This is a genomic window from Streptomyces sp. CBMA156 (genome assembly GCF_014596515.1).
In the GTDB taxonomy this organism is placed as follows: Bacteria; Actinomycetota; Actinomycetes; order Streptomycetales; family Streptomycetaceae; genus Kitasatospora.
Genome location: NZ_MSJQ01000262.1, coordinates 1 through 48,084, shown reverse-complemented (window position 1 = coordinate 48,084; position 48,084 = coordinate 1). Strand labels below are relative to the sequence as shown.

At 72.3% G+C, this 48,084-nt stretch carries 37 protein-coding genes and 2 pseudogenes; 20 read left to right on the top strand and 19 right to left on the bottom strand.

Annotation, left to right across the window (positions count from 1 at the left end):
- Window positions 1-82: 82 nt before the first annotated feature.
- Window positions 83-706, bottom strand: a pseudogene (locus tag BU198_RS44280) (regulator); the annotation flags it as partial.
- Between the two features lie 614 nt (window positions 707-1,320).
- On the opposite strand from BU198_RS44280, the gene BU198_RS22070 reads away from it, so the two are divergent.
- From BU198_RS22070 to BU198_RS22040, 7 genes are all read left to right on the top strand, one after another.
- Window positions 1,321-2,082: a 3-hydroxybutyrate dehydrogenase gene (locus tag BU198_RS22070; protein ID WP_188298593.1), complete on the top strand. Its 762-nt coding sequence runs from the start codon at window positions 1,321-1,323 to the stop codon at window positions 2,080-2,082.
- Window positions 2,083-2,235: 153 nt separating this feature from the next.
- Window positions 2,236-3,654, top strand: a complete 1,419-nt coding sequence (locus BU198_RS22065; protein WP_188298592.1) for an MFS transporter — start codon at window positions 2,236-2,238, stop codon at window positions 3,652-3,654.
- A 101-nt stretch (window positions 3,655-3,755) separates the two neighbouring features.
- A complete protein-coding gene (locus BU198_RS22060; protein WP_188298591.1) occupies window positions 3,756-5,684 on the top strand; it encodes a helix-turn-helix domain-containing protein in 1,929 nt (642 codons plus the stop codon).
- Window positions 5,685-5,871: 187 nt separating this feature from the next.
- A complete protein-coding gene (gene lipB / locus BU198_RS22055) occupies window positions 5,872-6,642 on the top strand; it encodes a lipoyl(octanoyl) transferase LipB (RefSeq protein WP_223244763.1) in 771 nt (256 codons plus the stop codon).
- Window positions 6,643-6,810: 168 nt separating this feature from the next.
- Entirely contained in the window at window positions 6,811-7,764 is a 954-nt protein-coding gene (locus BU198_RS22050) for a lipoyl synthase (protein ID WP_188298589.1), read from the top strand.
- Between the two features lie 174 nt (window positions 7,765-7,938).
- Window positions 7,939-8,163, top strand: a complete 225-nt coding sequence (locus BU198_RS22045; protein ID WP_188298588.1) for a hypothetical protein — start codon at window positions 7,939-7,941, stop codon at window positions 8,161-8,163.
- Window positions 8,164-8,338: 175 nt separating this feature from the next.
- Window positions 8,339-9,028 carry a DUF4191 domain-containing protein gene (locus BU198_RS22040; RefSeq protein WP_188298587.1) on the top strand — a complete coding sequence of 230 codons (690 nt, stop codon included), beginning with the start codon at window positions 8,339-8,341 and terminating at the stop codon, window positions 9,026-9,028.
- 118 nt (window positions 9,029-9,146) lie between these two features.
- On the opposite strand, the gene BU198_RS22035 is transcribed toward BU198_RS22040, so the two are convergent.
- On the bottom strand, window positions 9,147-9,614 hold the full coding sequence (locus BU198_RS22035; RefSeq protein ID WP_188298586.1) for an RDD family protein: 468 nt from the start codon (window positions 9,612-9,614) through the stop codon (window positions 9,147-9,149).
- Window positions 9,615-9,887: 273 nt separating this feature from the next.
- Between BU198_RS22035 and glnA the strand changes: the two genes are divergently transcribed.
- The 3 genes from glnA to BU198_RS22020 all read left to right on the top strand — a co-directional run bounded on the left by glnA (window position 9,888) and on the right by BU198_RS22020 (window position 14,021).
- The gene (gene glnA, locus BU198_RS22030) at window positions 9,888-11,300 is read left to right on the top strand and encodes a type I glutamate--ammonia ligase (RefSeq protein ID WP_188298585.1); all 1,413 of its coding nucleotides are present in this window, start codon (window positions 9,888-9,890) and stop codon (window positions 11,298-11,300) included.
- A gap of 676 nt (window positions 11,301-11,976) precedes the next feature.
- Window positions 11,977-13,398 (top strand): AAA family ATPase, encoded by a 1,422-nt coding sequence (locus BU198_RS22025; protein ID WP_188298584.1) that lies wholly within the window; start codon window positions 11,977-11,979, stop codon window positions 13,396-13,398.
- On the top strand, window positions 13,395-14,021 hold the full coding sequence (locus tag BU198_RS22020; protein ID WP_188298583.1) for a DUF4276 family protein: 627 nt from the start codon (window positions 13,395-13,397) through the stop codon (window positions 14,019-14,021). Before BU198_RS22025 ends, BU198_RS22020 begins: the two co-directional genes overlap by 4 nt.
- A 229-nt stretch (window positions 14,022-14,250) precedes the next feature.
- On the opposite strand, the gene BU198_RS22015 is transcribed toward BU198_RS22020, so the two are convergent.
- A complete protein-coding gene (locus tag BU198_RS22015) occupies window positions 14,251-15,066 on the bottom strand; it encodes a toll/interleukin-1 receptor domain-containing protein (protein WP_188298582.1) in 816 nt (271 codons plus the stop codon).
- Window positions 15,067-15,197: 131 nt separating this feature from the next.
- On the opposite strand from BU198_RS22015, the gene BU198_RS22010 reads away from it, so the two are divergent.
- Window positions 15,198-15,659: a toll/interleukin-1 receptor domain-containing protein gene (locus BU198_RS22010; RefSeq protein WP_188298581.1), complete on the top strand. Its 462-nt coding sequence runs from the start codon at window positions 15,198-15,200 to the stop codon at window positions 15,657-15,659.
- 162 nt (window positions 15,660-15,821) lie between these two features.
- On the opposite strand, the gene BU198_RS22005 is transcribed toward BU198_RS22010, so the two are convergent.
- A complete protein-coding gene (locus tag BU198_RS22005) occupies window positions 15,822-18,422 on the bottom strand; it encodes an ABC transporter permease (RefSeq protein WP_188298580.1) in 2,601 nt (866 codons plus the stop codon).
- Complete coding sequence (locus BU198_RS22000) at window positions 18,422-19,219, bottom strand: ABC transporter ATP-binding protein (RefSeq protein ID WP_188298579.1); 798 nt, start codon at window positions 19,217-19,219, stop codon at window positions 18,422-18,424. Before BU198_RS22000 ends, BU198_RS22005 begins: the two co-directional genes overlap by 1 nt.
- A 209-nt stretch (window positions 19,220-19,428) precedes the next feature.
- Here BU198_RS22000 and BU198_RS43865 point away from each other — a divergent pair, with 209 nt between their 5' ends.
- Both BU198_RS43865 and BU198_RS21990 read left to right on the top strand, forming a co-directional pair.
- The gene (locus BU198_RS43865; RefSeq protein WP_188298578.1) at window positions 19,429-20,685 is read left to right on the top strand and encodes a sensor histidine kinase; all 1,257 of its coding nucleotides are present in this window, start codon (window positions 19,429-19,431) and stop codon (window positions 20,683-20,685) included.
- Complete coding sequence (locus BU198_RS21990; RefSeq protein WP_317620256.1) at window positions 20,682-21,362, top strand: response regulator transcription factor; 681 nt, start codon at window positions 20,682-20,684, stop codon at window positions 21,360-21,362. The genes BU198_RS43865 and BU198_RS21990 overlap by 4 nt, the downstream gene beginning before the upstream one ends.
- Window positions 21,363-21,595: 233 nt before the next feature.
- On the opposite strand, the gene BU198_RS21985 is transcribed toward BU198_RS21990, so the two are convergent.
- The 3 genes from BU198_RS21985 to BU198_RS21975 form a co-directional block, all read right to left on the bottom strand.
- Window positions 21,596-21,787, bottom strand: a complete 192-nt coding sequence (locus BU198_RS21985; protein ID WP_188298577.1) for a hypothetical protein — start codon at window positions 21,785-21,787, stop codon at window positions 21,596-21,598.
- A 138-nt stretch (window positions 21,788-21,925) separates the two neighbouring features.
- A complete protein-coding gene (locus BU198_RS21980) occupies window positions 21,926-22,516 on the bottom strand; it encodes a phosphatase PAP2 family protein (protein WP_317620255.1) in 591 nt (196 codons plus the stop codon).
- On the bottom strand, window positions 22,509-23,810 hold the full coding sequence (locus BU198_RS21975; RefSeq protein WP_188298597.1) for a diacylglycerol/lipid kinase family protein: 1,302 nt from the start codon (window positions 23,808-23,810) through the stop codon (window positions 22,509-22,511). Before BU198_RS21975 ends, BU198_RS21980 begins: the two co-directional genes overlap by 8 nt.
- Window positions 23,811-24,123: 313 nt before the next feature.
- Between BU198_RS21975 and BU198_RS21970 the strand changes: the two genes are divergently transcribed.
- Window positions 24,124-24,303 carry a hypothetical protein gene (locus tag BU198_RS21970; RefSeq protein ID WP_188298576.1) on the top strand — a complete coding sequence of 60 codons (180 nt, stop codon included), beginning with the start codon at window positions 24,124-24,126 and terminating at the stop codon, window positions 24,301-24,303.
- An 8-nt stretch (window positions 24,304-24,311) separates the two neighbouring features.
- Here the strand turns inward: BU198_RS21970 and BU198_RS21965 are convergent, their stop codons facing one another.
- A complete protein-coding gene (locus tag BU198_RS21965) occupies window positions 24,312-25,412 on the bottom strand; it encodes a PP2C family protein-serine/threonine phosphatase (protein WP_188298575.1) in 1,101 nt (366 codons plus the stop codon).
- Between the two features lie 174 nt (window positions 25,413-25,586).
- A complete protein-coding gene (locus BU198_RS21960; protein WP_188298574.1) occupies window positions 25,587-26,804 on the bottom strand; it encodes a cytochrome P450 in 1,218 nt (405 codons plus the stop codon).
- 134 nt (window positions 26,805-26,938) lie between these two features.
- Between BU198_RS21960 and BU198_RS21955 the strand changes: the two genes are divergently transcribed.
- Entirely contained in the window at window positions 26,939-27,295 is a 357-nt protein-coding gene (locus BU198_RS21955; protein WP_188298573.1) for an arsenate reductase family protein, read from the top strand.
- Between the two features lie 24 nt (window positions 27,296-27,319).
- Here BU198_RS21955 and BU198_RS21950 read toward each other — a convergent pair whose 3' ends face one another.
- Complete coding sequence (locus tag BU198_RS21950) at window positions 27,320-27,790, bottom strand: pyridoxamine 5'-phosphate oxidase family protein (protein WP_188298572.1); 471 nt, start codon at window positions 27,788-27,790, stop codon at window positions 27,320-27,322.
- Window positions 27,791-27,946: 156 nt separating this feature from the next.
- On the opposite strand from BU198_RS21950, the gene BU198_RS21945 reads away from it, so the two are divergent.
- Both BU198_RS21945 and BU198_RS21940 read left to right on the top strand, forming a co-directional pair.
- A complete protein-coding gene (locus tag BU198_RS21945; protein WP_188298571.1) occupies window positions 27,947-28,495 on the top strand; it encodes a DUF1697 domain-containing protein in 549 nt (182 codons plus the stop codon).
- A gap of 158 nt (window positions 28,496-28,653) precedes the next feature.
- Complete coding sequence (locus BU198_RS21940) at window positions 28,654-29,223, top strand: DUF1707 and FHA domain-containing protein (RefSeq protein WP_188298570.1); 570 nt, start codon at window positions 28,654-28,656, stop codon at window positions 29,221-29,223.
- Between the two features lie 51 nt (window positions 29,224-29,274).
- On the opposite strand, the gene BU198_RS21935 is transcribed toward BU198_RS21940, so the two are convergent.
- Window positions 29,275-30,237: a DUF1152 domain-containing protein gene (locus BU198_RS21935; RefSeq protein WP_188298569.1), complete on the bottom strand. Its 963-nt coding sequence runs from the start codon at window positions 30,235-30,237 to the stop codon at window positions 29,275-29,277.
- Between the two features lie 128 nt (window positions 30,238-30,365).
- Here BU198_RS21935 and BU198_RS21930 point away from each other — a divergent pair, with 128 nt between their 5' ends.
- Window positions 30,366-30,959, top strand: coding sequence for a DUF6891 domain-containing protein (locus tag BU198_RS21930; RefSeq protein ID WP_188298568.1), 594 nt, complete (start codon window positions 30,366-30,368; stop codon window positions 30,957-30,959).
- A 198-nt stretch (window positions 30,960-31,157) separates the two neighbouring features.
- Here the strand turns inward: BU198_RS21930 and BU198_RS21925 are convergent, their stop codons facing one another.
- The 3 genes from BU198_RS21925 to BU198_RS21915 form a co-directional block, all read right to left on the bottom strand.
- The gene (locus BU198_RS21925) at window positions 31,158-31,559 is read right to left on the bottom strand and encodes a hypothetical protein (RefSeq protein ID WP_188298567.1); all 402 of its coding nucleotides are present in this window, start codon (window positions 31,557-31,559) and stop codon (window positions 31,158-31,160) included.
- A gap of 241 nt (window positions 31,560-31,800) precedes the next feature.
- Window positions 31,801-32,613 carry a hemerythrin domain-containing protein gene (locus tag BU198_RS21920; protein WP_188298566.1) on the bottom strand — a complete coding sequence of 271 codons (813 nt, stop codon included), beginning with the start codon at window positions 32,611-32,613 and terminating at the stop codon, window positions 31,801-31,803.
- Window positions 32,614-32,917: 304 nt separating this feature from the next.
- A complete protein-coding gene (locus BU198_RS21915) occupies window positions 32,918-33,976 on the bottom strand; it encodes an alpha/beta hydrolase (RefSeq protein WP_317620253.1) in 1,059 nt (352 codons plus the stop codon).
- 400 nt (window positions 33,977-34,376) lie between these two features.
- On the opposite strand from BU198_RS21915, the gene BU198_RS21910 reads away from it, so the two are divergent.
- Window positions 34,377-35,120: an SDR family oxidoreductase gene (locus BU198_RS21910; protein WP_188298565.1), complete on the top strand. Its 744-nt coding sequence runs from the start codon at window positions 34,377-34,379 to the stop codon at window positions 35,118-35,120.
- A 69-nt stretch (window positions 35,121-35,189) separates the two neighbouring features.
- Here BU198_RS21910 and BU198_RS21905 read toward each other — a convergent pair whose 3' ends face one another.
- The 3 genes from BU198_RS21905 to pulA all read right to left on the bottom strand — a co-directional run bounded on the left by BU198_RS21905 (window position 35,190) and on the right by pulA (window position 45,680).
- Entirely contained in the window at window positions 35,190-36,935 is a 1,746-nt protein-coding gene (locus BU198_RS21905) for a carbohydrate-binding module family 20 domain-containing protein (protein WP_188298594.1), read from the bottom strand.
- Window positions 36,936-37,195: 260 nt separating this feature from the next.
- Window positions 37,196-39,529 (bottom strand): M4 family metallopeptidase, encoded by a 2,334-nt coding sequence (locus tag BU198_RS21900; protein WP_188298564.1) that lies wholly within the window; start codon window positions 39,527-39,529, stop codon window positions 37,196-37,198.
- A gap of 631 nt (window positions 39,530-40,160) precedes the next feature.
- Complete coding sequence (gene pulA, locus BU198_RS21895) at window positions 40,161-45,680, bottom strand: pullulanase-type alpha-1,6-glucosidase (protein WP_188298563.1); 5,520 nt, start codon at window positions 45,678-45,680, stop codon at window positions 40,161-40,163.
- A gap of 317 nt (window positions 45,681-45,997) precedes the next feature.
- Between pulA and BU198_RS21890 the strand changes: the two genes are divergently transcribed.
- Window positions 45,998-46,966 carry a phosphatase PAP2 family protein gene (locus tag BU198_RS21890; protein ID WP_188298562.1) on the top strand — a complete coding sequence of 323 codons (969 nt, stop codon included), beginning with the start codon at window positions 45,998-46,000 and terminating at the stop codon, window positions 46,964-46,966.
- A gap of 56 nt (window positions 46,967-47,022) precedes the next feature.
- Here the strand turns inward: BU198_RS21890 and BU198_RS21885 are convergent.
- Window positions 47,023-48,084, bottom strand: a pseudogene (locus tag BU198_RS21885) (bifunctional glutamine-synthetase adenylyltransferase/deadenyltransferase); the annotation flags it as partial.

The window sequence follows — 48,084 nt, the reverse complement described above, 5'->3', positions numbered from 1 at the left end:
CCCTCGGACAGGGCCGGCTCGCCCTGCACGGCTGGGTCTACGACATCCCCACCGGCCGCGTCGAGGACGTCACCGCCGGCCGCGCCACCGACCTGACCGCCGGCACCGCCCTCGCGGCCTGACCCCCCCCCCCCCCCCCCCCCCCCCCCCCCCCCCCCCCCCCCCCCCCCCCCCCCCCCCCCCCCCCCCCCCCCCCCCCCCCCCCCCCCCCCCCCCCCCCCCCCCCCCCCCCCCCCCCCCCCCCCCCCCCCCCCCCCCCACCCCCGGCCGCCCCCCCCCCCGGCCCCAGGGTGGAGCCGTCCCGCGCGACCCGCTCGTCGGTACGGCCGATCAGCCAGTCCCGGCTGGGGACGACCAGGCCGGCCGGGGTGAAGGCGATCCGGCGCAGCTCGGACTGCGGGCCGTTGTCCTTGCGCCACATGCTCGCCACGATGTCCACCGCCTCCTGCGGCGTCTCGGCGAACTCCAGGCCGGCGTAGACCGGGGCGCAGGCGTCCAGGCCGAGGTCCTGGGCGGTGAGACGGCGGCCGAGCCGGCGGGTGAAGACCTCGGCGATCAGCGCCGGGGTGGCGCCGCGCGGCTGCTGGCCGCGCAGCCAGCGGGTGACCGAGGTCTTGTCGTAGCGCAGGTCGAGGCCGTGCTCCAGGCCGAGCTGGTCGACCCGGCGGGCGAGGCCCGCGTGTGAGAAGCCGGCCTCCTCGATCAGCGCCGCGAGCTGGCCGTTCTGCGGGGCCGGGCCGGAGTGGCCGGGGCCGCGGGCCGAGGCGGGCGCGGGCGAGACGGGGTTCTCGTGCCGTTCAGGTGTGGCCTGCACGGGCAGCCGCAGGTCGTCGGCGCCCGGGGCGTCGGCGGCCAGCGTGTCGGCGGTCAGGGCGTCGGGGGCGTCCGGAAGGGTCCGGCCGACCGGACCTCGGTGCTGGCCGAGCGGGTCGAGCGGTCCGTACGCCGGGCTGTCGGTTGCAGGCCGTTGGGGCATGTCTGTCAACACCTCTCGGACGTCGCACCTGGCCTCACCAGCACTTCGGCGGCCTGGGGCGGCGCCCCCTGTCGGGAATCGGCGTGAATGTAGCGAGCATTCGGGCGCTATGGGTGGATCTGACCGAGCAATCCACCGAACGGGTGAAGCAACCGCGCCCATTGTGGGGAAGCGCGCTCACGTTGGGTTTGGTCATCCGCAGCCGAACCGTCAGCCGATCGACCGGTCGATCCACCGTTCGGACCCCGCGCCGTTCGCATGGCTGACAACACCACAGCCCAACGGGATGCTGTGGCGGTCCGCCACATGGGAGCGGGGCCGCCGGATTCCTACCGTTCTCGGCCATGGACACCTCTACTGCCCGCCCGCTCGCCGGCCGCACGGCCATGGTCACCGGGGCCGCCTCGGGCATCGGCCGGGCCTGCGCCGAGGCCCTCGCCGCCGCCGGCGCCCGGGTCTACGTCGTCGACCTCGCGGCCGACCCGGCCGAGGAACTCGCCGAGCGGATCGGCGGCCGCGCGATCGTCACCGACCTCGCCGACCCCGGGGCCGTGGACGCCCTGCCGGACGACGCCGACATCGTCGTCAACAACGCCGGCCTCCAGCACGTCGCGCCCGTGCACGAGTTCCCGCCGGACCGCTTCACCCTCATCCAGCGCGTCATGGTCGAGGCCCCGTTCCGCATCCTGCGCCGCACCCTGCCGCACATGTACGAGCAGGGGTGGGGCCGGGTCGTCAACGTCTCCTCCGTCCACGGCCTGCGCGCCAGCGCCTTCAAGTCCGCGTACGTCACCGCGAAGCACGCCCTGGAGGGCCTGAGCAAGACCGTCGCGCTGGAGGGCGCTCCGTACGGCGTCACCAGCAACTGCATCAACCCCGGCTACGTCCGGACCCCCCTGGTGGAGAAGCAGATCGCCGCCCAGGCGCTCGCCCACGGCATCCACGAGGACGAGGTGGTCGAGCGGATCATGCTCGACCGCACCGCCGTGAAGCGCCTGATCGAGCCCGACGAGATCGCTCAGCTGGCCCTCTGGCTCTGTTCCCCCGCCGCCTCCTACATCACCGGCGCCAGCCTTCCCGTCGACGGCGGCTGGACAGCGCACTGAGCGGGGAGCGCTCCGGGATCCGACCGGCCCGCTCATAGGGCGGACAGGCATATTCGACCCCGGGACTGTGTGGGCCGCCCACATAGTCCCGGGGTCCGGTGCTTCCTACCTTGTGGCGACATCGTCTCCCCCCTGGTTCTGGAAGTGGTGGCCATGAACGCCTCTGCGCGAGGTACGACGGCGAGCAGCTCACTCCCGAGAGTGGTAGCCGCGAGCCTGATCGGCACGACCATCGAGTGGTACGACTACTTCCTGTACGGCACGGCGGCGGCGCTGGTGTTCGGGAAGCTGTTCTTCCCGCACAGCGACCCGCTGACCGGGACCCTGCTGTCCTTCCTGACCTACGCGATCGGGTTCGCCGCGCGGCCGCTCGGGGCGCTGGTGTTCGGGCACTTCGGGGACCGGGTCGGGCGCAAGCGCCTGCTGGTGGTGAGCCTGCTGCTGATGGGCGGGTCGACCACGGCGATCGGGCTGCTGCCGACGTACGACTCGATCGGGGCCGCGGCGCCGGTGCTGCTGACGGCGCTGCGGCTGGTGCAGGGCTTCGCGCTCGGCGGCGAGTGGGGCGGCGCCGTCCTGCTGGTGTCGGAGCACGGGGACCAGCGGCGGCGCGGGTTCTGGGCGTCCTGGCCGCAGGGCGGGGCACCGGCCGGGAACCTGCTGGCGGCGGGGGTGCTGTCGCTGCTGACGACGGTGCAGTCGGACGCGCAGTTCCTCGCGTGGGGCTGGCGGGTGCCGTTCCTGCTGTCCGCGGTGCTGGTCGTGGTCGGGATGTGGATCCGGCTCGCGGTGGACGAGTCGCCGCTGTTCAAGCAGGCGCTGGCGGCGAAGCAGCAGCGGGAGAAGGAGCGGAAGGGTGCCGAACGGCCGCCGCTGGTCGAGGTGTTGCGAAACCACTGGCGGGAGGTGCTGGTGGCCATGGGCGCGCGGATGGCGGAGAACATCTCCTACTACGTGATGACGACCTTCGTGCTCACCTACGCCGTCACCCAGGCGCACTTCTCCAAGCAGACCGCGCTGAACGCCGTCCTGATCGCCTCCGCGATCCAGTTCACGCTGATCCCACTGTTCGGCGCACTGTCCGACCGGGTCGGGCGCAAGCCCGTGTACCTGGTGGGCGCGGTCGGGGTGGGCGTCTGGGCCTTCGTCTTCTTCGGCATGATCGACACCGGCTCCTTCGGCTCGCTGGTCGCCGCCGTGACCGTCGGCCTGGTCTTCCACAGCGCCATGTACGCGCCCCAGGCCGCCTTCTTCTCCGAGCTGTTCGCGACCCGGATGCGCTACTCCGGCGCCTCGATCGGGGCCCAGTTCTCCTCGGTGGCGGCCGGTGCCCCGGCGCCGCTGATCGCCACCGCGCTGCTCAAGGACTACGGCAGCGCCACCCCCATCGCGGTGTACGTGGCCATCGCGGCGGCGATCACCGTGCTGGCGGTGCTCTGCGGCCGGGAGACCAGGGGCCTGGACCTCGCGGAGGTCGCGGAGGACGCGCCGGACGCCGGGGCCGCGGGAGCGGACGGGCAGCAGGGCCAGGAGGCGGACGCCGCCGCCACCGGGAAGCCCGCCGTCGCCTGAGCCCCGAGCCCGCCGGGAAGCCCGCCGTCGCCCGAGTCCCGAGCCGGTACGATCGCGCTCTCTCGGACCGACGGAACCGACGCCGATTGGCAGCACGCACCATGAACCACCCTCACGAAAGCGCCGCGCCCGCGCTGCGGCGACTGCTCGACCTGCTCGCCTCCGGCGCCGCCACCGAGGACTTCGCCGACGTGCTGGCCGACGCCCGCCGCCGCGGTGCGTCGGCCGCCGTCCTCGCCGAGATCGACGACGCCACCTGGCAGGCCCTGCGGGTCCACCGCACCCTGCGTCAACACCGGCGCCGCGAGGCCGAGTTGACGGCCCTTTTCGACACCGCCGGGGACCTCGCCGCCTCCCGGGACCTGGACACCGTGCTCCAGGCGATCGTCCGCCGGGCCCGGATGCTGCTCGGCACCGACACCGCGTACCTGACCCTGCCGGACGAGGCCGCCGGCGACACCTACATGCGGGTCACCGACGGCTCGGTCTCCGTCCTCTTCCAGACCCTGCGGCTCAGCCTCGGCCACGGACTGGGCGGGCTGGTCGCCCAGACCGCCCGCCCGTACGCCACCCCCGACTACCGCGCCGACGAACGCTTCCACCACACCGGCACGATCGACGCGGGCGTGCTCGACGAGGGCCTGGTGGCGATCATCGGGGTGCCGCTGCTGATCGGCGGGCGGGTCATCGGCGTCCTGTTCGCCGCCGACCGCACGCCGCGCGCCTTCTCCCCCGACGAGGTCGCGCTGCTCTGGTCGCTGGCCGCGCACGCCGCGATCGCCCTGGACACCGCCAAGTCGCTGGCCGACACCCGGGCCGCGCTCGCCGAGCTGAACGCCGCCAACGAGCTGGTCCGGGCCCACTCCGCCGCCGTCCAGCGCGCCGAGCAGGCCCACGACCGGCTCACCGACCTGGTGCTGCGCGGCGCCGAGGTCCCGGACGTCGCCGCCGCCGTCGCCGTCCTGCTGGGCGGCGAGATAGCCGTCCTGGACGCCGAGGGCGAGCCGCTGGCCGGACGCTCCGCGCCCGCCGCGGAACTGGCCGGAGCGGTCGCCGCCTCCCGGGCCGAGGGCCGGTCCGTACGGCACGGCGAGCAGTGGGTCTGCGCGGTGCTCGCCGGACACGACGCGATCGGCACCATGGTGCTGCGCGGCCGGCCCGACCTGGACGACGCCGACCGGCGGCTGTTCGAGCGGGCCAGTGTGGTCACCGCGCTGCTCCTGCTGCTGCGCCGCTCGGTCGCCGAGACCGAGAACCGGGTCCGCGGCGAACTGCTCACCGACCTGCTGACCGCGCCCGAGCGCGACCCGGCCGGGCTCACCGCGCGCGGCCGTCGGCTCGGCGTCGACCTCGCCCGGCCGCACCTGGTGCTGGTCGCGGAGCCGGCCGACGGTAAGGACGACGACCGGGGACGGCTGGCGGGCGCCGCCCGGCGCTACCTGTTCGGCTCGCGGGGCGTCAGCGCCGAGCACGCCGAGACGGTGGTGCTGCTGGTGCCCGCCGAGAACGGCGGCGCCGGTGGCACCGGGGGCACCGGCGATCCCGAGGAGACCGCCGGGCAGGCCGCCGAGCGGCTGGCCCGGCTGGCCGGGTTCCCGGTCACCGTCGGTGCCGGCCGCCCCGCCGCGGGACCGTCCGCGCCCGCCGCCTCGTACGGCGAGGGCCTGCGCTGCGTCCGCGCGCTGCGGGTGCTCGGCCGGGCCGGGGAGGGCGCCTCGGCCCGCGCCCTCGGCTTCCTCGGCGTCCTGCTCGGCGACGGCCACGACGTGGACGGCTTCGTCGGCGCGACGCTCGGCCCGCTGCTGGCGTACGACGCCCGGCGCGGCACCGAGCTGGTCCGCACCCTGCGCACCTACTTCGACTGCGGCGGCAGCCTGACCCGGGCCAAGGACGAGCTGCACGTCCACGTGAACACCGTGGTCCAGCGGCTGGACCGGGTCGAGGCGCTGCTCGGACGGGATTGGAACCACCCGGAGCGGTCGCTGGAGCTCCAGCTCGCGCTGCGGCTCCAGCTGCTCGCGGGCGGCTGAGCGGGGGCTGAGCGGGGGGCTGAACGGGGGGCTGAACGGGGACCAAGCGAGGTGGGGCCGATCGGGCGGGGCGGCTGCCCACGGGCGGCCGAAGGGGTCCCGCCCGGCTGGGCGTACAGTGGCGAGGTTGGTCTCGAACGCCTGGCAAGGAGCGGCAGCGGTGAGCGAGAACGTGCGTTTTGTCCACATGGGCATAGGTGAGCGGACGGTGCCCTACCAGGAGGCCTGGGAGGAGCAGCAGCGGCTGCACGCGCTGCGGGTCGCGGACGAGATCCCCGACACCGTCCTGCTCCTGGAGCACCAGTCGGTGTACACCATGGGCAAGCGCACCAACCCCGCCGACCTGCCGCTGGACGGCACCCCCGTGGTGGAGGTCAACCGCGGCGGGGAGATCACCTGGCACGGCCCCGGCCAGCTGGTCGGCTACCCGATCGTCAAGCTGCCCGACCCGATCGACGTCATCGCCTACGTCCGCCGGCTGGAGGAGGCGCTGATCCGCACCGCGGGCGGGTTCGGCATCGACACCGCCCGGGTCGAGGGCCGCAGCGGGGTCTGGGTGCTGGGCGAGTCCATCCCGGACGCCGTGGTGGACCCGGCGCAGGTGGTGGACATCGGCAGGCTGACCCTGCGGATGGGCCTGCCGCTGGGCATCGACCCGCGGCTGGCCGGCCCCGAGTACGCGCCCTCCAACGCCGGCCAGCGCGGTGACGACCGCAAGCTCGCCGCGATCGGGGTAAGGGTCGCCCGCGGGGTGACCATGCACGGCTTCGCGCTCAACTGCGCCCCGGACATGACCTGGTTCGACAAGATCGTGCCGTGCGGCATCCGGGACGCGGGCGTGGCCTCGCTCACCGGCGAGCTGAAGCGCGAGCTGTCCGTCGCCGAGGCGGCGCCGGCGGTCGAACGGCACCTGGCCGACGTCCTCGCCGAGCTGCCGGAGCCGGCGCTCAGCCGCTGAGCACCTCCCGTCCCGCCCGCCCGGCGGCCGCCGGAGATCACGGCAGCCACCGGGAATCTACCGACCGGTAGCCGTGTTGCCCTGCGATTGCAGGGCGGCAGGCCCGGCGAAGGCCCCACAACCACAGGCGTACCCTGGGGGTACCCCGTCTAGTTCTAGGAGTCGCACGTGTCCGCTGTCGCGCCCGACGGCAGGAAGCTGCTCCGCCTGGAGGTCCGCAACAGCGAGACCCCCATCGAGCGGAAGCCCGAGTGGATCAAGACCCGCGCGAAGATGGGGCCGGAGTACAACGCCCTCCAGTCGCTGGTGAAGAAGGAGGGGCTGCACACGGTCTGCCAGGAGGCCGGCTGCCCCAACATCTTCGAGTGCTGGGAGGACCGCGAGGCGACCTTCCTCATCGGTGGCGACCAGTGCACCCGCCGCTGCGACTTCTGTCAGATCGACACCGGCAAGCCCGCCGAGTTCGACCGCGACGAGCCGCGCCGGGTCGCCGAGTCCATCGTCACCATGGACCTCAACTACGCCACCATCACCGGCGTCGCCCGCGACGACCTGGCGGACGGCGGCTCCTGGCTGTACGCCGAGACGGTGCGCCAGGTGCACGCGATGACCGCGGGCCGCGAGGCCGGCCGCACCGGCGTCGAGCTGCTCATCCCCGACTTCAACGCGGTGCCCGAGCAGCTGGCCGAGGTCTTCTCCTCCCGCCCCGAGGTGCTCGCCCACAACGTCGAGACGGTGCCGCGGATCTTCAAGCGGATCCGCCCGGCGTTCCGCTACGAGCGCTCGCTGGACGTCATCACCCAGGCCCGCGCGGCCGGGCTGGTGACCAAGTCCAACCTGATCCTGGGCATGGGCGAGACCCGCGAGGAGGTCAGCCAGGCGCTGGCCGACCTGGTCGGCGCCGGCTGCGAGCTGATCACCATCACCCAGTACCTGCGCCCCTCGCTGCGCCACCACCCGGTGGAGCGCTGGGTGAAGCCGCAGGAGTTCGTCGAGCTCCAGCAGGAGGCCGAGGAGCTGGGCTTCGCGGGCGTCATGTCGGGCCCGCTGGTGCGTTCCTCGTACCGGGCCGGCCGGCTGTACCGGCAGGCGCTGGAGCGGCGCGCGCAGGCAGCTGTCTGACGGCCACCGGTAGGTTTCAAGCCATGGAAGGGCGGAGCGGCTGCTCCGCCCTTCCGGTTTTCACCACGCTTTGACTGCCTGGTCACGGACTGGTAACACGGGGTGGGGACTCTGGACGCCTGATGGGCGTTCGATTCTTCTCGGCCATCACAGCCAGGAGAGGAGCTGTTCGGCATGGGGATGCGGATCCGGTCGGTGGGGGTGGCGCTGCGGTTCGCCGAGAGCGTCCTGCTCGCTCCCGGCCAGCGGCACGCGCGGCGCAACGCCTGGGCGGCGGTGTGCGAGAACCGCAGGTACGCGGCGGACCGCCGGCACGACGAGGTGGTGGCGGTGTCCGGGGCATCCGGGGCGTCCGGGGTGTCCGGACCGGCCGGGACACGGCCGTCGGTGCGGCCGTAGGTGCGGCTCCAAGTGCGGCCGCGGGGCGGGCCGTCCGAGCGGCGGTGACGCTTCGGCGTCGGCGATGGCCCCGGCGTCGCTCTGTGCGACGGTGTACGGGCGCTCGGGTCACGGTTGGGGCGAACGGGTACCCGGGCTTGGATATCCCGTACCCGTGCCACGTACCATGAGCGTTATGGCGAGGGAAACATCCGAGAACCCCGGACGGCTGAAGCAGATCCGTCTGGCGTACACCATGACCAAGAAGGTCGACACCAAGATCGGCCTGATCATCGCCGGCGTCGGCCTGCTGACCTTCGGCGTGTTCCTCGCCATCGGCTTCGCGATCGAGCACCCCGTCTACCTGGGCATCCTGGGCTTCATCGTGGCCGTGCTGGCCATGGCGATCGTCTTCGGGCGCCGGGCCGAGCGCGCCGCGTTCGGACAGATGGAGGGGCAGCCGGGGGCCGTGGCGGCGGTGCTGGACAACATCCGGCGCGGCTGGAGCTCCAGCACGACGCCGGTGGCGGTCACCCGCAACCAGGACGCGGTCTACCGCGCCGTGGGCCGGGCCGGCATCGCGCTGATCGGCGAGGGCAACCCGAACCGGGTCCGCCAGCTGCTGGCCTCCGAGAAGAAGAAGATGGCCCGTGTGGTCGGCGACGTGCCGGTGCACGACATCGTGGTGGGCACCGGCGAGGGTGAGATCCCGCTGAAGAAGCTCCAGGTCCACCTGATGCGCCTGCCCCGCGCCATCACCGCCACCCAGGTCACCGAGACCAACGACCGCCTGCGCGCGCTGGGCGACCTGCTCTCCAAGGCGCCGATCCCCAAGGGTCCGATGCCGAAGGGCGCCCGGATGCCCAAGGGCGGCCAGGCCCGCTGACCCTCCCTCCCCTGACGACAACGGCCCCGCCGCGGAAGCTCCGCGGCGGGGCCGTTCTGTGTCCTACGGGACCCGGGGTTCCGGTACGGGCCCGGGGTGGCCGTACCGACCCCGGGCGCTAGATCCGGACCTCGACGGTGCCGACCGCCTTGTCGTGCAGGCCGCGGGTGTCGCGGTCCCAGACCAGCGGCGGCACCACCAGGCAGAGCAGCAGGGTGCGCAACAGGACCTGCGGGATGGTCGCCCGCCTGCCGTCCAGCCGGACCACCCGGAGGCCGAACAGCCGCTTGCCGACCGTCGTGCCGGTGGTGGCCAGCAGCAGGGCCGCGACCAGGAAGAACAGCGGGCTGGTCCACAGGTTGGCCTCGGCCTGGTCGCCGCGGGCGATCAGCCCGTACGAGATCAGGGCGACCAGCCACCCGTCCACGAACAGGGCGCCGATCCGCCGGCCGGGGCCGGCGATCGAGCCGGGGCCCTCCTTGGGCAGCCCGAGGCGCTCGCCGCGGTAGCCGAAGTCGGCGCCCAACTTCTCGGCGGCCGCCCGGGGGCCGTCGATCCACGATCCCAACGCTTCTCTGGTGTCCACGAATCCACACTAACCGGGCTGACGGCGTGCACCCCCACCGGCTCCCCTCCGGTCGGGGCAGCACCCCCCGACCGGGTGAACCGTCGTTCCCGGGCTTTCCAAGTGGTCCAGACCACTTGCGGAAGGACGCCCAGCTCGGCGAGGCGATTTGTACAGGCCCGTCCATCTTTGCCACCCGCGCGGCGGCCGTGGTTAACATCTAGGAAACGACCGGGTCACCGGCTGGAAACGACCCATTCCTATGGTGAGCCAAATTCGCACCGAGGAGGATGGATGTTCAACAACGCCGCCGAAGTGAAGCAGTACATCCAGGACAACGACGTCAAGTTCGTCGACGTCCGCTTCTGCGACCTGCCGGGCGTCTTGCAGCACTTCTCCGTACCCGCGGCGACCTTCGATCCGTCCGAGATCCTGATGTTCGACGGCTCGTCGATCCGCGGCTTCCAGGCCATCCACGAGTCCGACATGGCTCTGGTGCCGGACCTCGCCACGGCCCGCCTCGACCCCTTCCGGGCCGAGAAGCACCTCAACATCAACTTCTTCATCCAGGACCCGGTCACCGGCGAGGCGTACAGCCGCGACCCGCGCAACGTCGCCAAGAAGGCCGAGGCCTACCTCGCCTCCTCCGGCATCGCCGACACCGCGTTCTTCGGGCCCGAGGCCGAGTTCTACGTCTTCGACTCGGTCCGCTTCGAGACCAGCGCCAACGCGTCCTTCTACCACATCGACTCGGAGGCCGGCGCCTGGAACAGCGGCGCCGCCGAGGGCGACGTGCGCGGCTACAAGGTCAAGTACAAGGGCGGGTACTTCCCCGTCCCGCCGGTCGACCACTTCGCCGACCTGCGCGCCGAGATGTCGCTGGAACTCGCCGCGGCCGGGCTGGAGGTCGAGCGCCAGCACCACGAGGTCGGCACGGCCGGCCAGGCCGAGATCAACTACAAGTTCAACACCCTGCTGCACGCCGCCGACGACCTGATGCTGTTCAAGTACATCATCAAGAACGTCGCCTGGCGGAACGGCAAGACCGCCACCTTCATGCCCAAGCCGATCTTCGGCGACAACGGCTCGGGCATGCACGTCCACCAGTCGCTGTGGACCGAGGGCTCGCCGCTCTTCTACGACGAGCAGGGCTACGCCGGGCTCTCCGACACCGCCCGCTACTACATCGGCGGACTGCTGCGGCACGCCCCCTCGCTGCTGGCCTTCACCAACCCCTCGGTGAACTCCTACCACCGCCTGGTGCCGGGCTTCGAGGCGCCGGTCAACCTGGTCTACTCGCAGCGCAACCGCTCGGCCGCGATCCGCATCCCGATCACCGGCTCCAACGCCAAGGCCAAGCGCATCGAGTTCCGCGCGCCGGACCCGTCCTCCAACCCCTACCTGGCCTTCTCCGCCATGCTGATGGCCGGCATCGACGGCATCCGCAACAAGATCGAGCCGCTGGAGCCGGTCGACAAGGACCTCTACGAGCTGGCCCCCGAGGAGCACGCCAACGTCCCCCAGGTCCCGTCCTCCCTCCCCGCCGTCCTGGAGGCCCTGGAAGCCGACCACGAGTACCTCCTCGCGGGCAACGTCTTCACCCCGGACCTGATCGAGACCTGGATCGACTTCAAGCGCACCAACGAGATCGCCCCGATCGCCCTCCGGCCCCACCCGCACGAGTTCGAGCTCTACTACGACCTGTAGAGGGCCTCTGACCTGCGGAAACGCAGTTCGATCTCTCACCGTTTCCGCAGGCCAGCACCTCGCTGACCTGCGGAAATGTCGTGCGGCGGACTCGTTCCGTGTGCTCTGCGGCTCGCGATGTGAAATGGGAGTGCACTGGGTTCGATCTCGGCACAGGTCCTCTCAGTGGCCTGAACCGCCGCAGCGGAACCCGCACGCACGTGACGATCAGTAGCCGCCGGCTGTGCGTCGTCGTCCCGGCTGCCGCCTGGCGCGACTTCGAAGGGGCCTTGCATCACCTATGTGTGATCCGTCCATGGCGCAGTCCATGGACGGATCACACATGCGAGCCCTCAGACAGGAAAGTTTGTCGGCCTCTCACCTGTCGACCATGCCCGCCTCGGATCCGAAGAGCACCACCTGATCGTCGACCGCCACGGAACCCCGCTCGGCGTGGACACCGGCACCACCGTCCCAGGCGCACCGGTCTACGACGGTTCCCACGGATTCGGCACGCCACCCCGACGCCTCGGCTGCACCCTGCAGGGCCGCACTGGCCGGCTCCCACCTAAGATCCGAACGATCGCCTTTCGCGCTCCCGGTCAGGGTCCGAACCACCATCGCCTGTGAGGCCACGGTCTATGACCTCGCAGGCAGGTACCCTCACACCTGAAGACGCTTCGGAGGCCAGCACCTGATGCTCACCAGACTCGAAGTCCACGGGTTCAAGAACCTGTTGGACACCAAAATCGATTTCGGGCCTTTCACCTGCATCGCGGGCGCGAACGGCACAGGCAAGTCGAATGTGTTCGACGCCGTCCAGTTCCTCTCCTTGCTCGCTGACAAGTCAATGATGGAGGCGGCCCAGGAGGTCCGCGGAGTCCATGGCGAACGACACGGTGACCCTCGCGACCTCTTCTGGAAGGGATTCGGCTCCCGGGGGCTGCGTATGCGATTCGCCGCAGAGATGATCGTTCCGCTAGCCATCGAGGACGACTTCGGGCGGGCCACGAAGCCCACCACCTCCTTCCTCCGCTACGAACTCGAGATCGGCTACCAGGACCCCTCGGGGCTCGACCGCTTCGGCCGCCTCACACTCCTGCGCGAGGAACTGCGGCACATCACGAAAGGCGCCGCCAAGCAGCATCTCCGCTTCCCGCACAGCGCCGGCCAGTTCCGTGACAAGGTGATCACCGGACACCGAAGCGGTGCCCCGTTCATCTCAACCGACATCGATGCCGAGTCCAGCGGCCCGATCGTCAAGATCCACCAGGACGGCGGCAGCCGGGGCCAGCCCAAGCCGGCCGCCGCCTCCCGGGCTCCCGCCACCGTGGTCTCCACCATCACCTCCAGCGACGACCCGACCATCCTCGCCGCACGGCGGGAGATGGAGTCCTGGCGACGACTCGCTCTGGAGCCCTCGGCCCTGCGCAGCGCCGACCGCTTCATCGACCCGCAGGTGATGGGCGTGGACGGCGTCCACTTGCCGGCGGCCCTGTACCGCGTCGCCCACACCGTTTCCGGCGAGGACCCAGAGCAGGTGTACGCCCGCGTCGCAGGCCGCCTGTCCGACCTGACAGGTGTACAGGTCAGTGACCTGACCGTGGACCAGGACGAAGTCCGTCAACTGCTGACCGTCCAGGTTCGCGAGTCGGACGGCATGATGCTTCCGGCCCGAAGCCTCTCCGAGGGCACCTTGCGTTTCCTCGCGCTGTGCGTCCTACTCGAAGACCCCACTGTTCGGGGCATGTTGTGCATGGAGGAGCCGGAAAACGGAATCCACCCGGCCAATCTCGTCCCCATGGTGGATCTCGTCCGAGACCTCGCCGTCGATCCGATGACCGCCCCAGGAACAGACAACCCGTTCCGGCAGGTGCTTATCAACACCCACTCCCCCGGTGTCGTCCAGTTGGTCTCACCTGATGACCTCCTCTTTGCGGACACCGCACTGCACCGGTTGGAGGATGGATCGGTCGCACGTGCCCTGCGGCTGCGTCCGCTGCGCAATACCTGGCGGGTCACTGAGGGGAATCGCACCTACGTAACGAAGGCCGACATCCTCCCTTACCTCACCACTCCCCCAGGAGCCCAGATCACGCTCGACCTGGAGGACATGTGACGCTCCGTATCCTCTTCACCGGCGAGGGCACCAGCGATGACGGTCTGGTCCGCCACATCGAGGCCATCGTGGCCCGTGCCGGCAGAACGGCATCCGTCACCTCGCCAGACTTCAGCCGCCTGAGCAACGTTGCGGCCCACTCCGTGCCGGACAAGCTGCGTGTGGCGAGGAAGTTCGGCGACGACTACGACCTGATCGCGATCCACCGGGACGCCGACCGGGCAGGCGTGTCGGAGCGCCAGGAAGAGATCGCAAGAGCCGTTGCGTCCGAGTGGCCAGACTGCCCGCACATCGCGGTCGTCCCAGTCCGGATGCTTGAGGCTTGGCTGCTGCTCGACGAGGCTTCGATCCGCCAGGTCGCCGAGAACCCGAAGGGCAAGATTCCACTCAGCCTGCCCCAGGGAACGTCCGTTGAGAAGGTCGCCGACCCCAAGAAGCTACTCAAGGACTCGCTAGCCAAGGCCAGCGGATACTCCGGTCGCCGATTGGACAGCTTCCAGAAGCGCTTCCCCCAGCACCGACACAAGCTCCTCGAACGCCTCGATCCACTCGGGCCGGTTTCCCTGCTTCCATCATGGCAGACCTTCGTCGACGAATTGAAGGCAGCGGTAGGAACGATATGACTGCCTCGCCTCGCGGTGCCTGTTGAAGTTCGGTCGAACCCGACTCCGCCACCAGAGCCAGCGGGGGCTCTTGGCTCTGGTGCGGAAGTAGGGCGGCATGGTCGAGGGCGCTGCCCTACAACTGAGTGACCAGGAGCCGGCCGCGGCCAACCCATACGAGCTGGACTGACGGCCTGGTGCGTGATTTCGGCGGCAATGCGACTGACTGTCGCAATCACGCACCAGGCCGTCAGAGTTCCGCCCGAATGGCCTCCCTGGCCCACCTGAGCCATGGTTGAACCGCGTCAACTGCGATCTCATCCCCGAGGGACTCGCGCAAGAGCGCGTGAAAGAGTTTCCTCTTTTCCTCCCCGTCGAGGGTGAAACGCCGACAGGTACCCAAATAGATGCCTGCGATGGACTCCCATGTTCCGATCTCGGAGTCACGCTCGCTCGGGATGTCCCGACGGAAGTCCGTCACCATCTCGTCCCAGGCTTGGGGATATGTCTCGAACAGAGCTTCACGGATCAAGTTCAGCCGGCGTAGCTGGCTGGTGAGGAGAGGTGGTCCCGGCGGCGCCGGAACCAAGTCGTCAGAGGATTTGCGAACGGGCTCCAGCGCAGCCCGGCGCTTGAACTCACGAGACGCCTCGGGCCTCACAACCTCCAGAACCGCGAATGCAGCCTTTCGTGGGGAACCGGACGCCTGTACGGCAAACTTGTCCGCCAGATGTGGGCTGAAGCGGATGATGTCCTCGCGGTCGACGTCAAGCCAGACGGGCAGGATGCGCTTCGAGCCATCTCCCTCCAGAGTGACCAGGCTGCGGTACTCGTACTCGGGCCACGGCTTCTTGAGAAATGCTGGGCTGAGCACAACCAGCCCGTACTTCGCGTCGCGCAAACCGCGATCGATCGAGGCGGACAAGCTGTCGCCGATGCGCAGGGAGTGCTCGTCATACCAGATCGCGAGGCCGAGCTCGTGCAGCATGCCAGCGAGCGGCCGAACGAAAGCCTCCTTGTCTTCGGAGGCATGGGAGATGAAGAGGTCGTACGTCGCGCTGTCCATAGGGTCCCCTCCCTCGACAACGGCACTAATCGTCAGGATGACGTTAACTCTACATGAGGCGCCGCTCGGGCGCGGTACGATCCCAACTGCCGGGCTCTGCTACCCGGGTCAAGCGATTGGGGTGGGGTCTGATGCCTGACGTCAACCATGACGTCTTCGTCTGCTACTCCTCTGCCGATCGACAGCAGGTCGTACGGATCGCCGAGCGAATGAGGCGGAAGCACCTCCGCGTCTGGCTGGACGACTGGGAACTGAAGCCCGGAGATTCGATTATTAAGAAGGTGAAGAGCGGGATCCAGCACTCCCGATTCATGCTCGCGATCGTTTCAGAGAACTCGATGAAGTCCCACTGGGTCCAGCACGAGCTGTCTGCCAGCCTGTTCGTCGAGGCCAGCAGGGGCTCGGCCGAGGTGATCGCCGCAATCGTGGGACATGTGGGCTTCGACGACCTTCCCCAGGAACTGCTCCGTAAGCACTGCCTCGATATGAGGAACCCCTCGGCTGAAGCCGATTCCGTGGCCAGGGTGGTGGACCTCGTTCGGCCCGATTTGCGTGTGGCCAGGGAGCTGAAGGAGAGCCTGAGGAAGTTGTAGCTCGGAGGATGGACCGGGGACACCCAGCCAGTACCGTGGGCAAATCCGGCAGCAGTTCCCACAGAGCTGATCCCCCTGCCGCCCATGCGAAGCCGGGCGCGTCGACGTCCACGTTCGCATGGAAATCCCGGCACCGCTGCCGAGCGGGAACGCGGCGCGTTCCTAGTCCGCGGCCAGCGCGGACAGGATGTCGAGGCGAGCCGCCCGCACAGCCGGGGTCAGCGCCGCGAGGACGCCGGCGATCACGGAAGCCGCCGCCAGTTCCGCAAGGGTGATCCAGGGCACTGACAGGATGGTCTGACCCTCACCCGCCATTCGATGGAGGGCGATCCCCCAGGCGATGCCGAGCGACAGTCCCGACAGAGCCCCCAAGGCAGTGATCACGACCGACTCCAGGCGGACCATGCGGCGGACTTCGCGGCGTGAGGCGCCGACCGCGCGCAGCATGCCGATCTCGCGCGTCCGTTCCCCGACCGACATGGCCATCGTGTTGGCCACGCCCAGCACCGCGATGACGACCGCGAGGGCCAGGAGCCCGTACGCCATCGAGAGCATCCGGCCGGCGCTGTTCCGGACGGATGCCTTGTAGGCCGCCCGGTCCTGCACGGCCAGCTGCGGATACCCGGCCAGCGCCGTGGTGAGCGCCTTCCCGACCGCTGTCGGGTCCGCGCCGCGGGCCGCGAAGGCGAACAGGGTGGTGTCGGAGGCGGTGGGAGCCAGGGTGGACAGGACGTCGAATCCGACACTGGGCGCGAGTCGTACCCGGCCCATCGACATGCCGGGCGGTTCTTGGCGTTGAAGGGCGCCGATCGTCAGGGTCACCGGGGGGCTGCCCGGTCCGGCGAGGGTGACGTGGTCGCCGATGCCGACGCCGAGTCGCTCGGCCATGGCGTCCACGAGGACGATCTGGCCGTGGGCGAGCGCGGCCTGCGGGTCGCCCGCTGTGTAGGTCTCGTGCATCGCGGTGGGGAAGCCGGGCTCGTCGCCGTAGACGGTGGTGGACAGCGTGGTCGCTCCCGCGGTGAGCGTGGCCCTGGTGATCCGTTCCCTGACGACCTCGCCGATTCCCGGTACGCGCCGCGCCGCCCCGGCGGCCTCGGGCCCGAACTGCGCCTGCGAGTGCTGTCCGCTGATGATGAAGTCCGCGCCGAGCATCCGGTCGGTGCGAGCCGCCATGGAGTCCGAGGCGGAGGCCGCCGAGACGGCCATCGCCGTTGCCACGCAGATGCCGATCATCAGCGCGGCCGAGGTGGCGGCAGTGCGGCGCGGGTTGCGCAGCGTGTTCCCGGCGGCGATCGCGCCGATCGGCCCGAAGAGCCGCGGGACGGCGGCCGTCAGGACCGGGACGACGCCGCGGACAAGAGCGGGCCCGAGCGGGAAGAAGGCGATCAGGGTCAGGATCATGCCCGGCGCCGTCGCGGCATGGCCCGCGATCAGCAGACCGGCCCCGGCCAGCAGCAGCGCCGCGCCGGTCAGGCTGCGGCCCCGGCCGGGCCGGGTGCTCGGCGCGGCCGCATCGCGGAGAGCGGCCATCGGCGGGATGCGTCCCGCGCGCCGCGCCGGGATCACTCCGGCGGCCAGCGTGGCCACGGTGCCGACGGCGTAGCCGACCAGCACGGCGTCGGGCCCGACGACCAGCGAGGTCGAGCCCAGGTCGAGGCCGAAGGAGGCCATCGCCGCGTGCAGCCCGACGGCCAGCCCGATCCCGGCGCCGATGCCGAGGGTGGAGCCCAGGAGGCCGAGGACCAGGGCTTCGAGCAGGACGGACCGGTTCACCTGCCGGCGGCTCGCGCCGATCGCGCGCAGCAGGCCGAGCTCGCGGGTCCGGGCCCCGACCAGCATCGAGAACGTGTTGAAGATGAGGAGCACGCCGACCAGGACGGCCACCACCGCAAAGCCCGTCATCACCATGCCGAGGAAGTCAGTGGTCTGACCGGCCCCGTTGTCCGGGCTCACGGCGGTCGGATCCTTGGCCTGGACCTGGACCGCGCCGCCCAGGGCGGCCGCGAGGCCGCGACGGAGATCGGCGGGCGTCACACCGGCGGCGGCGTCCACCCGGATCGAGGTGGCCGCGCCGGGCTTGCCGAGCAGCCGCTGCTGGGCGGTGGCGGTGTCGACGTAGACGCGGGTGTTGCCCTGGCCGGCGGCCTTGAAGTCGGCGATGCCGGTGACCCTGGCCTCGAACGTGCCGGGGACGGCGACCACCCGGATCGTGTCCCCGATCCGCACGTGGGCGCGGTCCGCCGAGATGCGGTCGAGCACGGCCTCGTCAGGGCCCTGCGGTGCCCGGCCGCGGGCGAGCCGCACCGGCGACCGGTCGGAGTCGTACCAGTTGCCTGCCAGTACGGGGATGCTGCTCTTGGCGCCGAGGCCGGACATCCCGCCGGCCGCGTCGATCACCTTGTCCTGCGAGTCGGTCAGCGTCGCGGTGTCGACCGTGACGTCGGGGTACGCCGCCGCCACGCCCGGCACGGCGCGCACCTTCCCGACCAGGGTGTCGGCGTCCGGCAGCGTGCCGCCCTCGCCAACCGCGGCCCGCTGCACCGCGTCGCCGGCCTCGGCCGGCCCCGTGCCCGCCGGCAGCGGGGCAGTGACGGTGACGTCCGGGGCGCTCGCCGCCGCGGCGTCGTCCAAGGCCCCGTTGATCGTGCCGGTGAAGATCATCGTGCCGGTGACGAAGGCCACCGAGAGCACCACGGCAAGGCAGGACAGCGCGAGTCGTCCTGTGTGCGCGAAGATGCCGCGCAGCGCCACCTTCAGCATCAGCGGTGCCCCCCGCCTTGGCGCATCCGGTGCAGGACGGCCTCAGCGGTCGGGGACCGCAGCTCGCCGGCCACCCGGCCGTCGGCGAGGAAGACCACGCGGTCGGCGAAGGACGCGGCGGTCGGGTCGTGGGTCACCATGACGACGGTCTGTTCGAGCTCGTCCACGCTCCGGCGCAGCAGCCGCAGTACCTCGGTCCCGGCCTGGGAGTCCAGGTTCCCCGTGGGCTCGTCGGCGAACACGATCTCCGGCCGGCCCGCGAGGGCGCGAGCACAGGCGACCCGCTGCTGCTGCCCGCCGGACAGTTCCGAGGGCCGGTGGCGCAGCCGGTCCGCCAGGCCGAAGGTCACCAGGATCTCGTTGAGCCAGGCCCGGTCGGGCGTGCGGCCCGCGATCGCCATGGGCAGGGTGATGTTCTCCAGGGCGGTCAGGGCCGGGATGAGGTTGAACGACTGGAAGACGAAGCCGATCCGGTCGCGGCGCAGCTCGGTGAGCTCGCGCTCGCGCAGCGCGGTGAGCTCGATGTCGTCGATCCAGATCCGGCCGCCGTCCACCGAGTCCAGGCCCGCCAGACAGTGCATCAGGGTCGACTTGCCCGAGCCGGACGGGCCCATGATCGCGGTGAACGCGCCGCCCTCGATCTCGATGTCGACGGCGTCCAGAGCTGTGACCTTCGCGTCGCCCGTGCCGTGGATCTTGGTGATCTTCTCGCCGCGGGCGGCGGGCTCGGACACCGGAACCGGTGCCCGGCCGGAACCCGGTGCTTGATCCGGAGCGGGTGCTCGGTCGAGAGTCATGCGGATGCTCCATCCTTCGAGGATCGTCAGGTGCCGGATGGCTTTCCACGATGGCGGTCGCGGCCGGTCCGCCGGATCAGGCCGCGGCACGGAGTCGGTGTCCGGGCCCCGGGCCCGGACACCGTGTGCACACCTGGTCCGAGGTACAGGTCCGAAGATGCGACCGCAGACGGATGACGCGCCCACGCGCCCGCGAATAGCGTCAGGGCGTGCTTCGGCCCCCGCTCACCAAACGGCTGACCCGCGTCCAACTCGTCGGGCTGGACGTGGCGGTCGGCATGGCGCTCCTGCTGTGGGGGCGTCCCACCGACGCCCAGCTCGCCACCGCCGGACTCTCGCTCCCGGGCTGGTACGCGCTGTTGACCTTGCTGGCCTGCGCGGTGGCGGCCAGACGGCTGTGGCCCCGGCCGGCCCTCGGGGTGTCGCTGGCCACGTACGCCACGATGGCGGCCTACGGGTTCGTCAAGTTCCCGTCGCTGGCGGTCGCGTTGTGCCTCTACCAGTTCGCGCTCTCGCAGCCGCGGTCCCGGGCCGTGGCCGGCCTGGTGCTCACCGAGGCCGTCGTCGGCGTCGGCATGGCGATGGGCGGCAGCTCGGTGACCTTCGACAACGTGTGGGCCGCGATGTGGTTGGGACAGAGCGCGCCGATCGTGGCCTTCTGGGCGGCCGGCATGATGATCAGGTCGCAGCGCGCCTACGACGCCGGGCTGCGGTCCCAGGCGGAACGTCAGGCGCAGGCCCGCGTCGAGGAGGCGCAGCGCACGGTCATCGAGGAACGTCTGCGCATCGCCCGCGAGCTGCACGACGTGATGGCCCACAGCATGGGCGTGATAGCCGTGCAGGCCGGCGTCGGCCGCCACGTCATCACCGGACACCCTGACGAGGCCGCCAAGGCGCTGACCGCGATCGAGACGGTCAGCCGCACGGCGCTGCGCGAGATGCGGGCCCTGCTCGACGTGCTGCGGGAGGAGTCACCCGCCGACGACCCGGCGGCCGCCTCGGACCTGGCGAAACCCGGCCTGAGCGACCTCCCCTTCCTGATCGAGCAGACCGGCCGGACCGGGCTCCAGGTCGAGCTGCGGATCAGGGGCACCGCCCGGCAGCTCCCGCCGTCGATCGACCTGGCCGGCTACCGGATAGTCCAGGAGGCCCTGACCAACTCCGTCAAGCACGCTGCGACCGCCCGCGCCCGGGCCCAGGTCAGCTACCACCCGGACGGCATCGAGATCGAGGTGACCGACGAGGGCCGCGGCCGCTCCGGTCTGCCCGGCCGCCCCGGCCCCGCCGTCGCGCCCGACAGCCCTGGCGGCCATGGCAGCCCTGTCAGCCCTGGCGGTCATGTCGGTCACGGCCTGATCGGCATGCGAGAACGGGTCGCGCTCTCCGGCGGCGACTTCGCCGCCGGCCACCTCCCGCTCGGCGGCTTCCGCGTCTGGGCCCGGTTCCCCACCGGGGAATCGGCGTGAGCGGGGACGTGAGCGGGGACGTGCGGGTAGTGATCTGCGACGACCAGGCCCTCGTCCGCGCCGGCTTCCGGGTGCTCGTCGACACCACGCCGGGCCTCACGGTGGTCGGCGAGGCCGGCGACGGAGCCGAGGCGGTCGAGGTCATCCGACGGGAACGGCCCGACGTCGCCCTGATGGACATCCAGATGCCCGGGATGGACGGGATCGAGGCCACCCGGCGACTGCTCGGCGGCGAGGACCCGCCACCGGTGCGGATACTGATCCTCACCACCTTCGACCTCGACCGCTACGTGTTCACCGCGCTCCACGCGGGCGCCAGCGGCTTCCTGCTGAAGGACACCCCACCGGAAGACCTCCTCTCGGCCATCGGCGTCATCGCCGACGGCGAGGCTCTGCTCTCCCCCCGCGTGACCCGGAAACTGGTGGCCGAGTTCACCAGGCGCCCCCAGGTGGCGGTCGGAGCGAACCGCCGCCTCGACGAGATCACCGACCGGGAGCGCGAGGTCCTCGTCCTGATCGCGAACGGCATGTCCAACACGGAGATCGCCGACGGACTGCACCTGTCGCACTCCACCATCAAGTTCCACGTCAGCAGACTCCTCGCCAAGCTCGGCGCCCGGGACCGAGCCCAGCTCGTCATCGCCGCCTACGAGAGCGGCCTCATGAACCACCAGTGAATCAGCCCTCTCGCTTCCGCCGTGGCCGCTCGGCATTCGCCACCCAGTGGGGCGTGGTTCCCAGCCGGTCCCGCACTCGTGTTCCACTCGCGGGCCGGCAGGAACCCGTCTGGTGGCCAGGCTCACGCCAAGATCTTCATCGTTCCGGGAGATCTGGCCGCACCACCGCAGCCGTCGGATCCCGGGCGACCGACTCGGAGCCGACGGTGTCGCGAAACGGGGGGCACCGTGCCCTACCGCACGCCGCCGCCCGCGTGGAGGGCGCCGTTCTCGATGTCGTCGACGTGGACAATGGCGTCCGGAATGTCCTTGAAGTGCATGAGGGCCCTGACGGAGACCCGGTAGCTGCGGCCCGCCCTCGCCACCGGAAAGGGGAACTGGCCCGCTCTGATGAGTCGGTGGGTGGCGGATTCAGCAATCCCCATCACGCCTGCGGCTTCTTCGAGGATGTGGATTCGCCATGGAGCCCTCGGCGTGGCAGGGCCAGGTCCGTGAGGTGATGCCCGCCGTCGCGCGGCGGCGTTGCGGCAGCCACCGGCCGGACGGGCCGGGGCGCGGGCAGGTCACTCACGGCCGCCCGGCGGTGCGGTCCTGACGACGGCCAGGGACGCCACCGCGGCCGCGAAGCCGAGCAGTGCGCCGGCCGCGACGTCGCCCGGGTAGTGCACGCCGGTGTGGACCCGGGAGTAGCCGACGGCGGCCGCCAGCGCGCCCAGCGGCACCGCCAGCGGCGGCAGCAGCACGCCGACCGCGGTGGCGAAGGCCGTCGCCGAGGCCGTGTGCCCGGACGGGAAGGAGGCCGACTCCGGCATCGGCACCTGCCGGCCGACGATCACCCTGGCGCGCTCCCGGTCGGGCCGGGGGCGGCGGACCAGCTGCTTGCCGACCAGGTTCGCCGCCACCGAGGCCAGCGCCACCGCACCGACTCCGGCCGCCGCCGCCTGCCGGGGGCGGCCGGGGCGCAGGGCGAGCAGCGCGGCGACGGTCAGCGAGATCTTCGAGCGGTCGGCGGCCCGCGAGAGCCGGCGCAGCGCGGAGTCCAGGGCCGGGGTCGGGGTGGCGGCGACGGCCCCGTAGACGGCGCCGTCGACCGCCCTGAGGTCGTCGAGCACGGCCCCGACGGCGGACGGGGAGGAGGCTGAGGGGTCAGTCACGGCTCTGCTCCCTGGAGGTCCGGTCGGAGCCGCGGTCGGCGCGGCCGAAGGCCAGGGCGGCCAGCCGCCGCCAGTTCACCGTCGGTACGGGGGCGGGCAGGCCCGGGCGGTCGCGCGGCACCAGGACCCGCAGGGCTCGCGGGTGCAGGGTGCACACGACCGGTACGGGCATCCGCAGCGCGTCGCCGTCGACCGCCACCGGAAGCTCGCCCGCGCCGGCGCCCCCGCCCTCGCCCCCGGCAGCCGTCACCTCCACCCGCTGGGCGGTCAGCGCTCGCAGCCCGGTGGACCGGGTGCCGCGCAGGACCACGTCCGCGGCCTCGGCCACGCCGTCCACCCGGATGCCCAGCACGCCGAGTTCGCCGCCGTCGAGCTGGGGGCGGCGATCGCCGAGGCCGAGGCCCTCGGTCGAGCCGTACGGGTTGTTGCTGACCAGCAGCGCCTGCCGGTCGGTGAGCACGGTGGCGTCGGCCCGGGCGTCGACGCGCTGCACACCCTCGCCGGCCAGCAGCTCGGGCAGCAGCGCCAGGACCGTTCCGACCTTGTCCTCCCGGTACCCGGGGCTCTGCACGATGTCGGCGTACACCCCGAAGGAGACGGTGTTGACGAAGGCCCGGCCCGAGACCTCGCCGAGGTCGACCCGCAGTTCCTCGCCGCCGGTCAGCGCGGCCAGGGTGCGGGACGGGTCGGCGCGGTCGAGGCCGAGGTCCAGGGCGAAGTGGTTGCGGGTACCGGCGGGGACCACCAGGAACGGCAGGTCGTGCTCGGCGGCGACGGCCGCGACCGGCGCCAGGCTGCCGTCGCCGCCCGCCACGCCGAGCAGGTCCGCTCCCTCGGCCACGGCCGTACGGGCCAGCGCGGCGACATCGGTACGAGCGGAGTGGTCGAGCAGGACCACCCGGGCGCCGTGTTCCTCCGCCCGCTCGACCAGCCCGAAGCGGCCGACCTTCCCGCCGCCGGACCTCGGGTTCATGAACAGGACCGGCCGCTGCGGCCCGGGCGCGGCGACCGCCCGCATCGGTGGTTCCGGGTCGGCTCTGCGCAGCGCGGCGCGGGCGAGGACCAGCGCGGCTCCCCAGCACAGGACGATGACCAGGGCCGTCAGCCACAGCCGGTGGTGGGCGAAGAGCACCAGCACCGCGACCGGCGCCGCGACCGCGACGAGCAGCCCGAACACCCGGACCGCGCCCCGGTAGGCCAGGAACCACCAGACGCCGGCGGCCCAGACGACCAGCCCGAGCACGCCCGCCGCGACCACCAGCAGCCCGCCCTCCCCCAGCGCGAACAGCAGCATCCCCACGGCCCCCAGCGCCGCCAGCAGAGCGCCGCGCGCGAGCAGCCGCGCGTCGGCTCCCCCGCCGGATCCCTCGTCGGCTCCTCCGCCGGTGCCCGCCGTTCGTGTCCCGTCGATCTCGTCCTCCCGCGCCGCGGCGTCGGGGCCCGGTCGGGCCCGGTCGTTGCCAGCAGCCTGCGCACTCCCGCCCCCGGAGGCACCCTGGCGGGGTCGTCCGGGTGACGGGAGCGGCGGGCGAAAAGCGCTTGCCGGGGCGGGTTGGTTCACCGGCTCCAGACCGTTCGGGCACTCCGGCTGTCCGGACCTGAAGACCTTGTACGCCGCGCGGGCCGGGGTGCCGTTCGCCGGGATCGGCAAGCGGTCGATTCCCTCGGAACTGCTGCCCGGCCTGCCGCACACCCACCACGCCCTCGACGACGCCAGGGAGCAGGCGGAGCTGTTCGCGAACCTCTGGGAGTGGGGCGGTCCCGGCGAGGGCGGGTCCGGCAAGTGAGCGCGGGTCTAGCGGGTGACGTCGGGGGTGAGGGCCAGGACGGCGAGGTCGTCGGCGAGCAGGCCGGCGTACCGGTGGACGTCCTGGGCGAGGAAGGAGACCACCCGGTCCGGGGCGGTGGTGCCGAGGGCGGCGAGCCGGGGTGCCAGCGGGTAGAAGGCGCCGGTGGAGTCGCGGGCCTCGCTGACGCCGTCGGTGTAGAGCAGCACGGTGTGGCCCGGGGGCAGCGCGGCGGCGATCGCCTTGCTGCGCTCGCCGGCCGGGCCGAGGTGGCCGAGGCCCAGCGGGAGCTCGTCGGCGCAGGGCACCGGGGCTATGCCCCCGCCGCCGAGCAGCAGCGGGGTGGTGTGGCCGCGGTTGACGATCTCCACGCAGTCCGAGCCGGGACGGTACTGGAGCAGGACGGCGGTGACGAACAGCTCGTCGTCGCCGCGGTCGGCCGCGTCGCGCAGCACCGCGCGGTCCAGCTGGTCGGCGAGTTCGACCAGCCCGGGGGTGTCGTACGCGGTCGCCCGGAACGCGCCGAGGACGTCGGCGACGGTGCGGACCGCGCCCAGGCCCTTGCCCCGGACGTCGCCGAGCAGCACCCGCACGCCGAAGCGGGTGTCGCACACCTCGTACAGGTCGCCGCCGACCAGGACCTCGGCCTGGGCGGGGCGGTAGAGGCCGGCCACCCGCAGCCCGCCGGCCCGCTCGGGCACCGGCCGCAGCACGGTGCGTTGCAGGGTCTCGGCGACCGTACGGGCCTGGAGCAGGTTCCGGTTCTGCCGGGTGCGCTGCCAGGACAGCGCGGTGCCCATGACGCCGGAGAGCAGGGTGGCGATGTAGACCCAGACGTGGTGCTGCTCGTCGACGTGGCCCGCGCGCAGCGCCAGGACGAGCTGGAGCGCCAGCGAGCCGGCCGTGGTGACGGCGGTCAGCGCCGGGCCGTAGCTGAACGCGGCCACCACGGGCAGCGCGGTCAGCAGGAAGCCGGCCGCGACGGCGTCGGGGACGACGGCCTCGGCGATCAGGTCCAGCACCAGCAGGAGCACCGGCAGCCAGGGCACCCACCGCGGCGCCTTGGGCTCCAGCGCCGCGGGGCGCGGCGGGCGGGGTGCTGTGGGCACGGGGGACCTCCTGGCAGGCGGCCGTTCCGGGTGATCGGTCCGGATTGGCCGGTTTCATCCCCCATGTTCTCCTACGGGTGGCAGGACCACGAATGGCCGAACGTCCCGGTCCTCGGGGCCGGAGGGGCCGAATCCGGCCCGGAAGCCGCTGGTCAGCGGACGGTCAGCGGACGGTCAGCGGACGGTCACCGGCAGGGTCTCGTAGCCGCGCAGCACCAGGCGGTCACGCCGGGTGGGGACGCCGCCGGGGGCGAGCCCGGCGAAGCGGTCCAGCAGCGCGGGCACCGCGACCTCGGCCTCCAGCCGGGCCAGCTGGGAGCCCAGGCAGAAGTGTGTGCCGCCGCCGAAGCTCAGCGGCTGGCTGTCGGTGCGGGTCGGGTCGAACACCTCGGGGCGCTCGTACCGGGCCGGGTCGTGGTTGGCCGCGCCGATCAGCAGGGTCACCTCGTCGCCGGACAGGACGGGCACGCCCTCGACGGACAGGCCCTCCTCCAGCGCGACCCGCCCGGTGGCCTGGACCGGGGAGTCGAAGCGCAGCACCTCGTCGGTGAACCCGGCCGGGGTGATCGCGCCACTGCACAGCCCGGCGGCCGCCTCGGGGTGGCGAAACAGCAGGGCCAGGCCGTTGCCGAGCAGGTTGGTGGTGGTCTCGAAGCCGGCCACCAGCAGCAGCACCAGGTTGGCCAGCAGCTCCCGGGCGGAGAGCCGCTCGTCGTCCGCGGCGGCGATCCGGGCCAGGTCGGTCACCAGGTCGTCCTGCGGCCTGGCCAGGCGCTCGGCGGCCAGGCCGGTGAAGTACCCGGCCAGCTCGTCGGCGGCCGCGTCGGCGACGGCCAGCTCGTCCGGGTCCTGGATGATCTCCAGCGCCACCGTCAGGTCGGAGGCGAGGTCGCGGAAGCGGTAGCGGTCCCGCTCGGGGACGCCGAGCAGCTCGCAGATCACCCCGACCGGCAGCCTGAAGGCGAAGGCGTCCATGAAGTCCACCGGAGAGCCGTCGGCGCCCTGCTCGGCCATCCCGTCCAGCAGCCGGCCGACCGCCGCCTCCACCGCCGGACGCAGCGCGGCGACCCGGCGGGCGGTGAACACCGAGGCGATCAGCGAGCGGACCCTGGGCTGGTCGGGGGCGTTGCGCTGGAGGATCGAGCGGCCGAACAGGGCCAGCGAGGAGTGCGCGGCGTACTCGGGGGCCAGACCGGACATCATCTCGGCGGTCGCGACGCCGAAGGCGGGCGTGCGCAGCACCTTGTTGACCGCCGCGTAGCCGGTCGCCACGAACATGCCCTCCCCGGCGGGGACCACCGGGCCCAGCTCGCGGGCCCTGGCGTACAGCGGGTACGGATCGGTCCTGACGTCCGTGGTCATCAGCTGTTCGATGATCGCCGCGCCGTCCATGCGGTGCTCCCCTCCCGAGACACGCTTCCTGTGCGGTCAACCACCGGCGGGCACAACGGAGTTCCCGTACGGACGGAATCGCGCGGCGCGGCGGGTCCGGAGGCGGGCCCGGCCGGCTCGGTAGGGTGGCCGGCATGGAGATCTGGATCAACCCTCGGTGCGGCAAGTGCAGGGCCGCGCTCGGCGCGCTGAACGACGCCGGGGTCGAGTACACCGTGCGGCGTTACCTGGAGGAGCCGCCGACCGCGGCCGAGCTGGCGAAGGTGCTGGAGCGGCTGGGCCTGGAGCCCTGGGACATCACCCGCATCGACGAGCAGGCCGCGAAGGACCTGGAGATGAAGGACTGGCCCCGGGAGGCCGGCGAGCGGGACCGCTGGATCGCGGCGATGGCCGAGCACCCGATCCTGATCCAGCGCCCGATCATCACCGCGGACGACGGGCACGCCATCGTGGCCCGCACTCCCGACGCCCTCAAGTCCGTTCTGCCGTAGGGCGGTTGCTCCGCACCCGGCCGGTCAGTGGAGCTGGATCCTCTCCACCGGCCGGCCCGGGTGCCAGTTGTGGACGATCAGGTGGTCGCCCTCCAGGGCGGTGTGCACCACCTGGTCGAGCTCCAGCCGGAAGGCGTGGAACGGGGTGGGCGGCGGCTCGGGCAGATCGGCGGCGAACGCGGCGAGTTCGGTCTCGTCGGTGATCTCCACCGCCCGGCCGGAGACCTTCGAGTCCCCGCCGGCCATGGTCTCGTCCCCGGGGTGCGCGTGCAGGGCGTAGCGGGCGTCGCGCTGGAGGTCACGCGCCTTGACCGCGCCGTACATCGACCCGATCCACAGGTCGGCGCCGACGAAGTCGACCTCCGTCCCGCTCACCCGGGGCGCACCGTCCTTGCGCAGCGTCGCCAGGACGTGGTGCTTGTTCGCCTCGAACCGGGCCCGGACCAGGGGCGCCAGCTCGGGGGCCTGCTGTTCGAAATCCTGCCAGGTAGCCATGCCGCCAGTCTGGCACCCGGTACTGACAACCGCCGGGCGCGGACGACCGGACGGGCGGGACGGCCGTGGCCGCGACCCACAACCGGACGGACAGCCGCGGCAGGACCGGACAGCCGCAGCCGGGCCGTTGTCGGCGGCCGGTGCCACACTGGCGGGGTGACCACCACGACCACGTACATCGCCTTCCTGCGGGCCGTCAACGTCGGCGGCCGGACGGTGAGGATGGAGCGGCTGCGGGCACTCTTCGCCGAACTCGGGCTGGAGAACGTCCGCTCCTACATCCAGACCGGCAACGTCTTCTTCACCACCGACGAGCCCGACCGCGCGGCCCTGACCCGGCGGATCGAGGAGCACCTGGAGAAGTCGCTCGGGTACCCGGTGCCGGCGCTGCTGCGCACCCTGGACGAGGTGGCCGGCCTGCTCGCCGCCGAACCGTTCCGCGGCGTCGAGGTGACGCCGGACGTCCGGCTGGTCGTCGCCTTCCTGTCCGAGCCGCTGCCTGCCGAACTCACCCTCCCCCACCGCTCGCCGAAGGGCGACGTCGAGGTGGTCGGCGCCGACCCCGGGGCAGCGTACGTCGTGGTCCACCTCCAGGACGGCAAGTGGGTCACCAAGGAGATGTTCGGCAAGGCCTACCGGGGCGCGGTCACCTCCCGGTTCCTGCACACCACGGAGAAGATCCTGGCCGCCGCCCGCAAGGCCTGACGGCCCGTACGGCAGCCCGGGGCGGGCGAGGGCGACCGGCCGGGACGCGCGGAACCGGCCACCGGGACGGGGCGTCTGGACTGCCGTGACGTACGAATCCCGCGCCCGCGCACGGCGTGATCTGGACAGCCGGAGTCGGCCGCGCCGACAATTTGGCCATGACGCCTCCTGAGCTCCCCACCGGCGCGGCCCGGCCAGCCGGCGCGGTCCGGCCCTCCGACGCCGAACGGGACCAGGCGCTCGGGATGCTCCGGGACGGCGCGGGCAGCGGGCGGCTCTCGCACGACACCTTCCTCGGCCGGATGGACGTCGTCCTGCACGCCACCAGCCGCGGCGAGTTGGACGCGGCGGTGGCCGGGCTGCCGACCGGCGGGCCGGTCGAGCGCTTCGTGCTGCGCACGGTCGGCCGGGTCTCCGCCTTCGGCGACCGGCTGGGCCGGGCCTGGCGCACCGAGCGGCTGCCGGGGCTGAACCTGCCGCAGGCCGGGGCCGGGAGCGGGCAGCTGACGATCGGCCGGCTCCCCGGCTCCGGACTGCGGCTGCACGACGCCTCGGTGTCCCGGCACCACGCCGAACTGCGGCACGAGGCGGGCGGCTGGATGCTGTACGACCTCGGCTCGACCAACGGGACGCACGTGAACGGGCGCCGGATAGCGGGCGGCGTCCGGGTCCAGCCGGGCGACCAGGTGCGGTTCGGCAACCTGGAGTTCCGGCTCGCCGCGTTCTGACCCGGCCGCCGCCCGCCGCGCGGGCCCCTTCGGGCGCCCACGCACCCCCGGTCAGTGCGGGAACTGCCGGGGCATCCGCTGCCGGGGCAGCTCGTCCTGGAACTCCGCGATGCCGGTGGCGATCTGACGGGTCACCACGGTGTGCTCAAGCCGGTCCAGGTACCGGTTCTCGGCGGCGAGCGCCCCGACCGTGACGCCGAAGTAGAGCGTCATCAGGGGATTGATGAAGAGCTGCTCGTCCTTCGTCCGCTCGGTGAACCGGACGTCGCCGAACTCGCCGCGCAGTGCCGCCGCCACCGAGCCGTTGACGATACTGGGGTGCTCGGGGAACGCGGCCCTGGCATGCTCGACGGCGTCCAGGTAGAGCATGCCCTCCCGGCTGTCGCGCGGGATGGAGAAGGCGCCGAGGTAGCCGCCGGCCCGGTCGATCGCGGCGAGGTTCTCCAGCACCAGGGAGTGGTTGACGCCGTGGTGGGCGTCGATGCCGAAGCCCAGGCAGGCGACCAGCCGCTCGGGCACCTCGGCCAGGCCGGCCACCGCGGCCAGGCTCGCCATGTCCTCCTCGGGGGTGCCGAGTCCGGCCTCGTCGCCGCGCATCAGGATGTCGGTGCCGCCGTCCACCAGCAGGATCGCGTCCACGCCCAGACGGGCGACCAGTGCGCGGTAGGCCTCGCGCAGCGGCTGCACGCCGACCGAGGGGAAGGCCCAGACGGTGTCGGGCATCCCGTGCCGGTGCAGCCAGCGGGCCAGGGTGCGCTCGGGGAAGTAGCCCTCGGGGGCGGCGGTGTCCGGTTCGATCCGGGCCACGTCGGGGTCCGCCCAGACGTCGAGGGGCAGGCCGTAGAGGTGGGTGAAGGAGAGGTTCGCCAGGTGCACCTCCTTGCCCGCGGCCCGCAGGGCGAGGGCGATCGGCAGCCCGGCGTACACGTCGAAGCCGCCGCCGGCACCGGCGACGAGGATCCGCTCGGCAGCCAGCAGCCGGGTGATCAGTGGCGGTTGCAGCAGAGAAGTCACCGGCGGACGGTAGCACCGGGAAGCCCGGCCCCGGCCCTGGGCCCCGACCCAGGGCTCCGGCTCACGGCTCCGGCTCACGGCTCCGGCTCACGGAGGGCAGTGTCAGTGGCGGGTGCGAGGATGCGGGCATGACCGAGGAGACGGCTCTGACCCCCGACGTGCTGCGCGAAGCCCAGGAGCAGGCCCGCGAGTTGATCCGGTGCGGTTTCCAGGAGCCGGACGAGATAGCCGAGTCCCTGGTCGAGGTCCTCGACGACCAGGGGCTCACCGAGGAGGAGGCGGAGCGGATCGTCGCTCCGCTGTGGACCGAGCGGCTGGCCGAGCAGGCGGCCTGGCCGGAGACCACCGACGTGGACAGGCTGGCGGACGCCTTCGACGCGCTGGAGGACGAGGGCATCGTCGCGGCGATGGACTTCACCTGCTGCACGAGCTGCGGCTACGCGGAGATCGGCGGCGAGGCCGGGGAGGACTCGACCGGCTTCGTCTTCTTCCACCAGCAGGACACCGAGGCGGCCGCCGCCGGGCGGGGGTTGATGCTGCGCTACGGCGGGTTCCGGACCGGGGAGGAGACGGCCGAGGTCTCCGAGCGGCGGACGGTGGAGGTCGGGCGGGCCGTGGTCGCCGCGCTGGCGGCGGTGGGGCTCCCGGCGGAGTGGGACGGTTCGCCGCACACGGCGATCCGGGTCGCCCCGCTGGAGTGGCTCAACCGCCTGCCGGAGTAGGCGCCGGGGAGCGCTTCGCCGGTGCCTGGACGACTCGTCGGTACCCGGACACCTTGCCGGTACCGGGCCGCCTCGTCGGCGCCGCGGCACGCATCGGCCGGTGACACGGCGTGTTTCGGTCAGTGGCGCGGAACGCCGGCGTCAGTGCCGGGAGACGTTCCACCGGTGCCGGGGAACGTTGCGCGGGCGCTCCGGCAGTCAGTCCCGCTCGACGTGCACTTCGGCGTAGTGGTCGCCCTTGTCCGCCTTGCGCAGGGTGACCTTGACGTTGCCCACGGAGGTCTGCGAGTCCTTGGTGACGGTCTTCCTGTCCTCGCCGATGGCCACCTCGGCCGAGGTGTCCGTGATGTGGCTCATGGTCAGCTTCATCGGGTTGTCGCCGCCGAAGATCTTGACGGTCTTGGAGGCGTCGGCGCCGTCGGTCTTGATGCCGACGGTGCACTTGTGGTCGTCCAGGCAGAGCGCCACGCCGCCCTCGCAGGCGGTCAGTCCGGCACCGAGCACCAGGACGGCGCCGGCGGCGAGAAGCGCCGGTCCGCGCCGGAAGCGGGTCCGCAGGCGGGTGCGGTGCGGGTTGGGGGTCCTGCTCGCTGTGGTCATGCCGTCGACGGTAGTGGGGTGCGTCCGGCCCGCCATCAGCCGTCGGCCTGACGCCTTCCCTGGTACGGCCCGAAGCCGCCGGGGCCGCCCGACCCCGAGAGCGATGGGTCGAATCCCCTAGGGGGCATGGGGAGTTGAGCGATCGACCGGCACGCCGAGGAAAGTCCGGCAGCTGCCGGAGACTTGTCCGCCCGACTCATGCCACGCGCGTAGACCAACGGGCCGTGAAAGCGCCCCGACGTCAGTCGGCGACGCTCCCCAGACCGTCGAAGCCACGGCCGGCCCGGCCGGCCTGAGCGTCCGCCGGCCCCCACAGCGGCGCGGTGCAGCGCTGGTAGGTCGCGTGCCAGTGCGGCCAGTTGCGGGCCACGTCGTCGTCGCACTCGGCCAGCAGCCGCTCGACCAGCGCGGGCTCCACGCCCTCCAGCAGCCAGGCCAGCGCGTCCGCCATGCCGGGGCCGTCGGCCAGCCGCAGCAGGTCCAGCAGCTCGCCCAGCCCGCCGAGCCGGGAGCCCTCGGCGACGACCCGCTCCATCCGGGGCAGCAACTGCCGCTCCTCGATCCGCAGGTGGGTCTCCAGCCGGGCCGACAGGTCCTCCACCGCGTACGCCACCGGCCAGGCGCTGCCGGCGTCCCGGCTGGCGATCCGCACCAGGGTGGTGACCCGGGTGAAGGAGTGGTCCAGGTTGTGGTGGTCGTCCTCCAGCCAGTTGAGCAGCAGCCTCAGCTCGGGGGCGAAGCGGCGCACGATCGGCCAGAGCCTGGTGTCCTGCTGCTCGTGGTGGCAGGTGAGCATCGCGGTCATGAAGTTCCAGTGCCGCAGCAGCGCCTCGCCCTTGTCGTCCTCGTCGGGCTGGAGCAGCCGCAGCGCGTTGGGCAGCCGGGCGAGGTCCCGCCGCAGCGCGGCGTACACCAGGCGCAGCCCGGAGAACCGCAGGGTGACCGGCTCGTCGTCCGGGGCCAGGCCGTAGGCGTCCGCGCCCAGGGAGTCGGCTCCGGAGTGGTCCTGGACGGGCACGGTGGGGGCGGGCTGGGGCACCAGGTGGATCGGCATGGCACTCTCTTCACGGCTTGGGGCACGGCGGGTGGCGGCGGCCGGTCGAGGACCGCCCCAGCCAAGGTGCTCGCAGTCGATCAGAAGCGAATCAATGTCCGATTGACGCGCAGGTCACGGCCCTGCGGACGGACGGCGGCGCGGCGCCGGAGGAACGTCGGAGGAACGCCGAGGGACACCCGAAGACGCCGAAGGAGCGCCCGGAGATCCCGAGGAGCCCCCGGAGCCCCCGGAAAACGAGACCGCCGGCACCGGGAGCGCGAACGCGCCTCCGGCACCGGCGGTACGGGTGCGGGCAGGGGCCTCAGTCGGCCGCCGGTCCCGCGAGGTGGGCGGTGAGCCACACCAGGGTGTCCGGGATCATCTTCTTGAAGTCCGAGGTCAGGTGCTTGCCGCCGGCCTGCTCGTGGTACTCGAGGCTCAGCGGCGGGACCGCCTTGCCCACCCAGGCCTTGACCAGCTTGGTCTCGTACGGGTTGGCGCCGCCCGCGGTGACCAGCATGCTCACGTCGGCCTTGCCCTGGGCGACCAGCGTCTCGGGGCTGTTGGCGGCCTTCTCCGCGTCGTGGCCCTTCCACAGCAGCGAGTCCGGGGCGAAGTAGCCGTCGATCGGCACCGCGGCCTTGTAGACCTGGGGGTACTGGAGGGCGAGCTTCGCGCTGCAGAAGCCGCCGGTGGAGGCGCCCATCACGCCCCAGCCGTCGCGGCCCTTCACGGTGCGGAAGTTGGCGCGGACGAAGTCCGGGATGTCCTCGGCCATCCAGGTGCCCATCTTGGGCTGGCCCGGGATGTCGGAGCAGTCCAGCGCGTTCTTCTCGTCGCTGGTGAAGTTCTGCACCGGCATCACCATGATGAACGGGTGGGCCTTGCCCTCCTTGACCAGCCGCTCGTTCTCCTCCTGGATCGGCAGCTGGTTGTCGGTCCAGGTGTTGTAGCCGTTGCTCTGGCCGCCCGCGAAGAGGGTGAGCACCGGGAAGCCGGTCTTGGCGAACTTGGGGTCGTTGTACTCGGGCGGCAGCCAGACCCAGACCTGGCCGGTGACGCCGGACTTGGCTCCGGTCACCTTGGTCATCAGGATCGGGCCGGCGCCGGTGTCCCTGGACTTGGTGAGGTTGGCCGCGGGCCCGGTCGGCATCAGCACCTTGCCGGTGGCGGCCGGGGGCGTACTGGCGGCCGCGGACGGGGTGGTGCCGGTGGCGCTCGGGCTGCCCGAGGAGCTGCCGGTCCCGGCCGCGGTGGCGTTCGCCTTGGCGCTGTCCCCCTTCTCTCCGCCGGAACTCCCGCAGGCCGCGAGCGAGGCGGCCAGGGCGAGCACGGCGGCACCGGACAGGACGGCACGGGAACGGGACGACTGCCTAAGCACGGTGAGGACTCTCCGACCGATGTCGCGCCCGGTCCGTCTGGCCGGGCGGCGGCCCCCCGGTGGGGCCGGACATGCCGGGGGCACGGCGCTGGTGCGTCCCCCGGGGTGCGGCGCGCCGCCCCTCGCGGGGGTGCGCCTTCCTGCGATCTTATGACGTGGGCCGGGGCGGGCCGGTTGCGCGGTGGCCACCGGAAATCCAATGTTTGTTCGCGATCAGGTAAAGGCCTCCACCACTCCCCCCGGACGGCGGGGGCCGATCGGCGGGGGCCACGGTCGGCACCCGGATCGGCGCCCGCCGCCCGGCCCTCCGGCTTCCGGGCGGTCCGGCCGGTGACGGCGGCCCGCGGATCCGGAACGATCGCTCCCGGGACAACCGGGAACAGCCATCGAGGAGGACGCCATGAACCAGCGGATCGCCGTCGTCACCGGAGCCGGGAGCGGCATCGGCCGGGCCGTGGCGGTCGAACTCGCCGCGGCCGGCTGGCGGACGGTGCTGGCCGGCCGACGGCCGGGACCGCTGCACGAGACCGCCCGGCTCTGCGCCGCCCCGGCCGACGCGGTGCCGACCGACGTCACCGACCCGGACGCGGTGGACGCGCTGTTCGCCGCGGCCGCCGGGCGCCACGGCCGGGTGGACCTGCTGTTCAACAACGCCGGCACCTTCGGCCCGGCCGTCCCGGTGGAGGAGCTGGCCGTCGAGGACTGGCGGGCCGTGGTCGACCTCAACCTGACCGGCGCCTTCCTCTGCGCCCGGGCCGCGTTCCGGCAGATGCGGGCACAGGAGCCGCAGGGCGGCCGGATCATCAACAACGGTTCGGTCTCGGCGCACGTCCCGCGCCCGCACTCGATCGCCTACACCGCGACCAAGCACGCCGTCACCGGCCTGACCAGGTCGCTGTCGCTGGACGGCCGCCCGTACCGGATCGCCTGCGGGCAGATCGACATCGGCAACGCGGCGACCGACATGACGGCGGCGATGAGCGCGGGCGTCCGGCAGGCGGACGGCCGGATCGCCCCCGAGCCGACCATGGACGTGGCCGACGTGGCGCGCACCGTGCGCCACATGGCCGGGCTGCCGCTGGAGGCCAACGTGCAGTTCGCCACCGTGATGGCGACGGCCATGCCGTACGTCGGCCGGGGGTAGCCGGCGGCCGCGCCACACACGGGGCCCCGGCCGGCACCTGTCGGCCGGGGCCCCCGCGAAGCGCCGGGGCTACGCCCGCCAGGTGTCGTTCAGCGTGACCGTCCCGCCCGAGGGCACCGTCGCCGTCCGGTTGGCGCCCGACTCCCAGGTCACCGCGCCGCTCGCGTCCTTGCGGACGTACTTGTACTGGAAGGACGTGCCGGCCGGCAGCGAGAGCGCCAGCGACCAGACCGGGTAGCCGGCCGGGGAGAGCGGCAGCGCCTTCGCCGGGTCCCAGCCGCCGAGCGCCGCGACGTCGCCGGCCACGAAGAGGTTCTGTCCGTACGAGGTGGCGGCGTTGACGTTGAACGAGGCTCCGGAGACGCTCGCGCCGCCCTGGACGTACAGCGCGACCGCGTCGCCCGCGCCCACCGTCGCGGTGAACTGCCCGTTGGCGCCGACCTGGTACGTCGGGCCGGTGCAGCCGCCGCCCGGCTGCGGGTCGCCGTGCTGGACGTCGCAGTAGGAGCCGGCCGGCAGCCCGGTCTGGAAGGCCCGGGTGATCGCGCCGCTCCCGCGGTTGATCGCGACGTAGCCCTTGTTGCCCCGGCCGAAGGCGATCGCGTCGGCGCCGTCGGACCACCAGTCGGTGACCCCGCTGCCCGCCACCGCGTTGCGGAAGCCGACCATGTTGGCGACCTGCCGCCAGGCGTGGGTGCAGTTCCACCCGTCCTGGTAGCAGGCCTTGACGGTGCCGCCGTTGGGCGGGCCGTCGTCCTTGTTGGTGAAGGCGTAGCCGGAGTACACGTTGGGGGCGCCGTACGGCGAGGCCAGCAGGAAGACGTTGGCCAGGGTGTAGGTGCTGCCGTAGGTGTAGTCGAGCGTGGAGCCGTTGCGCTCGGTGTCCCAGTTGTCGACGAAGCTGCGCGCCTGGCCGCTCGGCAGGTAGCCCCAGGAGGCACCCCAGCCGCTGAGGTCGGCGAGCTTGCCGGTGGTGAACACCCGCTTGAGGTCGGTGCCGACCCGGAACTCGTCCACGTCGCCGGTGCCGGTGTACTCGCCGGGCTGGACCGGCTCGCCGGCGCCGTAGATGGCCTCCTGGACCCAGTAGGCCCCGGGGTTGGCCATCGCGGCCTTGATCGCGGCGAGGTCTGCGGCGGCGATGTGCTTGGCGGCGTCGATCCGGTAGCCGTCGACGCCGAGCGAGGCGAGGTCGTCCAGGTAGTGCGCGATGGTGGTCCGGACGTACGCGCTGCCGGTGTCAAGGTCGGCGAGGTTCACCAGTTCGCAGTTCTGGACCTCGGACCGGTCCTGGTAGTTGCCGATCGCCCGCCGGCAGCCGTGGAAGTCCTGGTCCTGGTACGTGCCCGGGTAGGCGTACTTGGTGTACGCGGTGCCGCCGGTGCCGGTGCCGGAGCCCGCCGACATGTGGTTGACCACCGCGTCGGCGATCACCTTGACCCCGGCCGCGTGGCAGGTGGCGACCATGTTCTTGAAGGACGTGCGGTCGCCGAGCCGTCCGGCGATCCTGTAGCCGACCGGCTGGTAGGAGGTCCACCACTGCGGGCCCTGGATGTGCTCCTGCGGCGGGGAGACCTCGACGAAGCCGTAGCCCTTGGGGCCGAGGGTGGAGGTGCAGGCCTGGGCGACGGAGTCGAAGCGCCACTCGAAGAGGGTGGCGGTGACGTCCTTGCCGTTGTTCGCGGGTGGGGCGGCCTGGGCGGCGGGGGCACCGAGGGAGGTGCCGAGCGAGAGCGCGAGCGCCGCCGAGGCGGCGAGCGCGCCGGCCGTACGGGCGGGCCGGCGGGTGGGGGTGGTCCGGCGGGTGGGGGCGATGGTGACCACGTCGTCTCCTGAGGGTGGCTGGGGTGGGGCAGCCGGAGGGCGAAGTGTGCAGGAATTTTCTGCAACTTGCCGGAAACTTGCAGCGCCGAACCTAGAGGCGCCCGCAGGAGCCGTCAAGACCTCGCTCACGCCCCGGGAGACACGTTCTCCGCGCCACGGTCCGCCGGACCGCACGACAAGGGCCCGGCAGCCGTGGCCGCCGGGCCCCTCACCTGTCCTGGTTCACCGGCCCGTCAGGAGCCGGCCCGGGCTCAGCCGGTCTGGATGGAGGTGTCGTCGATCACGAAGCTGGTCTGGAGCGAGGCGTCCTCGGTCCCGGCGAACTTCAGGGTGACCGTCTGGCCCGCGTAGGCCGACAGGTCGAAGGTCCGCTGCTGGTAGCCGGCCGCGGCGTCCACGTTGGAGTACGTCTTCAGCGCGGTGCCGTTCACCGTCACGGCCAGCTTGTCGTACGCCGTGCTGCCCGACTCCGCGGTGTCGATGTGCAGCCAGAAGCTCAGCGTCGCCTTGCAGCCCGCCGGGATGCTCACCGTCTGCGACAGCGAGTCCGAGTGCGTGGAGCCGTAGCCGTTCATCCACGCCTTCCACGAACCGCCGTGCGCCGCCTGCGAGGTGCTGTTGTCCACCACACCGCTGGAGGCCGTCCACGGCGAGGCCGTGCCCGACTCGAAGCCCGCGTTGCCCAGCAGCTGCGCCGGCGTGCAGCCGCCGCCACCGGTGGAGACGGTCCAGGTGAAGCTGGTCGTCCCGGTCTTGCCGGCCGAGTCCTTCGCCGTGACGGTCACGTTGTAGGTGCCCGCGGTGCTCGCGGCCCCGGTGATCACGCCGGTGGAGGCGTTGATCGACAGGCCGGTGGGCAGCCCGGTGGCCGTGTAGGACAGCGGGGCGGTGCCACCGGAGGCCTTGATCGCCAGGTTGACCGCGCCACCGACGGCGGTGGACTGGTTGCCCGGGCTGGTGACGGTGACGCCGCCCGGGTTGGGCGCGGTGCCGACGTTGACGCCCGCCCAGGCGGTGCCGACGGCGGCCAGCTCGGCGCTGCCGGCGCCGTACAGGTCGGTGGCCGCCTTCTCCGTCGCGGTGCGCGCCGCGGCGTAGTTGGTGTTGGAGGTCATGTAGGTGGTCAGCGCGCGGTACCAGATCGCCGCCGCCTTGTCCCGGCCGATGCCGGTGACCGCGATGTTGCCCTGGGTCGGCGAGTCGTAGCTGACGCCGTTGATCACCTTCGCGCCGCTGCCCTCGGACAGCAGGTAGAAGAAGTGGTTGGCGACGCCGGACGAGTAGTGGACGTCCTTGTTGCCGACGGTGGAGGACCAGTAGTCGGCCGAGGCCCCGTCCTTGGACGGCTTGTCCATGTAGCGCAACGGGGTGCCGTTCCCGTTGATGTCGATCAACTCGCCGATCAGGTAGTCGGGGTTGTCGGTCGGGATGTTGGCGGAGAACTCGACCATGGTGCCGAAGATGTCCGAGGTGGCCTCGTTGAGGCCGCCGGACTCACCGGAGTAGGTCAGGTTGGCGGTGGCCGAGGTGACGCCGTGGCTCATCTCGTGGCCCGCGACGTCCAGTTCGGTGAGCGGCGCGGTGTTGTTGGAGCCGTCGCCGTACGTCATGCAGAAGCAGGAGTCGTCCCAGAACGCGTTCACGTAGTTGTTGCCGTAGTGGACGCGGCTGTAGGCGCCGACCCCGTCGTTGCGGATGCCGTTGCGGCCGAAGGTGTTCTTGTAGTAGTCCCAGGTGGCCGCGACGCCGAAGTGGGCGTCGACCGCGGCGGATTCGCCGTTGCTGACGGTGCCGTCGCCCCAGGTGTCGGTGGACTTGCTGTACAGCGTCCCGGCACCCGAGGTCCCGTGGTTCAGGTTGGTGGTGTACATCCCACCGCGGGCGCCGTCCTTCATCTGGTACGTCGACCCGGACTGGGTGGTGCCGATGGTGACGTTGCCGACGAAGACGCCCTTGCCGGAGCCGGTCTCGATGCCGTCCCACTGCTGGATGACCTGGCCGCTGGTGGCGTCGGTGACGACGTGCATCTTGCTCGGGGTGCCGTCGGCCTTGGTGGAGGCGACGACGGTCTCCCAGGCGAGCCGGGGGCTGTTGTCCGAGGCCCAGACCACCAGGCGCGGCGCGGTCTCGACCGCGGTGCCCTGCTCGGCGGCGAGCGCGGCCGACTGGGCGGCCGGCGCGGCCAGCTTCGGCGTGGTGCCGACGCCGCTCAGCGAGGCGGTGCTGGCCCGGTCGACGCTCTTGGTCGCGCCGGTGGGCGCCTGGTGCACCACCAGGTCCCCGCCCAGGACGGGCAGTCCGTTGAGGGTGCGCTCGTACCGCAGGTGGCGGGTGCCGTCCGCGTCCTGGATGACGTCCTTGGTGACCAGCTTCTCCTCGCCGCTCAGGCCCAGGCTCTGGGCGAGGGAGGCGGTCTGCTGGTTCGCCGCGGAGATCAGCTGGGCGCGGTTCGCCTGCTGGGCCGCGACGGCGGCCGGCGCGTCCGGCGTGGCCGCCTGGGCGATGACCGGTATGCCGGTCACCAGCAGCGCGGTGGAGGCGGCCATGACAACCGCCGCCTTCCGGGTGTGAGCGTAACGGGACATGCGGACTCCTTTTCCGACCGGCGCTGGGTCGCGCACGGTGGAGAGAAACCTGGGCCGCTGGGTTGCGGCGCAGTGGGGGCCCCCGCCGGGTACGACGGGAGTGCGGATGCGGTGCTCACAACTCGTTCGCAGGGTCGGGACGCGCTGCACCTGAACTGGACCAGCTGCACCGGGGGGTGGGGTCCCCTCGTCTACAGCCGGGGGAATCGTGGCAGCAAACCAGCCGTTGATGACAGATGCATGCCACGGATTGGCCGATTCATTACCGAAACCGTATGGAGGACTGTTCGTCAGTTGTGTTACCCCACGGCGAACTCGTGAACACGGTTTTCATGCCCCGGGTGAAGTTCGATCACCACCGGAGGTCGGTGACCAGCACTCAGGGCCGCCGCCGGCACCGGCGGGTGGCCGACAGCGCCCGGCGGGCCCGGCACATCACAGTTCCGGCCGTGCCACTGACGCTTTCCGGCCATTGTCCGGCCGGAACGGAACCGACCCCGGCCGGACCGCGACCGGGCCCCGTACCGACTGAACAGTGGTACGGAGCCCGGGAGTTGTCAGGGTGTACGAATCAGTGCCGGACGCATCGGCACTGGGGGAACCGGCGCCGGACGAGTCGGTACCGGACGAATCAGTGCTGGGCGAACACCGCCACGGTGCGGCCCGGCACGGTGAAGGTCCCGGTCGCGGCGTCGAAGCCGGACCGCTGCACCACCCGGTCCGCCCCGCCCGCCTGGACGGGGTGCAGCGCCTGGCCGGTGCCCTTCAGCGCCGGGACGGTCTGCGCCTGCGCCGTGGGCGTGGCGTTGAACACCACCGTGACGCCCTTCTCCGCCCCCGGCAGCCCGGTGCCGTCCAGGTGCAGGGTGATCACCCCCGGCGTCTCACCGGCGGTGCCGGAGAGCGGGTAGGAGAGCCGCTGCTGGACGGCGGCCAGGGTGGGCAGCGAGAACAGCGGGGAGGACCGCTTGATCCGCAGGAACTCCCGGTACTGCGCCGAGGCAGCGCCGATGTCGGCCGCGCCGACGGTCAGCCGCGGGTCCGCCAGCAGGGCCGCGGCGGCCGGCCACTGCGACTGGTTGTCCTTCGCCGGCGGCAGGCCGCGCCCCCAGCCGTTGCCGGCCGAGGCGTCCCAGTGGATCGCGTTGAACCAGTCCCCCGAGTCGTAGGAGTTGGAGTCCAGCGACTTGGAGCGCAGCAGGTCGCTGCCGGCCTGGGCGAAGCCCGCGCCCTGGGTGAGCACGGTCAGCGAGAGCCCGAGCGCCTGCATCCGGGCCCGGTCGGCGGGCGCGGTGCCGGTCGGCAGCTTGTGGGCGAGCGCGTCGAAGAGGTCGGTGTTGTCGTGGGCGTCCACGTACTCCACCGCCTCACCGGGCTTGGCGGCGTACCCGGTCGGGGCGCCGTTGTAGTCGACCCCGGCGCCGGTGACGGGCTTCCCCGCGCTGTCGGTGAAGGCGTAGCCGGCCAGGTTGCCGGTCAGCCCGACCTTCACCTGGTCCATCCGGTGCAGCAGCCCGGCCTTCTGCTCCTCCGGGGTGCCGTTCGCGGCCGAGCCGTTCGGGTCGGTGTACAGGCCCGAGGCGAAGCCCTGCTGCGGGGCGGAGTCCAGCATGAAGTTGCCGCCGCGGGCGGCGTCCCTGATCCGGTCGTCGAAGGTGGCGATGCCGGTGCCGGCCATGTTCTGCTGGGTGGCCTGCTCGAAGCGGGCGTTGTCGGCGACCGCGCCGAAGTTCCAGCCCTCGCCGTAGAGGAAGACGTTCTTCCCGTCCACGCCGTCCGAGTCCGGCGTCATCTTCCGCAGCGCGGCCTGGACGTCCAGCATGGTGGACTTCGGGTCCAGGCCCATCAGGTCGAAGCGGAAGCCGTCCACCTTGTACTCACGGGCCCACAGCGTCACCGAGTCGACCACCAGCCGGTTCATCATGGCGTGCTCGGGCGCGGTGTCGGCGCAGCAACTGTCCGTCGTCACCTTGCCGTTGGCGTCCAGCCGCTGGTAGTAGCCGGGGACCACCCGGTCCAGCACCGAGTGCTCGGCCTGGCCGCCGGCGGCGGTGTGGTTGTAGACCACGTCCAGCACCACCCGCAGCCCGGCCGCGTGCATCGCCTGCACCATCTGCCGGAACTGCACGGTCCGCGCCGCTCCGCCGGGGTCGGTGGCGTAGGAGCCCTCCGGCACGTTGTAGTGCAGCGGGTCGTAGCCCCAGTTGTACGCGTCGTCGGCGGCCACCGCCGCCACGCACTCCTGCTGCGCCGGGCCGTCCTTCGGGAGGGACCCGAGGTCGCAGGCGGGCAGCTTCCGGTCCGCCGGGTTCTCCCGGATGGTGGCGATGTCGAAGGTCGGCAGCAGGTGGACGGTGGTCACCCCGGCCTCGGCCAGCTCCCTGAGGTGCCGCATGCCCGCCGAGTCCGACTCGGTGAACGCCAGGTAGGTGCCGCGCTCGGCGGCCGGGACGGTCGGGTCCTCGACGGAGAAGTCCCGGACGTGCAGTTCCTGGATCTGCTGCTGCGCGGGCGGGACGGCCTTCGGGCGGGCGTGGTCGTCCCAGCCCTCCGGCTTGAGCTCCCCGGCGTCGAGGTCCGCGACCAGGCTCCGCCGGGAGTCGGTGGACAGCGCCACCGAGTACGGGTCGGTGACGGTGTTGACCACCGACTGCTGCGTCGAGGGCGCCCAGACCTTCACCTGGTACAGGTAGTACTTGCCGTCCAACTCGCGCTTGTCGCGGACGACTTCCCACACCCCGGTCTCGTCGTCGCGCTTCAGCGGCAGCGACCTCGGGGTGCCCCCGGTGGCGCTGTCGAAGACCTGGACGGAGACCTCCTGCGCGGTCGGCGCCCACAGCGAGAGCGCCACCTTGCCGTGGTAGTAGGCCGGCCCGAAGTCCGCCTTGGCGGTCCGCCCGGCGTACAGGTCGTCCAGCACACCCGGGATCTGCACCCCGGTGGCGGCCAGGACGGCGCCGCTGGGCAGGTGTTCGGTGAACAGCAGCTGGCCGCGCAGCGCGGCCGGCACCCGGGCGGCGTCCCTGGCGTCCACGGTGAAGGCTCGGTAGCCCGCCAGGTGCGGGTACTTCGCCTTCTGGGCGTCGGTCAGCCCGCCCTTGGCCGGGGTGAGCCGCAGCCACGTGCCGGGCTTGGTCAGCGCGCCCTTGTCGGCCCGGATGCCGCCCTCGGGGTCGTACACCAGCTGGGCGCTGGTGCCGCCGGCCAGGGCGTCGTCGCCCGCGCCGTAGTTCGCCGGGACGACGACGGTCCTCGCGTCGATCCACTGGGCCCTGGCGCCGGTGAGGTCCACCTGCGCGGAGGCGGCCGGGCTCTGCGGCAGCAGGTAGCCCTCCCGGCCGCCGAGGATCCAGACCTCCTTGCCGGTGACGGCGAGGTCCAGCGACTGGTCGGTGGGCAGGTCCTTGTCGTTGCCCTTGTGCAGGATGTAGCCGAGGCTGGTCGCGCCGGGTGCCAGCGGCACCTCGAAGACGGCACCGAAGGCGTCGCGGCGCACCGGCGTCAGCGGCTTGCCCCAGTCGGTCGGGGTGGCCGCGCCGGTCCAGTCGTGCAGGCCCCAGCCGTCGTAGTCGCCGTCGGCCCGGTTGTAGTGGATGACGGCGGTGTCCGCGGGCTGGGTGTCGGGCGGGCCGGGGTTCGCGGTGCGCACCGCCGGGTCGCCCTGCCTGAGCCACACCTCGCCGGTGCTGCCGACGTCGAGGTGCCGGTCGGCGTCCACGTCCTTGACGCCGTCCTTCTCCACGACGAAGCCGACGTCCGAGGCGCCGGGCTTGAGCCGCACGTACGCGAAGGCGCCGTACGCGTCCCGCCCGGTGAAGCCGTGCCCGGCCGGCCACGGGGTGGTCTCGCCGTCGGCGAGGTCGCCCCAGGCGTAGAGGTTCCAGCCCTCGTAGTCGCCGTCCGGCCGGTTGTAGTGGACGACGGCGTACGGGCGGGAGCCGGCGGTGGGTGCCGGCTTCGGCGCGGGGGTGCCGGTGGTGAAGCTCGCGGTGGCGGAGCGCAGCCGGCCGCCGGAGTCCTGCACGACGGCCTTGTAGCGCACCACCGTGCCGGGGGCGACGGCGCCGAGGTCCTGGGTGACCAGGTACTTCCCGGTGTCGGCGGTGCCCAGGGTCTGCCAGGGCCCGTTGCCGATCCGGGCGGCGAAGCTCACCCGGTTGAAGCCGCCGTCCGTCCTGGCACCGACCGTGACCAGGCCGGTCGCGCCGTCCGCCGGCGGCTGCACCGAGAGCTGCGGTGCGGCGTTCGCGGCCGCGAGCCTGCCGCCGGCCTTGAACACCACGGAGGACATCGCCGGCACGGTGACCGTCACCCTGCGGTCGGCGCCGCTGGTGAGCCGCTCGCCGGGAGCCGGGAAGATCCGGTCGAAGCCCATCCCCGCCGAGAAGGTGTCCAGCGTGACGGTCTTCGGCTCGGTGGCGTTGTTGACCGCCGCCAGGTACTCGACCTGCTGCCCCGCGTCGATCCGGGAGAAGGCGTACACGCCCGCGCCGTCGGCGGCGTACCGCTCGATCTGGGCGCCGTCGGCCAGGGCCGGGTTGTCCCGGCGCAGCCTGGCCAGTCCGGCGATGCCCTGGTAGAGCTCGCCGCCCTGCCCGTACCGGTCGGCCGGGCCCGAGGGGCCGCCGAGCACCCGGTCGGCGTTGTACGAGTCCGTCTTCGAGGCGAACAGGTCCTGCCGGGCCTCCTTGTCGCCGCCCGCGCCGGTGAAGCCCTGCTCGTCGCCGTAGTAGACGACGGGCTGGCCGCGGGTGAGGAACTGGAGCTCGGTGCCGAGCCGGTCCTTCCTCAGCAGGGTCGCCTCGTCGGCGCCCGGGTTGTCGGCGAGCAGGAAGGAGCCGAAGCGGCCCATGTCGTGGTTGCCGAGGAAGGTCGGCAGCTCGTACGCGTCGGTGTCGGCGCCGGTGTAGCGGTAGTCCTGGGCGTAGACGTCGGCGAGGTTGCGCGCCGAGCCGCCCTGCGAGACGTAGGAGCGGGCCGCGCCCTGGAACGGGAAGTCCAGGGTGGCCTGGAGCCTGCCCTTGGTGACGTACGGCGAGGTGACCGCCGGGTCGCCGGAGTAGACCTCGCCGAACATGAAGAACTTCTTGTTGCCCTGCTTGGCGGCGAAGTCCTTGAGCGCGGGCGCCCACTGCTGCCAGAACGCCATGTTGACGTGCTTGACGGTGTCGATCCGGAAGCCGTCCACGCCGGCGTCCCTGACCCACTGCTGGTAGACCTTCTCGAAGCCCTTCACCACCTTGGGGTTCTGGGTGTCGAGGTCGTCCAGGCCGCTGAAGTCGCCCTCGGTGGCGGACTCGCCGGCGAAGGTCGAGTCGCCCCGGTTGTGGTAGAGCGCGGGGTCGTTGAGCCAGGACGGGGTCTTGGCCCCGGCGTCGGCCGGGCTGCGGAACACCGGGGTGTAGGGGAAGGAGTCCTTGCCGGTCCTCGGCCAGGGGGTGCCCGCGTCGGCGACGGCGGTCTCGTCCACCGGGTTCCCGTCCGCGTCGAGCGTCGGGTAGGCGCCGGCCGAGCGGTAGCCGTACTGCTTCTCGGCGTAGTCGATGACGTCGGCGGTGTGGTTGGTGATGACGTCGAAGAAGACCTTGATGCCGCGGGCGTGCGCCTTGGCGATCAGCTCCTTGAGCTGCTCGTTGGTGCCGAAGTGCGGGTCGACCTGGGTGAAGTCGGTGATCCAGTAGCCGTGGTAGCCGGCCGAGGCTTCGGCCCCGCTGCCCTGCACCGGCTTGTTCCTGAAGATCGGCGCCATCCAGATCGCGGTGGTGCCGAGGTCCTGGACGTAGTCGAGCTTCCGGATCAGTCCGGCCAGGTCGCCGCCGTGGTAGAAGCCCCGGTCGGCGGGGTCGAAGCCGTTCTCCAGCCGTCCTCCCGTGATGCCGCCGGTGTCGTTGGCCCCGTCGCCGTTGGCGAAGCGGTCGGGCAGGACGAAGTAGAACTGCTCGCGGGTGAGGTCGTGCCGCCCCGCGGTGGCCGCGAGGGCGGCGTCCGAGGGCGGGGCCGGCGGGGCGGCGGCGAGGGCCGCGGGGGCGCCGCCGAGGGTGGCGGCGGTCAGTGCGGCGGCCAGCAGCACGGCCGTGCGGCCCGGCGGTCTGCGACGGCCGGCGGTTCGCCGGGACGTGCTCCGTCGGGGGCGGAGCGGGACATCGGCCACTGAGGGCTCCCTTAGGGGAAGGGGCGATCGATTTCCCAGGAAGCTAGCGGCCTGCAATATGTTTCAGCAAGATGCAGAAAGCATTACGTGCCCGGACGTTCCAGGTGGCGGGCCGTCTCCCGGCACCCCGATTACTCCCCCGGAGCGACGAGCGTGACAATGGAACGTATGTCCGCCCCACCGGTACGCACCGAACCTCAGAGCACCCCCTACCCCGGTGGGCGCCGGCCCCTAGCCCTCAAGGGGGACAGCCGGTGAAGAATCCACTTCCAGAGGATGAGCAGACGGCTACGAGTGGTCTGGCAGACTTGCCCCCCATGGGGGAACCGACCGAGATCCAGCGAGCCGGCGCCGGGCGCGCCGACGCGGCCAGCGGTGGCGGTTCCGAAGCGGTGACGGCCGTCCCCGGCCGCCTGCCCGACGGAGCCACCCGCGCCGCGCAGTCCCGTACCGCCGCCCTGCGCGGCCGCATCCACGCGCAGCGCAGGTCGCCGGCCCGGCCGCGGATCTGGTTCGAGCTCGCGCTGATCGGGATCAGCTACTGGATCTACTCGATCGTGCGCAACGCGGTTCCCGAACAGGAAGCGATAGCCCAGAAGCACACGCGCTGGATCTGGGAGCTGGAGCAGCACCTCGGCATCGCCGTCGAGCGCTCGGTCAACCACGCCGTGGACAGCGTCGGCTGGCTCATCACGGGGATGAACTACTACTACGCGACGCTGCACTTCGTCATCACGATCGGCGTGCTGGTCTGGCTCTACCGCCGCCACCCCGGACGCTACGTCGCGGCCCGCACCGTGCTGTTCGTCACCACCGGGATCGCCCTGGTCGGCTTCTACTTCTTCCCGCTGGCCCCGCCCCGGCTGATGACCGACGGCGGCTTCGTCGACACCGTGAAGGTCCACGGCACCTGGGGCTCGATGGCCTCCGGCCCCGCCGCGCACGTCTCCAACCAGTACGCGGCGATGCCCTCGATGCACATCGGCTGGTCGCTCTGGTGCGGCCTGGCGATCTTCTTCCTGGCCCGCCGGACGTGGGTCAGGGCGCTCGGCCTGCTGTACCCGGCCGCCACCCTGGTGGTCATCGTCTCCACCGCCAACCACTTCTGGATGGACGCCGTCGGCGGCGTACTCTGCCTGGCCGTGGGCTTCGGCGCCGCCCGCTGGCTGTACCACGAGTGGGTCTACCGACTGCCCAGGGTGCCCGCCAGGGAGACGGCGGCCGAGCAGCCGATCACCGTCCCCGAGCAGTGGAGCGAACCCGCGGTCAGCACCGCGCGCCGCTGACCCGCGAGATCTCGGAGGGGCCCCGGTGGGGCCCCTTCCGCATGTCCGGGGCCGGTTCAGCCGACGCCGTAGAACAGCCGGTCCACCACCGCCCTGGCCCGCCGGGTGGTCCGCCGGTAGTCGTCCAGCAGCTCACCGCTGTGCCCGGAGCCGTACCCGAGGTAGCGGGCCACCCCGGCCAGCTCCCTGGCCTCCCCCGGGAAGCTGTCCCCGGGGCGTCCGCGCACCAGCATCACCGCCGCCCGCACCCGGGAGGCCAGCACCCAGGCCGCCTCCAGCACCTCGGCGTCCTCCGGCTCCACCAGCCCGGCCCCGACGGCGGCCACCAGCGCGGCCCTGGTCCTGGTGGTGCGCAGGGCCGGCAGCTCGTGTCCGTGCCGGAGCTGGAGCAGCTGCACCGTCCACTCCACGTCCGCCAGCCCGCCCCGGCCGATCTTGGTGTGGGTGGTCGGATCGGCCCCGCGCGGCAGCCGCTCGGCCTCGATCCGCGCCTTGATCCGGCGGATCTCCACCAGGTCCCGCTCCGGCACCCCGCCGCCCGGGTAGCGCAGCGGGTCGATCAGCTGCCGGAACCGCAGGCCCAGCTCCTCGTCCCCGGCCACCGGCTCGGCCCGCAGCAGCGCCTGGCTCTCCCAGGTGTGCGACCAGCGCCGGTAGTACGCCGCGTACGAGGCGAGGGTGCGCACCAGCGGGCCGCTGCGCCCCTCCGGCCGCAGGTCGGCGTCGACCAGCAGCGGCGGCTCGGTGGAGGGCGCGCCCAGCTGGGTGCGCAGTTCGTGGCAGACCGCCTGGGCGGCCTTGGCAGCCTCCTCCGCCAGCGAGCCGAGCAGCGGCTCGTGGACGAAGAGCACGTCCGCGTCAGAGCCGTAGCCCAGTTCGTGGCCGCCGAAGCGGCCCATCGCGATCACCGAGATCCGGGTCGGCAGGTCCCCGTGCTCGGCCTCCCACCCGGCGACGCAGGCGCGCAGCGCGCCGCGCAGGGTGGCGGCGTTGAGCGCGGTGAGCGCCTCCCCCGCGGTGTCCAGCGCCTCGGCCGGGTCCTCGCCGAACCGGCCGAGCACGTCCGCGGCGGCGGTGCGGAAGAGCTCCCGGCGGCGCACCGACCGGGCGGCCGCCAC

Bases quoted from the DNA above. Each gene is read 5' to 3' on its own strand.
- BU198_RS22070 (WP_188298593.1), top strand. From the start codon at position 1,321: ATGGACACCTCTACTGCCCGCCCGCTCGCCGGCCGCACGGCCATGGTC.
- BU198_RS22065 (WP_188298592.1), top strand. From the start codon at position 2,236: ATGAACGCCTCTGCGCGAGGTACGACGGCGAGCAGCTCACTCCCGAGA.
- BU198_RS22060 (WP_188298591.1), top strand. From the start codon at position 3,756: ATGAACCACCCTCACGAAAGCGCCGCGCCCGCGCTGCGGCGACTGCTC.
- lipB (WP_223244763.1), top strand. From the start codon at position 5,872: ATGGGCATAGGTGAGCGGACGGTGCCCTACCAGGAGGCCTGGGAGGAG.
- BU198_RS22045 (WP_188298588.1), top strand. From the start codon at position 7,939: ATGGGGATGCGGATCCGGTCGGTGGGGGTGGCGCTGCGGTTCGCCGAG.
- BU198_RS22040 (WP_188298587.1), top strand. From the start codon at position 8,339: ATGGCGAGGGAAACATCCGAGAACCCCGGACGGCTGAAGCAGATCCGT.
- glnA (WP_188298585.1), top strand. From the start codon at position 9,888: ATGTTCAACAACGCCGCCGAAGTGAAGCAGTACATCCAGGACAACGAC.
- BU198_RS22025 (WP_188298584.1), top strand. From the start codon at position 11,977: ATGCTCACCAGACTCGAAGTCCACGGGTTCAAGAACCTGTTGGACACC.
- BU198_RS22015 (WP_188298582.1), bottom strand. From the start codon at position 15,066: ATGGACAGCGCGACGTACGACCTCTTCATCTCCCATGCCTCCGAAGAC.
- BU198_RS22010 (WP_188298581.1), top strand. From the start codon at position 15,198: ATGCCTGACGTCAACCATGACGTCTTCGTCTGCTACTCCTCTGCCGAT.
- BU198_RS22005 (WP_188298580.1), bottom strand. From the start codon at position 18,422: ATGCTGAAGGTGGCGCTGCGCGGCATCTTCGCGCACACAGGACGACTC.
- BU198_RS22000 (WP_188298579.1), bottom strand. From the start codon at position 19,219: ATGACTCTCGACCGAGCACCCGCTCCGGATCAAGCACCGGGTTCCGGC.
- BU198_RS21985 (WP_188298577.1), bottom strand. From the start codon at position 21,787: ATGGGGATTGCTGAATCCGCCACCCACCGACTCATCAGAGCGGGCCAG.
- BU198_RS21975 (WP_188298597.1), bottom strand. From the start codon at position 23,810: ATGCTGCTGTTCGCGCTGGGGGAGGGCGGGCTGCTGGTGGTCGCGGCG.
- BU198_RS21960 (WP_188298574.1), bottom strand. From the start codon at position 26,804: ATGGACGGCGCGGCGATCATCGAACAGCTGATGACCACGGACGTCAGG.
- BU198_RS21955 (WP_188298573.1), top strand. From the start codon at position 26,939: ATGGAGATCTGGATCAACCCTCGGTGCGGCAAGTGCAGGGCCGCGCTC.
- BU198_RS21950 (WP_188298572.1), bottom strand. From the start codon at position 27,790: ATGGCTACCTGGCAGGATTTCGAACAGCAGGCCCCCGAGCTGGCGCCC.
- BU198_RS21940 (WP_188298570.1), top strand. From the start codon at position 28,654: ATGACGCCTCCTGAGCTCCCCACCGGCGCGGCCCGGCCAGCCGGCGCG.
- BU198_RS21930 (WP_188298568.1), top strand. From the start codon at position 30,366: ATGACCGAGGAGACGGCTCTGACCCCCGACGTGCTGCGCGAAGCCCAG.
- BU198_RS21925 (WP_188298567.1), bottom strand. From the start codon at position 31,559: ATGACCACAGCGAGCAGGACCCCCAACCCGCACCGCACCCGCCTGCGG.
- BU198_RS21920 (WP_188298566.1), bottom strand. From the start codon at position 32,613: ATGCCGATCCACCTGGTGCCCCAGCCCGCCCCCACCGTGCCCGTCCAG.
- BU198_RS21910 (WP_188298565.1), top strand. From the start codon at position 34,377: ATGAACCAGCGGATCGCCGTCGTCACCGGAGCCGGGAGCGGCATCGGC.
- BU198_RS21900 (WP_188298564.1), bottom strand. From the start codon at position 39,529: ATGTCCCGTTACGCTCACACCCGGAAGGCGGCGGTTGTCATGGCCGCC.
- BU198_RS21890 (WP_188298562.1), top strand. From the start codon at position 45,998: ATGGGGGAACCGACCGAGATCCAGCGAGCCGGCGCCGGGCGCGCCGAC.